This window comes from Ruegeria sp. PrR005, assembly GCF_010500245.1.
Classification (GTDB): domain Bacteria; phylum Pseudomonadota; class Alphaproteobacteria; order Rhodobacterales; family Rhodobacteraceae; genus Ruegeria_B; species Ruegeria_B marisflavi.
Genome location: NZ_JAAGOX010000014.1, coordinates 1 through 54,429, shown reverse-complemented (window position 1 = coordinate 54,429; position 54,429 = coordinate 1). Strand labels below are relative to the sequence as shown.

Below are 54,429 nucleotides of genomic sequence, written 5' to 3'. Positions count from 1 at the left end.
AGCCCCATCTTGCGCGCATCCAGCAGGGCCACGTAGTCGCGGATGTAGCCGTCAGCCTCCAACCGCTGGACCCGCCGGTGGCAGGCAGAGGGGGAAAGGTTGGCCCGTTCCGACAGGTCCGCATTGGACATCCGGCCCCGTGTCTGAAGGGCCGCGAGAATCTTTCGATCTGTCGCATCCAGGCTCATGCGCGCACATCCTTTGCGTATTGATGATCATAGTTCGAAGAATATCGCAAAAAACATGCAAATGACGAGTGGAGTTTCACAGAAATTGTTTGCGGGACCTGCCAAAATATTAGGCAGATTGCGAACGGAGGACGCAAAAATGAAAATCGGTTGCCCCAAGGAAATCAAACCCCAGGAATTCCGGGTTGGCATGACCCCGAACGCGGCGCGCGAAGCGGTTGCGAACGGTCACGACGTCATCATCGAAACCAAGGCCGGTGCGGGTGCCGGGTTCGAGGATGCGGATTACATCGACGCCGGCGCGCGGATTGTGGACACCGCCGAAGAGGTGTTTGCCACCGCTGACATGATCGTCAAGGTGAAGGAGCCCCAGGCCGTCGAGCGCAAGATGCTGCGCGAAAGCCAGCTGCTGTTCACCTATCTGCACCTGGCGCCGGACCCGGACCAGACCCATGATCTGCTGGCCTCGGGCGCGACCTGCATCGCGTATGAGACCGTCACCGACCGCAACGGCGGCCTGCCGCTGTTGGCGCCGATGTCGGAAGTGGCCGGCAAGCTGGCACCGCAGGTCGGTGCCTGGACCCTGCAAAAGGCCAATGGCGGCCGCGGTGTTCTGATGGGCGGCGTGCCCGGCGTGAACCCGGCCCGCGTGGTGGTGATCGGCGGCGGCGTTGTCGGCACCCATGCGGCCCGCGTGGCCGCAGGCATGGGCGCGGATGTGACCGTGCTGGACATGTCGCTGCCGCGTCTGCGCTATCTCGACGACACGATGCGCGGCGAGTTCAAGACCTCTTACGCGTCCAAGGGCAACACCGCCGAGCTGGTGGCGCAGGCCGATATGGTGATCGGTGCGGTTCTGGTTCCGGGCGCGGCCGCGCCCAAGCTGATCAGCCGCGCGCAACTGTCGACCATGAAGCCCGGCGCGGCGCTGGTGGACGTGGCCATCGACCAGGGCGGCTGTTTCGAGACCTCGCGGGCGACCACCCATGCCGACCCGATCTACGAAGTGGACGGGATCATGCATTACTGCGTCGCCAACATGCCGGGCGCGGTTGCGCGCACCTCGACCATCGCACTGGGCAACGCCACCATGCCGTTCATGCTGGCGCTGGCCAACAAGGGCTGGAAACAGGCCTGCGCCGATGACGTTCACCTGCTGAACGGCCTGAACGTGCATGCCGGCAAGCTGACCTATTACGCGGTTGGCGAAGCCCTGGGCATCGACGTCGTATCGCCGCAACTGGTGGTCAAGCAGGCGGCCTGAGCGGTCTGACATTGCAAAAAAGCGATCCCGCCGGCCAGTCCGGCGGGATTTTCTTTGCAGCGGGATGCGACATCGCCTGGGGACGCACCGCGGGTGTCAGAAGAACTGCCCAAGCAAGGCGTTGAACGTGGCCAGCAGTTCCGCGCGCGGGCGCGCGGTGTTGCCGATCTGCCGCTGCATCAGCAGACGGAACACACCGTCCAGCAGCGCATAGCGGATTTCGACCTGGGCAGGGTCCGCTTGCCCCGCCTTTTCATAGGCGGTGCGGACGATGTCGATCAGCATCTCTTCGATCTCGGCCACCACGGGGCGAAAGGTTTCGTCGAACATGGCCTGCGTGCGGATGTCGTACCACAGGCGGTGGATCATGCCGTCGTCGAAGATCGACGTGACCAGGGCATTGGAAAAGGCAGCTATCACCTGATCGCGGCCCTCGGCCTGGGTCAGCGCGCTGGCGATCTCGCGCACGAAGGCCTGCTTGTAGATCGAGACACAATAGATGATCAGGTCAGAGCGGTCTTCGAAATAGTAGTGCAGCATCCCAAGCGACAGATCGCTTTTCTCGGCAATGTCGCGCAGCGAGGTATTGGCATAGCCAAGCTCCTTGAGCGCCTCGATCGCGCTTTGCGCGATCTGGCGTTTTTTTTCCTCGCGCTTGGCCGACTTGCGTTCGGCGCGCTGTTTCAGTTTGGCTGGCATCTGGGTCAGATTGTTCCGTGATCTGTGGCCTGATGTCACCCCAGCAGGGCGTGATAGAAAATGCCGGGCAGCTTGAACCAGTTGGGCTTGTACTGGAACGCGGTCAGGGCCTTGCCGATCTTGTGCTGGCGCTTGTTGGTAATGAAGAACGGCGGCCGCGGCAGCAGCGAAAATTGCCCTGACAACAGTCCGCGCGGAAACGGCCGCCAGGGCGCGCGGATCACCGTGCGCTCGGTCCTTTCCAGCATGAAGGCGTTGTGCACCGTGCCGATGCCGGAACCGATATCGTTCAGCGTGTGGCCGGGAAAGGCACCCCAGGGGCAGGCGGTGATCAGAAAGCCCAGCCCGCACCAGCCATTGATGCCGATGGTGCCATAGCGCAGTTTCGCCACGATCTTTTCAAAGCGCTTTTTGCCGATCTGTTGAATTGTCTTGGGGTGGATCAGGATCTGGCAGCCCAGCGTGCCCCAAAGCTCGGTGTTGGCATAGTCGATGGCCGCTTCGAGATAGGGGGCGGGATCGGGGGCGTCCAGTTCCTTGATGCTGAGCGCGGGGGCGAACACCTCGCACGAGGCATTGAAGTGATCCGTGCCCAGTTCGCCCACGATGAGCGCCGGGGCGTTCGGGCCGCGATCGACCCTGTCGGCCTTGCCCGCGTGCCGGGCATAGGTTTCCAGCCGTTGTTCAGCGCCGGGATACCAGGCGGGGCGGGTGGAACTGGCGGCCACCGTCTTGACCGCGTCCACCAGCCGCGCGCCCTTGTCCCAGCCCTTGGGCAGGATCAGCGCCTGGCAGGCGATGCAGTTGTGGCCTGAGTTGTGCAGCTTCATCGTGGCGATGTTTTCGGCCTGGAACCGGATATCGGCCGCCGTCCAGGGGCCCGGCACGACGATGGTCGGGCTGACCGAGCCAAGCTCGGACGTGAAGCGTTTGGAATTTTTCGGCGTGCCTGCCTTGCGGTTTCTGGCGCCTTCTTCGCCCACACCCCAGACGATGGCGTCATGGGTGGTGTCGGCGCCGGTGATGTGCAGCTCTTCGACAATAGGATGGTCGCACAGATAGGCGCCGCCCTTGGCATCGCCCTTGACGATGCGCAGGTACCCTTCGTCGATGAAGGGTTTCATGGCGATCTTGTAATAGTCGGTCAGATAGTCGTTGACCGGATTCATCTTGAGGATCACCACCTGGTTTTCCAGGATTAGCTTTTGCAGCACGTCGAGCGGGGTGATCGCGTTCACATTGCCCGCGCCCAGCACCAGCGCGACCTTGCCGGTGCGCTTGGCCTCGGGCTGGTCATAGGCGATGGCGACATGATCTCTCAGGTTCGCCGGGTTCACCCCCTTTTGCATCCAGACCTCGGCCGTGACACCGGACAGCAGCAGCCTGTCCCAGATCGAGTGCGGCAGGACCTTGACCGCCAGCTGGCCGGTGACCAGTTCGCGGGTCGGCAGGTGGTCGAGAAACGCCTTGCCCTGCATCTGTGACAGGGTGGCGATCAGGGCGTTGCACCCGGCCATGCAGGCATAGGGCCCGGCGATCCATTCCTCGCCGGCGACGGCGGTACCCGGGATCAGCCCCTTTTTGCGGGCGGCGGTATCGGCCCAACCCTGGGCCACCGTCATGATCCCGTCCTTCATCCCGGACAGGAGCCGGATGCGGTCAGGCACGGGCAGGCGCGCCCAGCGGTCCTTGGCCGCGTCCAGCGCGGCCAGGGCGGTTTCGTATTCGTCATAGAGGCTGTCCTGGTCGCGCAGATCCAGTTGTGCAGCGTCGAGCATGTCAGGCTCCTTTCTCGATCAGGACATTGCCGAACTGCTCGCGCAGCTTGTTCTTGAGCATCTTGCCGGTGGCGTTGAGCGGGATCGCATCCGTGAACACCACCAGATCCGGGATCTGCCATTTGGCGACCTTGCCCTCGTAGAGCGCGAGGATGTCGTCCTGGCTGGGGTCGGCTCCTTCTGCCTTGACCGCGACGATGATCGGGCGCTCGTCCCATTTCGGGTGGACCGCACCGATGGCGGCCGCCATGGCGACGCCGGGGTGGGAAACGGCGATCCCTTCGAGATCGACCGAGGAAATCCATTCGCCGCCCGATTTGATGATGTCCTTGGTGCGGTCGCGGATCACCATGAACCCGTCGCCGTCGATGGTGGAGACATCGCCGGTATCGAACCAGCCGTCACCGGTGGTGGCTGGTGCGTCCTTGCCGAAGTAGGTGTCGACCACCCAGTGGCCCCGGCATTGCAGCGCGCCTTCGGCCTTGCCGTCATGGGGCAGCGGATTGCCCCGGTCATCGACGATGCGGATGTCTATCCCAAAGGGCGGGCGCCCCTGCCCCAGACGCAACAGCGCCATGGTATCGGCATCGAGATCCGCGTGCTTGCCCTTGGGTCGGTTGGCGGTGCCCAGCGGCGAGGTCTCGGTCATGCCCCAGGCGTGGATCGTGTCGCAGCCATAGGTATCGCGGAAGGTGGCGATCATCGACGGCGCCGCCGCCGAGCCGCCGATCACATTGCGTTTGAGCGAGTCCATCTTCGAGCCCGACTTTTTGGCCGCGGCCAGCAGCATCATCCAGATCGTCGGCACGCCCAGCGCCAGCGTCACCTTCTGGCTGTCGATCAGACGCAGCAGGCTGTCGCCATCCAGCATTGGCCCCGGCATCACCAGTTTGGCACCTGTCATCGCGGCGGCATAGGGGATGCCCCAGGCATTGGCGTGGAACATCGGCACCACCGGCAGGATAGTTTCCTCGCTCGACAGGCTCAGCCCGTCGGGCAGGCTGATCGCGAAGGTGTGGATCATGGTCGAGCGATTGGTGTAGAGCACCCCCTTGGGATTGCCCGTGGTGCCCGAAGTGTAGCAGAGCGAACAGGGCGTATCCTCGCTGAACTGCGGCCACTCGAAATCGTCGGCGCCCTTTTCGATCAACTCGTCATAGAAGAGCGCTTCGGGCAAGGCTGCCTCGACGTCGGCATCGCGCGGCCCCATGAAGATGAAATGTTCGATGGTCTTCAGATGCGCCCTGGTGCCGGTAATCAGCGGCATGAACGTCTTGTCGAAGAAGATCGCCCGGTCGGCGGCATCGTTGCAGATGAAGATGAACTGGTCCGGCGCAAGCCTCGGGTTCAGGGTGTGACAGACCATGCCGCCGCCCGAGACCGCGAACCAGATCTTGAGATGGCGGTGGTTGTTCCAGGCCAGCGTGGCAACGCGGTCGCCCTGTTGCAACCCCAAGGTCTGGAGCGCCGAGGCAAGCTTGCGCGATCTGACCGCCACATCGCTCCAGTTGTTGGTGTGCAGGGCGCCTGTCGTCTCGCGGCTCACGATCTCGGTATCGGCGTGGTACTTCCCGGCATGCACGATCAGGTCGCTGATCAGCAGCTCTTTTTTCATCATGGATCCCAGCATGGGTGATCTCCCTGTGTTTTTTGGCCGGGCTTTGCCGCTGGCAGGCCCGCAATGTTATCTCATTCGGCGGCGGAGGCCATGGCACTGTATTCGGTCTTGATCATGTCGGCGCATTTCTCGCCGATCATGATCGAGGGCGCATTGGTGTTGCCCGACACCAAGAGCGGCATGATCGAGGCATCGGCCACGCGCAGCCCGTCGAGCCCGCGCACCTTTAGCTGCGGGTCGACCACGGCCATCTCGTCGACGCCCATCTTGCAGGTGCCGACCGGATGATAGACGGTGTCGGCGCGGTTGCGGATGTGCTGTTCCCATTCGGTGTCGGTGGTGTTGTCATGCACCCCGAAGAGTTCCTTGTGCTTGTATTTCCCCATTGCCGGGGCTTCGAGCACGGCGCGGGTCATCTTGGCCCCCTTGATCAGGGTTTGCAGATCGCGGTCGTCGCTGAGGAATTTCGGGTCGATGCCGGGATCGGCCATCGGGTCGCCCGATTGCAGGAACACCTCGCCGCGCGAATGCGGGCGCAACACGCAGACATGGCAGGAATAGCCGTGACCCAGGTGCAGCTTGCGCGCGTGATCGTCGACGATGGAGATCACGAAATGGGTTTGAACGTCTGGCCGGTCCAGCGACGGGTCGGTTTTGAAGAAGCTGCCACACTCGGTGATGGTCGAGGCCACCATCGAATTGCCGTGCTTGCGCCATTTCAGGATTTCGCCGAACAGCTTGGCCGTGGCGCGCAGGCCGATGCCGATATTGTCGGTGTCTTTGGTCGTATAGGCGAGGATGAAATCGAGGTGATCTTGCAGGTTCTGGCCGACGCCGGGCAGTTCATGCACCATGCCGATGCCATGCGGGGTGATATCCTGTGCCCGGCCGACGCCGGACAATTGCAGGATCTGCGGTGACTGGAAGGCACCAGCACTCAGGATCACTTCCTTTCCCGCCATGGCGCGATGCGTCGCCTTGCCGACCCGGTATTCGACCCCGATGGCGCGCTTGCCTTCGAACAGGATGCGCGTGGTGCGCGCCTTGGTGATCACGGTCAGGTTCGGGCGCTTGTCCATCACCGGGAACAGATAGGCCGCCGCGGCCGAGCAGCGCTCGCCATTCTTGTCGGGGCTGTGGTGGATGGTCGCCTGCCAATAGCCCGCGCCGCTGTTGTCGCCCCGGTTGAAATCCTCGGTCCGGCGGATCTGCATCTGGGTGCTGGCCTCGATGAATGCCTCGGAGATCGGACGTGGCGCCTTCTGGTCCGAGACCTGGAGCGGCCCGCTGTCACCATGCACCGCGTCGCCGCCGCGCACGTTGTTTTCGGCCTTCTTGAAATAGGGCAGGACGCTGTCCCAATCCCAGCCATCGTTGCCCAGTTCGGCCCAGCTGTCGTAATCCTCTTTCTGGCCGCGCACATAGAGCATCGCGTTGATGGCGGAGGAGCCGCCCAACGCCTTGCCGCGCGGCTGATAGCCCTGGCGCCCGTTCAGCCCCGGCTGCGGCACCGTCTTGAAGGCCCAGTTGTTGATCTTGCCATAGCCGGGCAGCATCGCCACAACGCCCATCGGTGCGCGGATCAGGATGTCCTTGCCGCTGCCGCCCGCCTCGAGCAGGCAAACCTTGACCTTTGGGTCCTCGCTCAGGCGCGACGCGATGGTCGCCCCGGCAGATCCGCCACCAACGATTACGAAATCATAGCTCATTTCCTGTTTCCTCCCCTGTCCGCCCAGGCCCGGAACGACCCGGGGGCCCACGACCGGTACTTTTGGCCCGGCCGACTGGTGTTAATGTACTCGGATCTCGGCAAAGCCGGGCTTTTTCGAGATCTCCAGAAATCTGCCGTCACCGGGCGCAATCGCCGAAACACGCGCTGCCGATGGCGAACGATTCGTCCCTATGCCCCACGATGACACGCAAGCCGTCGACGCGGCAGCGCATGTTGAAAAGCGAGCCGGTACCGCGAAAACCGCACCGCAAACCATTGTTTCCATTACATCCTCCCATGGCAAGGCGACGGAAAGATAACCGGCACAGATCTGCGCGGAGGCTTCCGTCGAGTGGCCTGCCGCTTTGACTTAACTATTAGTACTGAACATTTGTCTAGTTTTTTTATCCAGCTTGTGTTTATGAATGAAGCCAGGAGACAGCGCGAAACCCGTCCTTGAACGGATCAGGCGACGCGCTGGAAAAGGGAGGAAGATGATGAAAACCAAGATTATGCATGGAATAGCTGTGTCCGCTGCCCTGACGTTGGCGGCCTTGCCCGCGTCGGCCGAGACGATTCTCAAGCTTGGGTCGGTGGCGCCTTCGGGGTCGCCCTGGGGCAAATGGGTGACCGGCGTTGCCGCCAAGATCGAGGAGGTTTCGGGTGGCGAGCTGAAGATCGACCTGCTGCTGGACGCACAGGCCGGGGACGAGCAGACCATTCTGCGCCAGACCGCCAAGGGGCGTCTGGACATTGCGTTCGTGTCCAACGTTCCACTGACCCTGCTGAGCCAGGAAATGGCGATTCCGTCGGCGGCCTATCTGTTCGACAGCCCTGAACAGGGAACCTGCGTTACCTATGAACACCTGTCAGGGGTGTTGGGCGAGATCATGGAAAACGCCGGGGTGGTGCCGCTGACCTGGATGGAGGTCGGGCATTACGTGCTGTTCTCGAAAGAGGCGCTGTCGACCCCTGCGGACCTGAACGGGCTGAAGATGCGCATCGCCCCGTCGATTGCGGATGCCGCATTGGCGAATGCCTGGGGTGTGCAGGGCGTGCCCATGGGGACCTCGGACACCATTCCGGCGCTGCAAACCGGAGCCGTGGATGCGGCGTGGTTCCCGACCCTGTTCGGCATTGGCATCGGCACCCACAAGGTGGCGCCGCATGTCACCGTGACCAACCATGCGCGCCTGATCGGCACCGCCGCCGTGTCCGAGCGCACCTGGTCCAAGTTGAGCGATCAGGAGAAACAGTGGCTTGGCGTGTTCACCGCCGCCGGGCCGAAACTGACCGAGGGCATTCTGGGCGCTGAACCCGCGCTGTTGGGTCAGCTCGAAGCGGGCGGTGTGCCGGTTCACAAGCTGAGCCCCGAGGAGGCCGGGGCCTGGAAAGCGTCTGCGACCGGTGTGCTCGACGCCGTCATTGCCGAAGCGGGCGGAAACGCTCAAGCGGTTGCCGACCGTATCGCCGAGGCCAAAGCGGCCTGCGGCGCATAACCGCAAACCGCGACGTCAGGTTGTGAAAAGATGAAGCGCTTTCTCGAAACCCTCCTGCGGGTCGAAGGGATGGTCGCGGTCGCGGCATATACCGTGACCTGTGGCCTGCTGCTGGCGGATGTGTTCGCCCGCGAAATCCTTTCGCAGGCGATCTGGGGTGCCCAGAAGATCGCCGTCTTCGGCGCCATCATCGCCGGCATTCTCGGCCTGACGATTGCGGTGGGCAACAATGCCCACCTGCGCGCCAGTTTCGCCGACACCGTTCTGCCCTTTGCATGGGTGGACCGAGTCGGCGATCTGGTCTCTGCGCTGCTGTTTGCCGGTCTGTGCTGGTATTCCGTGGAGTTCGTGTCGGAGTCGATCAGCTTCGGGGACAAGGCAGAGGTGATCAGCATCCCTCTGTGGCCTGTCCAGCTGGTGTTTCCCTATGCCTTTGGCACCGCGGCCCTGCGGCACCTGATCTTCTTTCTCAAACCGGCGTTGCGGCCCGGCCCGGCGGGAGAGGGTTGAGCCATGGAAACGCTTGGTCTGTTTGCCCTTTTCCCCATCCTGCTGGTTTTGCGCCAGAGCGTCATCCTCATCCTGCTGGCCGCGACCGCCTATGTACACCTGGTCTGGGGCGACGGATACATCGTCTACCTGATCGAGGACATCTGGACGGCGATGGACAATTCCGTCCTGCTGGCGATCCCGATGTTCATCATCGCGGGCGCGTTGATGTCGCGCGGGTCTATCGCCGAACGGCTGATCGAGATCGTCAGTGCCGCGACGCAATGGATGCCCGGCGGGCTGGGCTTTGCCACCATCCTGAGCTGCGCGCTCTTTGCGGCGATTTCGGGATCATCGCCCGCGACGCTGCTGGCCGTTGGGGCGGTCATGTACCCGGCCCTGAAAACCGCGGGCTACACCCGGAGTTTCGCCTTGGGCGCGGTCACCTCGGCAGGGACACTGGGCATCATCATCCCGCCGTCGATCCCGCTGATCATCTACGGGATCATCACCGAGACCTCGATCGTCGACCTGTTTCTTGCCGGGATCATACCCGGCGTGCTGCTGACGCTGGCGCTGGGTCTTTATAGCGTGATCCGGAACCGCCACGTGCCGCGCACCGCCTTTTCCCTGCCCCGCCTGGTTGCCGCTTTGCGCAACGGGATCTGGTCGCTGTTGTTGCCGGTGATCCTGCTGGGCGGGATCTATAGCGGGTATTTCTCGCCGACCGAGGCGGCGGCGGTCTCGGTCGGCTATGCCTTGCTGATCGAGATCTTCATCCATCGCGAATTGGGCATACGGGACTTCTTTGCCGTTGGTCTTCAGACCGCGCAGATGCTGGGAACGCTGTTTCCCATCGTGGCGGTGGCGCTGTCGATCAAGACGATCCTGGCAATCGAAGGCATTCCGCAGGATTTCGCCTCCTGGCTTCAAGGCGCTGTCAGTTCGAAAATCGCATTCCTGCTGGCGGTGAACGCGGCGCTTTTGATCATCGGCTGCCTGATCGACGTTGTCTCGGCGATCCTGCTGCTGGGTCCGATCCTGTTTGCCGCCGCGCACAGCTTTGGCATCAATCCGGTGCATTTCGGGATCATCATGGTGATCAACCTGGAAATCGGCCTGCTGACCCCGCCTGTCGGGCTCAACCTCCTGGTCGCGATGACGGCGTTCCGAGAGCGGTTTCGGGACATCTGCGTTTCGGTCCTGCCCTTCATCGCTATCATGATCGGCATCCTGCTGCTGGTGACATTCATCCCGCAGCTCTCGTTGTTGTTCGTGACACCATAGGAGTAAGCGCGATGCAAGGCCGGACGGAAAACAAAAATCGCTCGTTCTGGGGCTGGGGCCGGATGGATTTTACCCTGACCCAACCCGAGACCGCGCTGATCGACGGTATAGCGCGCGCATTCCGACGCGACCCCGCCACCATCGCGCCGGAACCGAAGGTTGCGGAATTCGAGCTGCGGGCGCCGCGCGTGACACCTCCGGCAAGCCTTGCCGAAATCATGTCCGACGGCGCCCATGACCGGTTGTCGCATTCCTATGGCAAAAGCACTGCCGACAATATCCGCATGGTGATGCGCCATGTGCCGGAACCGGTCGATCTGGTCGCATTCCCAAGGACCGAAGGCCAGATCGCGGCGCTTCTCGACTGGGCCAGCGCGAATGACATCGCGGTCATCCCCTATGGCGGCGGGTCGAGCGTTTGCGGTGGGGTCGAGCCCGATGTCGGGCCAGCCTATCGCGGCACGGTTTGCGTGGACATGCAGAATTTCGACCGCGTCCTCGAGGTCGACAGCCTGAGCCGCACCGCGCGCATTCAGGCCGGTACCTATGGTCCGGCACTGGAAGAGCAGCTGCGCCCACATGGTCTGACGCTGCGGTTCTTTCCGCAAAGCTTTGAATTCTCGACCTTGGGCGGATGGATCGCCACCCGTGCGGGCGGGCATTATGCCACGCTGATGACCCATATCGATGATCTGGTCGAGGCGACCCGGATGGTCACACCAGCGGGCATCATGGAGACCCGGCGCCTGCCCGGCTCGGGGGCCGGGATATCCGGCGACCGTATGGTATTGGGGTCCGAAGGGAACCTGGGGCTCATCACCGAGGCCTGGATGCGCTTGCAGGACCGCCCGCGGTTCCGCGCCTCGGCTTCGGTGCGGTTCGACAGTTTCTTCAGCGCCGCCAAGGCCGTGCGCGCGCTGTCTCAGTCAGGGCTCTACCCGACGAACTGCCGCTTGCTCGACGAGGCCGAGGTTGCGGCCTATGGCATCGGCGACGGCAAGAGCGCGACGCTGGTCCTGGGGTTTGAGAGCGCGGATCACGCGCTGGACCCGTGGATGGAGCGGGCCGTGGAACTGATGGCCGATCACGGCGGACGCTGGGATGCCGAAGCGGTGGCGGCCTCACTCATGGGCGGCGACGAACACCGCAAGGGCGCGGCGGGCGCCTGGCGCGAGTCCTTTATCCGCATGCCGTATTACCGCGACCGCCTGACCCGGCTGGGTGTCATCGTAGACACGTTCGAATCCGCGATCACTTGGGACAGGTTCGAGGATTTCTATCGCAACGTCATGGCCGATGTCGGCACCGCGATCAAACGCGCGACAGGCAAACCGGGACGGCTGAGTTGCCGCTTTACCCATGTTTATCCTGATGGCCCGGCGCCCTATTTTACATTCTACTGCGATGGCGGCGCACCCGGCGACATGACCGGAGCCTTGGAGGCCTGGCGCAGTATCAAACAGGCCGCGAACGCCGCCGTCACCGCGCATGGTGGCACGGTCACCCATCACCACGCGGTGGGTCGCGATCATCGTGGCGGCTATGAGGCGCAAAGCCCGGCCCTGATGCGTGCCGCAATTGCCGCGATGAAAAGCCGCCTCGACCCAGCGGGCATCCTCAATCCCGGCGTCTTGATCGACCCCGACAACCGGCAGGTCGGTCGGCGCGGCGTGCTGATGACGCAACCATCCGAATGACACCTCAAACGTCCCGGAACCGGGCACCAAGGACAAGCAAGGAGAAGGCAATGGAAATCCTACCCATGACCACCGCGCTGGGCGCCGATATCTATAACGCGGATGTGCGCAACCCCGAGCATGTCGCCCGGATCAAGGACGCCTTTGCCAAATACTCGGTCCTGTCGATCCGCGATCAGCATCTGGAGCCGGAAGAGCACATCGCCTTTGCCGAGGCGATCGGCAAGATCAACATCAACCGGTTCTTCACCCCGCTGGATACCCATCCCAACATTGCCATCGTGCTGAAGGAAAAGGACCAGACAGGCGCGATCGGTGAGGTCTGGCATACCGACCATTCCTATGACGCCGAGCCGGCGCTGGGTTCGGTCCTGAGCGCCCGAGAGATGCCGCCGGTGGGCGGCGACACTGCCTTCAGCTCGATGGCGGCGGCCTATGACGCCCTGTCGGACCGGTTCAAGAAAATGCTGGAGGGGCTGGAGGCCTGGCACGGCACCTATCATGTCTTTGTCAACAGCCCGGCGGCCAAGAAGGCCCGGGAAGAGGGGCGGCTGAACGAAAACGCCATGCCCGAGCCGGATGTGAAACACCCGATGGTGATCCGGCATCCGCTGTCGGGGCGCCCCTGCCTGTTTGTCAATCCGCAGTTCACCACCCGTATCGACGGGATGTCCCCCACCGAATCCGATGCGATCCTGAACGGGATCTACCAGCATTGCCAGCAGCCGGAATTCCAGTGCCGCGTGCGCTGGCGCGAGGGCGATCTGACCATGTGGGACAACCGTTCGACCTGGCACAAGGCGATCAACGACTATCACGGGTACCGCCGCTACATGCACCGCATCACCATCGAAGGCTGCGCCCTGAGCGCCGCCTGAGCCTCTCGCCGCATCGCCGATCCCGACAAGGAGGTTTCCAATGTGCAAAAACCCCGCAACCGACCATACCGCCGCCGCCAACCGGGCCGTGCTGGACCTGCTGAACTTTGGTGACCGGCAGGATTTCGAGGACGCCAGCCGCGGCTTTGTCGCCACCTTCGAGGAAGACGCGATCACCGGGGCCGAGGGCAAGATCGCCTTTGACCTGAAACGCTATGAGTTCATGTTGGGCGCAGCGCCCGATACGGTGAACCCCAGCCTGTGGCGGCAGGGGCATCTGAGCGCCCTTCACGGGCTTTTCACCATCCATCCACGTATCCATCAGGTGCGCAATGCCGATATCTCGAACATGACGCTGATCGCGGGTGACACCGGATGGATCGTCATCGACCCGCTGCTGACCGTGGAAACCGCGCGCGCCTCGCTGGCGCTGGCAAACCGGCATCTGGGCGAACGTCCGGTGGTGGCGGTGATCTATACCCATTCCCATGCTGACCATTTCGGCGGCGTGCGCGGTGTCGTCGATCAGGCGGATGTGGCGGCGGGCAAGGTGCCCATCATCGCCCCCGACGGGTTCATGGAATATGCGATTTCCGAAAACGTGCTGGCGGGCAATGCCATGAACCGGCGCGCGCAGTACCAGTTCGGCATGGGGCTGGACGCCGGTCCCCGGGGGCATGCCAGCTGTGGACTTGGCCCGGCGGTGGCCGCCGGTTCGATCAGCCTGATCCCGCCCACAGACACGGTGTACCGGACCGGGGAAACCCGGGTTGTCGACGGGGTCGAGATCGAATTCCAGATGGCTAACGGCTCCGAGGCGCCCTCGGAGTTCATGTTCTATTTTCCGCAGTTCCGGGCGCTCTGCGCCTCGGAAGTCACCACGCATAACATGCACAACATCCTGACCCCGCGCGGCGCCGAGATCCGCAATACCCTGGGCTGGGCCAAATACATCGACGAGTCGATCGCGCTTTTTGCCGAGCGGACCGACCTGATCTTTGCCTCGCATCACTGGCCGCAATGGGGCACCAAGCGCATTCGCGGCTTCCTGACCCGGCAACGCGATCTCTATCGCTTTATCCATGACGAGACGCTGCGGCTGGCCAATCATGGCCATACGATCCACGAGATCCCCGAAATGCTGGAGCTGCCCAAGGGGTTGCGGCACGATTTTGCCTGTCGCGGCTATTACGGCACGCTCAAGCACAACATCAAGGCGGTCTACCAGTTCTATCTGGGCTGGTGGGACGGCAACCCGTCGACCTACGATGCCTTGCCGCCCGCAGAAAGCGCCACGCGGCTGGTGCGCGCCATGGGCGGCGCGGAGGCGGTGCTGGCCGAAGGGCAGCGTGCCTATGACGCGGGCGATTATCGCTGGGGGGCCGAGATCCTGAACAAGCTGGTCTTTGCCGAACCGCAGAACGCGGCGGCGCTCAAGCTTCAGGCCGATACCCTGGAACAGATAGGGTATCAGGCCGAGGCCGGAACATGGCGCAACATATTCCTGTTGGGGGCGCAGGAGTTGCGCGAGGGCATCCGCCCCTCGACGGTCAATACCTCGAACCCGGATGTACTGTTTAACATGGGCATCGGAATGGCGTTGGATTTCCTCGGGGTGAAGTTCAACGCCAAGAAGACCGACGGCGACTTCTCCGTGCTGCTGGATTTCACCGACAAGGGGCAAAGCCACCGTCTTTCCGCGCAGAACGGCGTGCTGGCGAACACAACGTACCATGACGGTCGGGCCGACCTGACCCTGCGGCTGACCGAAGTGGCGTTTTTCAAGTTGCTTGGGCGTATCGCCTCGGTCCAGGAATTGGCCGGTGAGGGTGCGCTGCGTCTGGAGGGCGACGTGACCCGACTGACGGCATTGTTCGGCGCGATGGACGAGTTCGATCCGAATTTTGCGATCGTCACGCCGTAGGTTTGGCAAACTGGTCCGAGCGACCGGGCGTCCGAAGACCGGAGCGGGCTCGACAGCGCAAACGCGGCTAGGCGTTGCCCGACTGCTGGTTCCGAAAGGAGGGAGGGTGGTAGCGTGAGGCGGACTTGAACCGCCGACCCCAGCATTATGAGTGCTGTGCTCTAACCAACTGAGCTATCACGCCGCAACCACGGGCGGTGACTACCCAAGCGCGGCGGCGGTGTCAAACGGATTCCGGGGCATGTCCGGCAAAATTTTCCCGACCGGTTTTCGGGTGTCTCCGAGGGTCGGGGGCGCTGCCCCCACCGCCACAAGCGGCGGTTCCCCCGGAGTATTTGAAGCGAAAAGAAAAGCCTGCCCCACAGGGGGATCAGCCCTTTTTCTTGATCTCGACTGTGTGCGGATAGGGAATCGAAATGCCGCCCGCATCGAAGGCTTCCTTGATCTTGCGGGTCAACTCGAACTTCAGTTCCCAATAGTCGTCGGCCTTGCACCAGAGCCGGGCGGTGAGATCGACGGAACTGTCGCCCAGATTGGTGACGCGGACCCAGGGCTCGGGGTCGGACAAAACCCGGGAATTGGCGCGCGCGGTCTTTTCTATGATCTTCATCGCCGTGCCGGCATCGTCGCCGTAGTCGATGCCGAACACCAGATCGACCCGGCGCGTGTCATGGGCGGAGAAGTTCATGATGATCGACCCCCAGGCCTTGCCGTTGGGCATGATGATCTGGACATTGTCCGGGGTGACCAGTTCGGTGGTGAAGAGGTTGAGGTCGCGCACCGTACCCGCGGTACCGCCGATATCGACATACTGGCCAAGCTTGTAGGGCCGGAAGATCACCAGCATGACCCCTGCGGCAAGATCGCTGAGCGTTCCCTGGAGCGCCAGCCCGATGGCCAGCGAGGCGGCGCCCAGGATAGCCACGATGCTGGTGGCCTGAATGCCGAAGATACCCAGGACCGCAACCAGCACTATGGCCAGGATGCCCCATTTGACGGTGCTGGCCAGGAAATTGCCCAGTGTCGGGTCGATATGGGGTGTCGCGTTGATCCGCCGGCGTACCATGCCCGCCACCGCTCCGGCGACGATCCAGCCGACGATGAGAACGACAAGCGCCTTGCCCGCGTTCAGAACCAGCGGCCACAGCATATGGGCCTGATCCATGTATTCCTGCATTGTTTTCCCTCTGTAAGACTTTGGCCAAAAACTTGGGGCCGCCCTCGCCCGGAGAGCGGCCCCGTGGCTTGTGTGGCGATCAGCGCTTCAAAGCATCGCGGATTTCGAGCAGAACATCCAGTTCCGAGGGCCCTGCGGGGGCAGCCGGTTCAGCCGCGGCCTCTTCCTTGGCAGCCGCGTCCTTGGCCCGGTTCACCGCCTTGACCAGCAGGAACACCACCCAGGCAATGATCAGGAAGTTGATCACCGCCATGAAGAAAGCGCCGTAGGCAAAGACCGAGGCCCCAGCCTCGCGCGCGGCGGCGAGCGAGTCGTAGGCGGCGCCGTCACCGCCCAGCACCACAAAATTGTTGGTAAAATCCACCCCGCCGGTGAACAGGCCGATGATCGGGTTGATCAGGTCGTCGACCAGCGATTTCACGATTGCCGTAAAGGCGGCGCCGATGATGATGCCGACCGCCATGTCCATCACGTTGCCCTTGGCGATGAACGCTTTGAATTCCTTGAGCATGTTCCGTTCCCCTGGATGTTCCATTCTTGTTGCGGGCACTCTGGCCCAGCGCAGGATTAACCGCTGGCGCCCATAAATCACGGGGAAATTTCGCATTCCGGGTATAGCTTTTCCGGCGCCCGGACCCGGGCGGTGTTCGTCAGGGCACAGACCGTATGAAACCGGCGCACAGACCGGGGCCTTAAACCGGCGGGCCCGCACCCCTAGCTTGAGGCAACGCGAATCCGGGATAAGGAGCCCCCTGCCATGTTCGATCTCAACGAATTCCCCGTAAGCCGCCGCTGGCCGTCGCAAAACCCTGACGTGTTGCAGCTCTATTCCTTTCCCACGCCGAACGGGATCAAGGTCTCGATCCTGCTCGAGGAGCTGGGCCTGCCTTATGAGGCGCATACCGTCACCCTGTCGGACGCGGATGTCAAAAGCCCCGAGTTCCTGTCGCTGAACCCCAACAACAAGATCCCCGCGATCATCGACCCGGACGGGCCGGACGGGCAGCCGCTGGCGCTGTTCGAAAGCGGTGCGATCCTGCTGTACCTGGCGGAGAAGACCGGGCGTTTCATCGGTGAGACCGCCGCAGACAAGGCGCGCGTCGTGCAATGGCTGATGTTCCAGATGGGCGGGGTCGGGCCGATGTTCGGCCAGCTCGGGTTTTTCTACAAGTTTGCCGGAGCCGAGATCGAGGATCCGCGCCCGCGTGACCGCTATATCGCCGAGGCACGGCGGATTCTGGCGGTGCTAGACGGGCAGCTGGCGACACGGGACTGGATCGCGGGCGAATACTCGATCGCGGATATCGCCATCGCCCCCTGGCTGCGGGGGCTCGACTATTACGGCGCGCGCGAGGTTCTGGGCTGGGACGGTTTCCCAAATGTCGTGGCCTATCTCGACCGGTTCCTGGCGCGGCCTGCGGTGCAGCGCGGGCTGACGATCCCGGCGCGCGAGGGGTGATCCCAATCAGACCCGGCGCGACAGGGGTAGAAAGACAAATACGCCCAGTATCGCCAGCACGATGACAAAGGCGGCAAATTCGAAAGCGGCGGACACAGTTCCGGCGCTTTCGGCCCATTTGCCGCCCAGACCGGGCAGGATCGCGAAACAGGCGTAATAGACGGTGTAGAACAGGCCCATGCCGATGGCCCGCTGTTCGGGTTTCAGAACGCGGGCGGGCAGGCTGATCAATCCCGCGACCGGTATGCCCGACAAGAGACCGATCAAGGCCATGGTGATCAGCATCGGCGGGACGCGGGGAAACAGGAACAGGGCGAGGCCAAAGAGGCTGAGGCCGGTCAACAGCACCGTCGCGGGCCGCCCGGTGCGATCTGTCAGCCAACCGCCGAATGTACCGGTCACGACAACTGTCCAGGAAACGATGCTGATCGACAGGCCCGCCAGTTCCAGCGACATCCCCCTGTCGACAAGCGATGTGGGACCAAAAGACAACAAGGCGGCGAGGCTGGCGTTGAACGCGCCCCAAGAGAACCCGGCAACAAGCACCGCGCCAAGAATAGCGCCCTGCGGCACGGCCCGGGCAGGCGTGCCTGTGGTGACGGGCGCTGTGTCGGGGCGGCGATAGAACAGGAAAAAGGCGGCCAGGGCCGTCGCGATCAGGCCGGTTTCGACCGCGAACGGCAGGGCAACGCCACCCTGGGCCGCCAGCCAAGGCTGTACCACAAGCGACAGGCCGATACCGGCAGGCCAGGAGTTGATGAAGATCACCATGGCGGTTGCGATCTGGCGATTGGCGAACCAGTCGAGCACCAGCTTGCTCATCAGGACGTTCATCAGGATGCCGCCGATACCGGCCATCAGCCGGGCGGCGCTGAACACGCTCAACGGCGGTTGCAGCGCCATGATCAACGACCCCGCCATCATCAGCGCCAGGCCGTAAAGGATCACCCTTTCATCACCGAACCGGCGGGCGATGCCGCCGCCCGGCAAAGCGACCACCACGCCCGGCAGGAAATAGAGCCCCACGATCCAGCCGAGCCCGGCGATATCCAGCGTGTAAGTGTCAGACAACACCGGACCGATGCCGCCGATGGTCGCGAACTGAAAGGCCATGGTGCAGCGCACCAGAAACAGCAGGATAAGAATACGCCAGTGCAACGCCATCGTTCCCCCTCCGACAGCAAATGCAACCAGCATCAGTATAATCCGTTGTCCGTCAACGAAAATCGCGTGAGGGTCAGGCGGGCAAGGTCCCGGTCAGCACATACCGCAAGACGGCGACCACCTGCGCGGGCGTCTCGGTGACGGCGAGCGCAGCAGCGTGCACCTCTTTCAGCGCGTGCTGGTGTTCGGGCGGGCTGAGCACGATGATCGACTTGCCCAGCGCGGCGGCATAGCCCGCGTCAAAAGCGGCGTTCCACTGCTTGTACTTGTCGCCAAAGCGGACCACGACCACATCCGCCTCGGATATGCTCTTGCGGGTGCGGATGGCGTTGACCATGGCGCCCTTGTGATCGTGCCAGTACTTATTGGGTTCGGCACCCAGGATCGCCACACCGCAATCGTCGCTTGCGGCATGGTCGGTGACCGGGCTGGCAAAGCTGACATCCAGCCCCTTGGCACCCGCCACGATCTGTTCGCGCCAGTCGGTGTGAATCTCGCCCGAGAGGTAGATTTTGAGGGTCATCAGGGCCTCCTTTCCGCTGGCCCCGACCCTAGGGTCAGGGGCTGGCGGGGGCAACCCCGGCCGGTCAGCGGCGACGGGCGACAAGGAAGCGGCGCGGGTCCTTGGCCGGGAAACTGTCCTGTTCGATCAGGTCGAACCCGGCGCGGATCACGGCCCGGTCCAACTGTTCCTCGGTCAGAAAGCGCACGGGCGGCGCCTTGCCCAAGAGTTGCATCACCGGCAGGGCCAGACGGATCGCGTAGAGCTTGAAACTGTTTCGACCGGTTCCGACACAGAAGGTTTTCGAGATGAAGAGCCCGCCGGGTATCAGCCGGTCGCGGATCGCGGCAAGGCTTGCATCCAGATCGTCGACCAGATGCAGCAGGTTGAAGGCGAGTACTGCATCGAACGGACCCTCGGGTGGATTCTCTGCCGCCGCCTCGACAAGGTACATGTTGGTCACGCCTTGTTCCGCCGCCTTGTGCCGCCCGACCGCCAGCATGGCCGGGGCGCTGTCACTGGCAACGATCTCGGCCACGTTCGGGGCCAGCCGCAAGGCGGTGGTGCCGGTGCCGCAGCCCAGTTCCAGAACCCGGTCGCCCGGGTTCAGGTGGGCCGCGGTGCGTTCGATCGTATAGTCATAAGATGCCATGTCCGCGATCGGGGTGCGGGCGTATTTCTCGGCGATCCGGTTCCAGAATGTGACGCTGTCAACCATGGGTGTCTCCTTTTGCCGGCAGAATAGATATGCGCAGAGCCATTAGAAATTGCCGAAATACGCAGTTTGCTTATACAGGAATGCATGAGCGATCTGACCAAGCTGGACTGGAACCATATCCGCGCCTTTCTGAAAACCGCCGAGGCGGGGTCTCTGTCGGCTGCGGCGCGGCGGCTGGACCTGACACAGCCGACCCTCAGTCGGCAGGTGGCCGCGCTGGAGCAGGATCTGGGCGTAATGCTGTTCGAACGGATCGGGCGGACACTGGTGCTGACCGAGGCGGGGGCCGACCTGCTGGAACATACGCGCGCCATGGGTGCGGCGGCGGACCGGGTGGCGCTGGCAGCCTCGGGCCAGGCGCAATCCATCGAGGGGCGCGTGCGGATCACTGCCAGCGACGTGATGTCATCCTATGTTCTGCCCGAGGCACTGCGCCGCATCCGCGACCAGGCCCCCCGGCTGGAGATCGAGGTGATCGCGGCCAACGATATCCGCGACCTGATGCGGCGCGAGGCGGATATTGCCATCCGCCATGTGCGCCCCGAGCAGCCCGACCTGATCGCCCGGCTGGTGCGCGAGGCAACGGCGCATTTCTATGCCGCCACCCGCTATCTCGACCGGCGCGGGCGGCCAGTGACCAAGGCTGATCTGGCGACGCATGATTTCATCGCCTTTGGCGATGTCACCGAGATGCTCGGCCATTTGACGCCGATTGGCCTGCCGCTGACGCGCGCGAACTTCCGCCTTGGCTCGCAAAGCGGGGTGGTGGCCTGGGATTACGTGCGGCAGGGTTTCGGCATCGCACCGATGGGCGATGATGTGGCCGCGTTGACCGAAGACGTGGAGCGGGTGTTACCAGAGATGGACCCGCTGGTATTCCCGGTCTGGCTGACCGCGCATCGCGAGGTACACACCAGCCGGCGCATCCGGCTGGTGTTCGACATATTGGCGGAATACCTGTCCGAGTCCGGCAAGGGTTAGAGCAAAAGCTCCAGGGTCACTTTAGACTGCGAGGTCGAACTGACCTGCCACCCCAAGTACCGGTACATCGCCAGGTTACCCGACATGGCCGGATGGGTGGCCAAGCACAAGCGATTGCAGCCCGCCCGTCGTGCCGTTTCGATGGCAAACCGGATCAGCGTCCCGCCAAGCCCGGTTCCACGCATGGCGGGGTCAACGCCGACATTGATCAGATGCGCTGACGGCGCCGCTGTTGAAAGGTTCAGAAAACCGGTCAGACCACCCTGCCCGCGCGTGACCCAGATCCGCCCCGCGGCGATTTCCGCATCCAGACCGGATGTCATGTCCGGCAATACCAATCCCTGTTGCGCATAGCGCCTGTAGGCGGCCTCGATCAAAAAGATCAAAGCCGCCTCGTCATCCGGAGCGGCTCTGGTCGGGGTTGGCAGTCCGGTCACGGTCAGCCGCGCAGGATGCCGCCGGTGGCCTTGGCGACCTTCTCGACGATCTTGGCGCTGACGGCCTCGATGTCCTTTTCCTTGAGCGTGGTCTCGGTCGGTTGCAGGCGCACGGTGATGGCCAGCGACTTCTTGCCCTCGCCCAGCGAACCGCCGATGAACTCGTCAAAGACGCGCACATCCTCGATCAGGGCCTTGTCGGCACCGGCGGCGGCATTGACAAGCGTCAGCGCCTCGACACCCGCATCGACCACAAAGGCAAAGTCACGCTCGACCGCTTGCAGGTCGCGCAGCGCCAGCGCCTCGCGCGTGGTGCCCGATTTGCGGGGCAGCGGTACCTCTTCGGGCCAGAGGACAAAAGCCACCGCCGGTCCCTTGACATCCATTGCCTGCAACACGCGCGGGTGCAGCTCGCCAAAGATGCCCAGCACCTTTTTCGGGCCCAGGCAGATGCGGCCATGGCGACCCGGATGCCACCAGCCCTCGGCCCCGCGCAGGATCTGCACCTTGGCGGGCGCGCCCATCGCGGCCAGCACCGCCTCGGCATCGGCCTTGGCGTCATAGACATCGAAGGCGCGCGCGGCACCGTGCACGTCCTTTGGCCCGGTACGGCCGACCAAGAGGCCCGCGATCTGCGCCCGCTGCTCACCCGGCTCGCCGCCATGGAACACAGGACCCGCCTCGAACAGGGCCAGATCGGCGAAACCGCGCGCCTGGTTGCGGGCGGCGGCAGCCAGCAGACCCGGCAACAGGTCGGGGCGCATGTGGCTCATTTCCGACGAGATCGGGTTTTCCAGCATGGTGGCCTCGGTGCCGCCACCGAACAGCGCCGCCGAGGCCTGGTCGATGAAGGTGTAGCTGACGCATTCGTTGTAACCCAGCGAGGCCGCCGTGCGGCGCGCCATCGACAGGCGGCGTTGTTGCGGGGTCATCACCGGTTTCGGCACGCCAGAGGTCAGACGCGGCAGCGGCTTGCCCACCAGCTTGGTCAGCGACGCGATACGGGCCACTTCCTCGACCAGATCGGCCTCGCCCTGCACATCGGGGCGCCAGCTGGGCACATGCGCCATGTTGCCTTCGAGCCGGAAGCCGAGGCGCGTCAACGTCTGGCGCTGCTCGCTTTCGGGGATGTCCATGCCGACCAGCGACCGCACCCGCTCGGCGTCCAGCTTGTAGGCGCGGGAATGATCGGGCTCTGCACCCGCGATCACCACATTGGATGCCTCGCCACCGCAGATATCGAGGATCATCTGGGTCGCGTGTTCCAGCCCTTCGAGCGTATAGGCCGGATCGACCCCGCGCTCGAAACGATAGCGCGCGTCCGAGTTGATTTTCAGCGCCCGGCCCGCCAGCGCGATCTGCACATTGTCCCAATAGGCGCTTTCGAGGAAGACGTTCACCGTCTCCTCGGTGCAGCCGGTGGCCTCGCCGCCCATGATACCGGCGATGCTCTCGGCCCCTTCGTCGTCCGAGATCACCATCATGCCGGGCTGGAAGGTGTATTCCTTCTCGTCCAGCGCCTTGAGCGTCTCGCCCCCCGCCGCGCGGTGGATGCGCAGGTTGCCCTTGACCTTGTCGGCGTCAAAGACGTGCAGCGGGCGGTTGTGGTCATAGGTCATGTAGTTGGTGATATCGACCAGCGCCGAGATCGGGCGCAGGCCGATGGCGCGCAGCTGGTCCTGCAACCATTGCGGGCTGGGGCCGTTGCGCACGTCGCGGATCAGCCGGCCGGTGAACAGCGGGCAGCCGTCGCTTGTATCCTCGTCGATGGTGACCTTGATCGGGCAGTCGAAATCGCCCGGCACCGGCGCATAGGCGCGGGTTTTCAGCGTGCCAAGGCCGCGCGCGGCCAGGTCGCGGGCGATGCCCGCCACGCCCAACGCATCGGGGCGGTTGGGGGTGATCGCGATCTCGATCACCGGGTCGACCTTGGCCGGGTCATTCTCGGCCAGCCAGTCGATGAACAGCTCGCCCACCTCGCCCGAGGGCAGCTCGATGATGCCGTCATGTTCTTCGGAAAGTTCCAGTTCGCGCTCGGAACACATCATGCCGTGGCTTTCGACGCCCCGGATGTTGCCGACCGAGAGGGTCACGTCGATGCCGGGCACATAGTCGCCCGGTTTCGCCAGCACCACGGTGATGCCTTCGCGCGCGTTGGGGGCGCCGCAGACAATCTGTTTCTCGCCCTCGTTGGTTTCCACCACGCAGACGCGCAGACGGTCGGCATCGGGGTGTTGCTGGGCCGATTTGACATGGGCCAGGGTGAATCCGGCCAGCCGCGCGGCGGGGTTTTCGATGCCTTCGACCTCGAGCCCAAGATCGGTCAGCGCCTCGGCGATCTCGTCCACGCTGGCGGTGGTGTCGAGGTGGTCTTTCAGCCAGGAGAGTGTGAATTTCATTGTTCTTCCCTCGTCGGGCAAATGCAGCAAGTCTGTGAAGTCCGGCCTGCATCGCGCAGACCGGCCAAGTCCGGTGTTACCTGCTCAAACCGCCATGCAGGTTCGGCATGTCCAGCGCGGCAAAGCCGTAGTGGCGCAGCCAGCGCAGGTCAGAATCGAAGAAGGCGCGCAGGTCGGGGATGCCGTATTTCAGCATCGCCAGACGGTCGATGCCGATGCCGAATGCAAAGCCCTGGTACACATCCGGGTCGATGCCGCCGGCAGCGATTACCTTGGGGTGCACCATGCCGGACCCCAAAATCTCCAGCCAATCATCGCCTTCGCCGATCTTCAACTGGCCGCCTTCCCAGGAACAGCGGATATCGACCTCGGCCGAGGGTTCGGTGAAGGGGAAATGCGAGGCGCGAAACCGCAGTTCGACATCATCCACCTCGAAGAACGCCTTGACGAACTCCTCGAGCGTCCATTTCAGGTTCGCCATCGAGATGCCCTTGTCGATCGCCAGCCCCTCGACCTGGTGGAACATCGGGGTGTGGGTCTGGTCATAGTCGGCGCGGTACACGCCGCCCGGACAGATTACGCGAATGGGCGCGCCCTGCAACTCCATCGAGCGGATCTGCACCGGCGAGGTATGGGTGCGCAGCACATGCGGCGGGCGGTTGTCGCCCTCGGCCCGCGCCATATAGAACGTGTCCATCTCGGCCCGCGCCGGATGGTGGCCGGGGATGTTGAGCGCGTCGAAATTGTACCAGTCGGTCTCGATCCGGGGCCCTTCGGCGACGGCGAAACCCATCTCGGCAAAGATCGCGGTCAGTTCCTCGCTGGCCTGGCTGATCGGGTGCAGCGTGCCCTGACGGCGCGGCCGGGTGGGCAGCGTCACGTCGAGCCATTCGCTGCGCAAACGCTCGTCGAGCGCGGCATCGGCCAGCGCCGCCTTCTTGGCGGCCAGCGCGCTGTTGATCTCATCCTTGAGCGCGTTCAGCGCCGGACCGGCGGTCTGGCGTTCCTCGGGTGTCATCTTGCCCAGTTCGCGCATCATCAGGGCGATCTCGCCCTTCTTGCCCACGGCGGCGACACGGATCGCCTCGATCGCGGCCTCGTCGGCGGCCTCTGCGATCTGGCCCAGATATTTGGCTTTAAGATCGTCCATGACGGTCCCCTGAAATTGCTCCGGAACCTGCTATCGGCCAATGGGCGCGATTGCAAGACGGGCCGGGTGGTTTGGCCCCGCTGTTACCGGGATAACGCGGCCAGTTAGGTGATGCGCCGCATCATCGCCGCCATGGTATAGGCATTCGCATAGCCCAGGTCGCGGGCGACGCGGGCGGCGGGCCTGCCCTGGGCCAGACCGCGCAACGCCGCCTGACAGCGCAGCCGCTGTGCCCATTTGCCGAAACTCACGCCGGTTTCCATCTGGAAATGGCGGCTGAAGGTGCGGCGGCTCATCCCCGCTTCGGTGGCCCAGTCATCCAGGCTGCGCGGGCTGGCGGGCGTGGCGATCAGCGCGTCGCAAACCCGGCGCAGACGCGGATTCGCAGGGTAAGGCAGCGCCAGGGGCGAGACCGGGGCGGCCAGCAGCTCGATCAGGATGAGCTGGCTCAGATGCAGGGCGCGGGGCGGCATCGGCCAGGGATTACCCATCCCGCAGAGCGCGGCGATCAGCTGCGCCAGCAGCGGCGAGACCGTGACCAGTCGGCATCGGGCCAGCGCCTCTGCCCCCGGCAGATCCGCACGGACATAGAGCGATTGCAGAAGCACCGCCCCAACCATGCGGGTCTCGTGCGGCTGTTCTGCCGGAACGATCAGCCCATAACCGGGCGGGATAGCATAGGAGTTCGCCTCGGTCTCGGCCATCATCAGGCCCGAGATCGCGTAAAGCAACTGATGCCGGGGGTGCCGGTGCCAGGTAGAGACATAGCCGACAGGATAGTCGCGCGCATAACCGACCACTTCGTGCGGCAGGGATTGCACGCGATCCGCCGAGGAGTCCCGAAGTTGGATCTGGTTGTCAGTTTGGCCCATTTGCAAAGGTTTTGACCTCATTCCTTGAAAAGGACAAGATATCACAGGGGCAGATGCAACAGGAGATGCCGATGCGCCCCATCACCGAGATGACCGAGCTTCAAACCCTTTATGACGCGGCGGTGCCCGCCTCGTTGACCAAGGTTCGCACCCGGCTAAGCCCGCTCTATCGACAATGGATCGAGGCATCGCGGTTCTGCGTGGTGTCGACGGTCGGCCCCGAAGGCACCGATGCCAGCCCGCGCGGCGATGACGGCCCTGTGGTGCGCATCGTCGATGACAGCACCCTGTGGCTGCCTGACTGGCGCGGCAACAACCGGATCGACAGCCTGCGCAACATCTTGCGCGACAACCGGGTCAGCCTGATGTTCATGGTGCCCGGCTGCCAGAACGTGGTGCGGGTGAACGGCACCGCTTTTCTGACCGCCGACACCCAGGCCCGCGCCAGTTTCGAACGCAAGGGGCGCCAACCCGCGACGGTCATCGTGGTCACGGTGGGAGAGCTTTACTTCCAATGCGCAAAGGCGCTGATGCGCTCGGGCCTATGGACGCGCGGCGACGAGAGCGGGCTGGTGCCGACGGCGGGCCAGTTCCTGCGCGAACAGGACGCCGGTTTCGCCGCCGAGGAGTATGACGCGGGCTATGCCGAATATGCCAAGCCGCGGATGTGGTGAGAGGCGCGCGGCCAGCGGGGCAACACGGGTTACGACATCCGCGAGCCTGATGTCGACGTCATACTGTGCCGCGCCGATGAGGCTTTGCTTCAATCTCGCCGTGAGATAGTCAGAGATGATGGAAGCGGCTGCCGCACTCAACAATTGGATGATGACGACCGGGCGCCGGTCGGGTGATCCGGTCGGAATTGTCTCGCATTTCTGCGCGACGCTGGTCACTGCCGGTGTCCCGCTCTGGCGCGTGAACATAGGCCAACGCTTTGCCAATCCCTTGCTGATCGCCTGGGGCGTGGTTTGGACGCCGGACGGGACAGAGGTCTATGATGTGACACATGCGCGGATGCTGACCGACGGGTATATCGGCAGCGCGTTTGAATACATTCTGGAAAACCAGCGCCCCCTGCACAAAAGCCTGCGCGACCTGGACCCGTCGCGCGACCATGTCTCGTACCTGGAGTTCGCAGCCGAGGGCGGGACGGACTACTATGCGACCTTGCTCGACTATGGAGACGGTTCGCAGCACGGCTGCACCTTTGCGACGCGGGTCGAGGATGGGTTTTCACCCGAGCATCTGGCCCTGATCGAAGCGGTAAAGCCAGGACTGTCCTCGGCGCTGGAGCCGATCACCATGCGCAAGTCCACCCAGAGCCTGTTGCGCACATATCTGGGCGATGGCCCCTCCAAGGCGGTCTGGAACGGCGCCATCAAGCGCAGTGAACGCAGCACGCTTGAGGCCGTCATCATGTTTTCCGATCTACGGGGGTTCACGGCCTTTTCCGATACGCAAAGCGAGCAGGACGTATTCGACGCGCTGGACGGCTATTTCGAAGTGGTCGTGCAATCCGTTGAGGAAAACGGCGGTGATGTGCTCAAGTTCATGGGTGATGGTGTTCTGTCGGTCTTCCCGATCTCTGGCTCTGCGGAAACGGCCGAGCGATGCCGCCAATCCGCTCTGGCAGCGCAGGCTGTGCTTGCCGGGCTCGCTGTGTTGAACGGGCGGCGCGCCGCCGAGGGCAAGGGGGCGCTGGAGGTCGGCATCGGTCTGAATGCCGGTCAGGTCAGTTATGGCAATATCGGCAGCCAGGGCAGGCTGGATTTCACCGTGCTTGGCGGCGCGGTCAATGTCGCCAGCCGGGTCGAGGGGCTGACCAAGGCCGTCGACGCCCCGGTTCTGGCCACGGCGTCGGTGGCGCGGCATGCAAGCGACCTGTTCGTTTCGCGGGGTCGGCATGCGGTACGCGGACTGAAGGATACGGTCGAGATCTTCGGCCTTCGGGAAAACGCCTCTTGAGGCATACCTTCGCTTTCGCGCCTTGAAGGCCGGAACCAGGCGGCCGCCGAGATGAGCCACCCTTCTCCGAAAACGAAAAGACCGCCCCGAGGGGCGGCCTTTCCTTCACTGTCTCTCGTCTGATGCGAGGTATCAGGCGGCCAGGGCGGCCTGGGCCTGGGCGACGATGGCGCCGAAGGCTTCGGGCTCGTGCACGGCCAGGTCGGCCAGGACCTTGCGGTCTACTTCGATGCCAGCCAGGTTCAGGCCATTGATGAAGCGGCTGTAGGTCAGCGCTTCGTCATGGCTGCGCACGGCGGCGTTGATCCGCTGGATCCACAGCGCGCGGAAGTTCCGCTTGCGGGCCTTGCGGTCGCGGGTTGCATACTGGTTGGCCTTGTCAACGGCCTGGGTCGCCACCTTGAACGAGCTCTTGCGGCGGCCATAGTAACCTTTGGCGGCCTTGAGGACTTTCTTGTGACGGGCGTGGGTTACGGTTCCACCTTTAACGCGGGACATCTCTCAAATCTCCTCTTAGCGATCGTAGGGCATGTAGCCCTTGACGATCTTGGCGTCGGGGGCGGACAGGGTGGTGGTGCCACGGGCGTCGCGGATGAACTTGGTCGTGCGCTTGATCATGCCGTGGCGTTTGCCGGCCTGACCTGCCATGACTTTACCCGTTGCGGTCACCTTGAAGCGCTTCTTGGCGCTCGACTTGGTCTTCATCTTGGGCATTTCCGTCTCCTTTTTGGGTTCGGTTTGCGCGCGACTCGGCATGCCACACCGGCCGGTCGCGCGAATAGAGGCGCCGTTTACGCAGAAAGCGGGAGGGAGGCAAGCCCTTTTTGGCCGCAGGCCGTCAGTCGCGGGGCGGGTTGCGGGTGATCCGGGCGCCCAGCGCGTTCAGCCGCTCGTCGATCCGCTCGTATCCGCGTTCGATCTGCTGGGCGTTGTTGATGATCGAGGTCCCCTCGGCCCCCATGGCGGCGATCAGCATGGCCATGCCAGCGCGGATATCTGGGCTCTCCATCCGGGCGGCGCGCAGTTTCGCCGGGCCCGAGACCACCGCCCGGTGCGGATCGCACAGCACGATGCGGGCGCCCATGGCGATCAGCTTGTCGACGAAGAACATCCGCGATTCGAACATCTTCTCGAACATCAGGACCATGCCGTCACACTGGGTGGCGGTGACGATGGCGATGGACATGGTGTCAGCCGGAAAGGCGGGCCAGGGCTGGTCCTCGATCTTGGGCACGTGGCCGCCGAAATCGGGAACGATACGCATCTCCTGGTTCTCCGGGATCAGCAGGTCGTCGCCCTCGGTGGTGCAGCGGATGCCGAGGCGTTCGAACCCCATCAGGGTCGAGCGCAGGTGTTCCACCCCTGCCCCCGCGATGCGCAGGTCAGAGCGGGTGACCGCGGCCAGGCCGATGAGCGAGCCGACCTCGATATGATCGGGTCCGATCCGGTGTTCGACCGCGCCAAGGCTGTGAGCGCCATGAATGGTCATGCAGTTGGTGCCGATGCCTTCGATCTCGGCGCCCATGGCGATCAGGAAATGCGCCAGATCCTGCACATGCGGCTCGGACGCGCAGTTGCGCAGCACGGTGGTGCCGCGCGCCGCCACGGCGGCACACAGCGCGTTTTCGGTGCCGGTGACCGAGGGTTCATCGAGGAAAACGTCGGCGCCCACCAGATCGCGCGCGGTCAGCACATAGGCGTCGTTCAGCTCGATCTCGGCGCCCAGCTGGCGCAGCGCCAGAAAATGCGTGTCGATGCGGCGGCGTCCGATCACGTCGCCGCCCGGCGGCGGCAGGGTGATCTGACCACAGCGCGCCAGCATCGGGCCGGCCAGCAGGATCGAGGCGCGGATGCGCGAACAGAGATCGGGATCGAGTGCGGCCGGGCGCAATTCCTTGGCATGGATACGCAGGGCGTTGCGGCCGGTCCACTCGGCCTCGGCCCCGACAGAGCGGATCAGGGTGACCAGCGCCTCGACATCGCGGATGCGCGGCACGTTGGTCAGGATCACCGGATGTTCGGTCAGCAGGGCGGCGGCAACGATGGGCAGCGCCGCGTTCTTGTTGCCCGACGGCGAGATCGTGCCAGACAGGCGCCGCCCGCCTTCGACGATGTATTCGATCCGCTCCTTTGGGTGCGATACGGCCATGCCTGTTGCTCCTGCCTTGTTATCTGCCCGCCCTAGCAGGCGCGTTGCCGGGTGAAAAGACGCCCGATGCCGAATTCACGGTATCATCCGGGCGACGACGCCAAAGAAGACCTCGGGGATGTCTGCCAGCGCATAGCCGCCGGGGCGCCAGCGGCTGGCATAGACCATCATGCCGACCGACACCGCCATCGAGACCAGCCCCGCGACCGGGCGGCGCCCTTCGCTATAGGCCGATACGCTGGCCGGGATGGACAGGGCCGCAAGCACCAGCCCCATGACAAAGAGCGTGTCTGCGTCCATGATCCCTTCCTCCCTCGGTCAGCCTCAGGTTAACCCGGGTCGGTGTTATAGATCAAACGCTCGTCACAGGGCGCGACACGCAGGATGTTGGTGGTGCCCGGCACGTTGAAGGGCACCCCCGCCGTCACCACGATCTGATCCTTTTCCGACGCGAACCCGCCTGCCCGCACCGCACGTGCGGCATTGACCACTGCACCCTTGAACCGCTCAAGCTGTGGCGTGATCACGCAATGGCAACCCCAACTAAGGCAGAGCCTGCGGGCTGTGTCGAGCAGCGAGGTCATGGCGATGATCGGTACGCCCGGTCTTTCCCGTGCGGTCAGCAAGGCGGTAGTCCCCGACTGGGTGAAGCAGCAGATCGCCTTGATATCGGTTTTCTCGGCGATCTCGCGGGCGGCGGCGACGATCCCGTCGGCGATGGTGCTGCCCTTGGCGGTGCGCGAAGCGGCGATGATCTGGGTATAGGTGGGGTCGGCCTCGACCTCGATAGCGACCTTGTCCATGGTCCGCACCGCCTCGATCGGGTAGTGACCGGCGGCAGATTCGGCGCTGAGCATGATGGCGTCTGTGCCCTCGTAGATGGCGGTGGCCACGTCCGACACCTCGGCCCGGGTGGGCATCGGGCTTTCGATCATGCTTTCCAGCATCTGGGTGGCCACGATAACCGGCTTTGCGGCGGCGCGGCAGCGGCGCACCAGCCGTTTCTGGATGGGCGGCACCGCCGCGACCGGCAGTTCCACCCCCAGGTCACCGCGCGCCACCATGATCCCGTCCGAGGCATCGAGAATGGCGTCAAACTCCTCGACCGCGGCGGGTTTCTCGATCTTCGACAGGATCGCGGCGCGTCCATCGGCCAGCGTGCGCGCCTCGAACACGTCGCGGGCGCGCTGCACAAAGCTTAGCGCCAGCCAGTCAACGCCGAGTTGGCAGGCAAATTCCAGGTCGTCGCGGTCCTTTTCCGACAGTGCCGCCAGCGGCAGCACGACGTCAGGCACGTTCACGCCCTTGCGGTTCGAAATGGTGCCGCCGGTGATGACGGTGCAATCGGCGAAGTCGGGGCCGCACTCCAGAACCTTGAGGCGGATCTTGCCGTCATTGACCAGCAGATGTGACCCGGCCTCCAACGCCTGGAAAATCTCGGGATGGGGCAGACAGACACGCGCCGCATCGCCCGACGCCGGATCGAGGTCGAGCCGGAAGGCCGCGCCTTCGGCCAGGTCCTCGGACCCATTCTCAAAGGTGCCGACCCGCAGCTTGGGGCCCTGAAGATCGGCCAGGATGGCAATCGGGCTATCGAGGTCCTTTTCCACCCGGCGGATGATCTCGTGCTTGGCGCGAATCTCGTCATGAGTGCCGTGGCTCATGTTCAGGCGGAACACGTCGGCGCCCGCCTCGTGCAGGGCACGGATCATCTCGTAAGTGTCCGACGCCGGTCCCAGCGTTGCCACGATCTTTACTTTTCTCAGGCGACGCATGCCCCACAACTCCTTTGCCTCAAGATTGTTACCGCAAACATATAGCAGGCCCGTTATGGCCCAATTCCCTTTTGCAGGCAACTGCCCTACACCTGCGACAAACTAGATGACAGGCCCATGACTTACACCCCGTTTTTTGTGCACGGCGAAGATCGCCCCTCCCGCTGGCTGATCACCTGCGATCATGCGACCAACATCGTGCCCCCCGAAATCTGCGGCGGCGACCTGGGGCTGGCGCGCGAGGACATGGAGCGTCACATCGCATATGACGTGGGTGCCTATGAGGTATCGCGCCATCTGGGCGAGTTGCTGGATGCCCCGGTGATCGCGGCCAATTTCTCGCGTCTGGTGATCGACCCGAACCGGGGCGAGGACGATCCGACCCTGCTGATGAAGCTCTATGACGGCTCGATCATTCCCGGCAACCGCCATGCGGACGCGGCCGAGCGGGAACGGCGGCTGAATATGTGTTACCGGCCCTATCACGATGCCCTTGCGCGGCTGGCCGCGCGACCGGGCGCAGTGATCGTTTCGATGCATTCGTTCACCCGGCAATTGCGCGGGCGCGACCCGCGCCCCTGGCACATCGGCATCCTGCATACTGAAGACGAGCGCCTGTCGCGCCCGCTGGTGGCACAGCTCAGGGCCGAGGATGACCTCTGCGTCGGCGTCAACGAGCCCTATTCCGGCGTCCTGCCGGGCGATGCCATCGACAAGCATTGCACCGCCTTCGGCCGCCCCAATGCCCTGATCGAGATCCGCAACGACCTGATCGGCGAGCATGACGGCCAACGCGCCTGGGCGGACCGGCTGGCGCCGATCCTGGAACGGGCACTGGTCGACAGCGGGCTTTGAACACGGGCAAGGTTGTCGCCGCCGGGTGCGGTTGCTACCTCTGCTGTAACAATCGAGGAGAGTTCCAATGGATCAGCAAACCGAGATCGAGATTCAGGCCGCTGCCTTTCGCCGCCTGCAACAGCACCTGATGCAGGACCGCACCGACGTGCAGAACATCGACCTGATGAACATGGCCGGGTTCTGCCGCAACTGCCTGGCGCGCTGGTACCAGGAGGCGGCCAATGCCAAGGGCATCGAGATGGGCAAGGAAGAGGCGCGCGAAATCTACTACGGGATGACCATGGCCGAGTGGAAGGCCAAGTATCAAACCGAGGCCAGCGCCGAGAAGCAGGCAGCATTCGAAGTGGCGTTCAAGGAAAACGTCACCGACAAGGGCTGAACACGACGCCCTGCGCGGCGAGGCTGTCGAACTCTGCCTCGCCAATGCCCAACTCGCCCAGAACCGCCCGGCTATCCTGCCCATGGGCATGCGGTGGGCTCCTCAGTTCCGGCCCGCCGTGGTCATAGAGAAACCCGGCCACGGTAAAGGGCCGCCCGTCCTGCGCCTGCACCACGCCACGCGTGGCGAATTGCGGCTCGTCGAGCGCCTGTTTCAGGTCACGGATCCGCGCTGCGGGAACATGGTGGGCATTCAGCAGATCTTCCCATTCGGCCGCAGGGCGGGTTCTGAGCACCTTCGCCAGCAGGGCAACATCGCTATCCCGCCGCGCTGCAATTTTGTCGCGCGGGGTGGCCTCGATCTCGGCTGCGGCCTCCGGCGCACCGACAGCCCGCATCAGGCCAGCCATCTGGGCATTGGTATATGCGCCGATCATCAGCGTGCCTTCGGCGGTTTCATAAGCGGCGTAACCGGCCAGATTGGGATCGCGGTTGCCAAAGGGACGCGGGGCGGCGCCGCTGGACAGCGTGCCAAAGGTGCTGGAGTTCATCAGCATCAGCGCGCAATCGCTCATCGCCACGTCGATCCGCCGCCCCTGCCCGGTCTGCGCTCGCGCAAACAGCGCCGCCGAGATCGCCAGCGCGGCCTGCGCACCGGTGCCGTAGTCGATCACTGCCGGGCCGATGCGCACCGGCGGGCTGTCGGCCTCGCCATTGGCGGCCATCACGCCGGTAAAGGCCTGTATCACCACGTCATAGGCGGGATGTGCTGCCTTGTCCCCGGTCGCGCCATAGCCGGAGATCGCACAATAGATCAGATCCGGTTTCAGCGCCGACAGACGACCGTACTCCAGACCCAGCGCCACCACCGCATGCGCGGTGTAGTTCTGCACCACCACATCGGCCGTCTGTACGAGGCGGTCAAAGACTTCCCGCCCGGCGTCGGATTTCAGGTCCAGCGCAAGGGTCCGCTTGCCACCCCCTTGCGCCTGAAACACCAACCCCATGCCAGCGGCGTTCAGCGCCGGATCGGCGCCTTCGGCCCTTGTCATGTCAGGCCGGTCCACCGGCTCGATCTTGATCACCTCGGCCCCGAGCACCGCCAGTTGATAGGTGCAGAACGGGCCAGCGAACACATGGGTCAGATCAAGAACCCGGATACCCTCGAACGGTCGCATCGTGCCTCCACTGGTCTGCAACCAGCCTGTCGGTCCTGCAACGCGGCGGCATGGTCACCGGCGTCATTTCCGCGTCGTTTCCGGACCATATCGGCGCCTGCTGCCGCCGAAGCCTCGACTTCGGATCGGCAAGGCTTCTCGACCAGCGGTCGCTATTGCAACGCTATCGGACCTGCAATGTTCTGCGGATTGTCTGGCAAACCGGCCTGACGAAGGCGATCGACAAGGCATTCCATCCGGTCCTGGTCTTCGTACAGCTCCTGCGAACGGACATATTCGATGGACAGCGACGGGTCGTCGGTCAAGGCTTCGCCGATCAGAATCCGAGCCCGTTCGATATCACCCCGAGCGACCCGGGCCGCGGCCCGATAACACCGGGTACGTCGGGTCTGAAACGGAAGGTCCAGCGCCGCGCGGTTGACTTCTTCGAACCGGCCCAGTGCGTAAAGCGCCGCGATCCGCTCTTCGACCACCCAGACCGGCAGGTACGGGTCCAGGCCCTCGGCCCGATCCAGCAAACCAAACGCCCGTTCGGGTTCGCCAGCGAAGGTGAAGAAGGCCGCGCAACGACCCACGATATAGGCGTCGTTCGGCGCCAGTTCCAAAGCCTTTTCATGATGGCGGCGGCTGCTCGCATAGTCGCGATGCCTCTTGATCAGAACGATACCCAGAATGCGGTGCAACTCGGGATCCGAAGGATCCAGTTCGAGCGCCCGCAGCAGCAGTTTCTCGGACTGGCCGAGGTCGAAATCGGGCAGGTACGACCAGGCGCAAACTTCCATCGCCAAGGGCCGCGCAAACCCCGGATCGGCCTCTTGCGCCTTGCGGAACCAGCCGATCGCCTGGCGGGCATGGCTGTTGTAGATGCCGCTCAGCCGGTGCTCTTCAAGGCCGCGCAGATAGAATTCGTAGGCGGACATGTTCTCGGGTCGCTTCTGTCGGGCCGCGCCGATTTCCGCATGATCGATCCGTCCCGATACGGTTGCAGCGACCCGTGCGGCGATTTCTTCCATCGCATCCAGCAGTTCATTGAACGGACGCTGGATGCGTTCGCTCCAGATCAGTTCGCCGTTCCGGGTGCCGCTCAACTCGATCGACAGGCGGACCCGATCGCCAAACTTGCGAATGGTGCCCGACAGGACATAGCGCACGCCAAGACGCTTACCAACGACGATCGGGTCGTTGGTGTCAACCGCATGGCTTGCCGTGCGGGAACTGACAAAGAGAGGACGGATCAGGCTGAGTTCGTGAATCAGATCGTCGGTGAGACCATCGGCCAGAAAAGCCTGATCCTCGTCCGCGCCTGTTGTAACCCGAAAGGGCAGCACCGCCACCGAATTTGGGCGCGGTGCAACGGCGGGTTCATCGCGGGTCGGTGCAATCTGATAGACATGGCGATCCGCACTTTGCGACACGCGATAAACCTGTACAGGTTCGGCGATACCTTTCAGGTGGCGCGGTTCCAGCGTTTCGAACTTGCAGGGTGAAACCTTGACCACGTGGGTAAACAGCGTTTCCGAAACGTCTATGGCACCAGGATCGGCCGTGGCCTGCAATCGTGCGGCCACGTTCACGCCTTCGCCCTTCAGATCGTCTCCATCCGCAACCACGTCGGCGACATGCAGACCAAACCGCATGTCTTCGGCTGTGTGTTCACCACCGCCACCCAGACGGGCACGGGTTTCAATGGCGGCGCGCAACGCGCTGACCGGGCTGCGGAACTCGGCCAGCACGGAATCGCCCGCCGTGTTGAAGACACGACCACCAGCCTGTTCGATACACTCCCGCGCTATGCCAAGCACAGAGGAGATACGAGTTAGCGCGCCTTCCTCGTCAGCCTGCAAAAACGCAGTCGACCCGACAAAATCGGCGATCAGGATGGCGGCAAGTCGGCGTTCCATAGCACGATGATAGGGCCGCGCGCCTTTGATTCAAAGCGTCTTAGATCGCCGTCTTGCGTGCCTCGTCGAGGTAGATCTCGCGCAGGCGGCGGGCGATGGGGCCAGGGGTGCCATCGCCCAGCGCGACACCGTCGATCTCGACCACCGGCATGACAAAGGCGCTGGCCGAAGTGGTGAACGCCTCGTCCGCCGCTTTTGCCTCGTCAATGGTGAACAGCCGCTCCTCGACCTCCATCTGTGCCTCTTTGGCCAGGCGCATCACCGCCTTGCGCGTGATGCCATGCAGGATGTTGTTGGACAGCGGCCGGGTCACGATCTTGCCTGCCTTGACGAAATAGGCGTTGTTCGAGGTGCCCTCGGTCACAAAACCGTCTTCGACCAGCCAGGCGTCGTCGCACCCGGCCTTCTTGGCCATCATCTTGCCCATCGAGGGGTAAAGCAGCTGCACCGTCTTGATGTCGCGACGACCCCAGCGGATATCCTCGATCGAGATGATCTTGGCGCCTTTCTTGGCCGCCGGATTGTCGGCCAGGCCGGGCTTGTTCTGGGTGAACAACACCAGCGTCGGCGGGGTATCGGCCGAAGGGAACACAAAATCCCGGTCGCCATCCGATCCGCGGCTGACCTGGAGATAGACCAGCCCCTCGTCGATGCCGTTCAGTTCAACCAGCTTGCGGTGGATGTCCAGCAGCTCTTCCTTGGTGCAGGGTTCGGCCATGTCCAACTCGTCCAGCGAGCGTTTCAGGCGCACCGCGTGACCCTCGAAATCGATCAGCTTGCCATCCAGAACGCTGGTCACCTCGTAAACCGCATCCGCCATCAGAAAGCCGCGGTCGAAGATGGAAACCTTGGCCTCGGTCTCGGGCAGGTATTCGCCATTAACGTAAACGGTACGGGTCATGTGTGGCTCCTTTGGGACATGCCGCGTCTTGCGGCGATTAGGGGTCTGCGTCAAGTCCGGCCAAGCTGCGGAAAGTTCAGGTCGGTGACATCTACAACGAAAAACGGGAACCAGGCATCGGTTCCGAAGTGATTTCCGGCCTCGACATGGGTCGGGATGCGGATGCCGTGGAAGTTTCGGCCATTGGAAAGAAAGGCCCCGAACGGCTGTTCGCACCAAACGCCTTTGGGGTTTGCATTACTCCAGCGGGTAAAGGCGATCTGTACCGGCGCGCCCGAGGCATCCACGGTCAGGTCGATCGCTTGCTCTATCCCCAGATGCTCGATGGTCACGCGGGCCGTATTCTCGTCAATGCCTGTCCAGGTGACGCCTTGGCGCGGCAGGACCGCAGCCGGTGTCCACATCACCGCCTCGGCGGCATAGCGGCCAAAGGCCGAGCGACTATGATCGGGCGTGCCGCCATAGCGCGCGACCGGTACCAGCCCGGCCAGCCAGAACCGGGTCCAGCTGCCGGAATCCGAGCCCGACAACCGACGCAGGCCGCGCCCGGCCCACATGGACCAGACAAAACCATGCGGGCTGGCAAGGGTCTGTCGGGCGGTCATCGGCATGTAGCCGGGGCGCGCCTTGTCCCCCATGCCGAACTGGCCCTGCATCTCTAACTCGGCAACCGTGAAGAGCTCCGCGCCGGGCGCAATAGCCCATTGAAAAAACCGGCGTGCAGGCTCTGGCAAATCGGCCACGATCTGCGGGTCGAACCGTTCGGGCGCGGCGGGCTGAAAACGGGCAAGGCGCTGTGCCTCGCCCTCGTCCGCGCGCAGATCGCGGCGGCGCCACAGCGCAAGGGCAGCCAGACAGGCAAGACACGCGCCCGCCAGTCCGATGACCCAGGCCGCCATTGCCCGCGCGCCTCAGCCCCAGAGGGCCGCACTGGGCGGATGCACGCCCGCCGCATCGAATTCAAGCGGAGTCTCGCGATCCTCGGCCAGCAACAGCGGACCGTCAAGATCGGTGACCAGCGCGCCCTGCGCCACCAGCGTCGCGGGCGCCATCGCCAGAGAAGAGCCGACCATGCAGCCCACCATGATGTCATAGCCCTCGGCCAGGGCGGCGCGGCGCAGTTCCAGCGCCTCGGTCAGCCCGCCGGTCTTGTCGAGCTTGATGTTGACCACGTCGTACTTGCCCTTGAGCTTGGGCAGGCTGGCCCGGTCATGGCAGCTCTCGTCAGCACAGACGGGTACCGGGCGGTTCATTCCGATCAGCGCCTCGTCCTGCCCGGCCGGCAGCGGTTGTTCGACCAGCGCCACGCCCAGCCGCACCAGATGCGGCGCCAGGTCGGCATAGACCTCAGCCGACCAGCCTTCGTTGGCGTCGATGATGATCTTGGCACCCGGCGCGCCCGCCCGCACCGCCTCCAATCGCGGCATGTCGTCGGGGGTGCCCAGCTTGATCTTCAGCAAGGGACGGTGTGCGTTCTTCTGCGCCTGCGCCCGCATCGCCTCGGGCGTGTCGAGCGACAGGGTATAGGCAGTGATCTCGGGCCCCGGAACCGGCAGGCCCGCCATCTCCCACGCCCGCTTGCCCGCGCGCTTGCTCTCCAGATCCCAAAGCGCGCAGTCAACCGCGTTGCGTGCGGCCCCTGCGGGCAACAGATCCATCAGCGCGGCGCGAGTGATATCTGAGGGCAGCCCCGCGATCTGCGCTTCGACCGATTCCAGTGTTTCGTCATAACGGGCATAAGGAACGCATTCGCCCCAGCCCTGATGGGCGCCGTCGGACACCCGCACTGTCAGAACCTTGGCCTCGGTCCGCGACCCGCGCGAGATGGTGAACACCTGCGCCAGCCGGAATACGTCGCGCGTCACCTCGATCTGCATACCGCCCGTTCCTTTTCACTTTGCCTCAAATACTCCCGCCGGAGGCACCTGTCGTCGGCCTCCGGCGGGTCGTTCAGATCACACTGCGGCCAGCGCGTCCACCAGCTTGCCCGCGCCAAAGCGGAACGGATCGGTCGCGGGCAGACCCATGTCGGCCTCGACCTTGGCAAGATAGGCGCGCGCCTCTTCCTCGCCCAAGTGCTGGGTGTTGACCGATACGCCGATCACCTGGCAGTCCGGGTTGCCGACCTTGGCCAGCGCCAGCGCGGTATCGCGCACCGCCTCCAGCGACGGCAGCTGATAGCCGGGCAGGCCGCGCATATGGGCGCGGGTCGGCTCATGGCACAGCACCAGCGCGTCGGGCTGGCCCCCATGCACCAGCGCCAGCGTCACGCCAGAGTAAGAGATGTGGAACAGGCTGCCCTGCCCTTCGATCAGGTCCCAGTGATCCTCGTCATTGTCCGGTGTCAGCCATTCGATGGACCCGGCCATGAAATCGGCGATCACCGCGTCCAGCGGCACGCCGTCACCGGTGATCAGGATGCCGGTCTGACCGGTCGCGCGGAAGGTCGACTTCATGCCGCGTTCGCGCATCTCGGCATCCATCGCCAGCGCGGTGTACATCTTGCCCACCGAACAGTCGGTGCCCACGGCCAGGCAACGCTTGCCCTTGCGCTTGACGCCATTGGCGATCGGGTACTTGACCGAGGGGATGCGCACGTCGTGCAGCGTGCGGCCACAGGCCTCGGCGACGGCAACCAGGTCGGGTTCATCGCGCAGCAGGTTGTGCAGGCCCGAGGCCAGGTCGAACCCCTCTTCCAGCGCCATAACCAGAACTTTCTTCCAATCCTGACTGATCACGCCGCCACGGTTGGCAACGCCGATCACCAGCGTCTTGGCGCCGGCCTCGCGGGCCTCGACCAGGTCCATGTCGGTCAATCCCAGGTCGGCTTTGCAGCCTTCCATACGGAATTGGCCCACGGCATTCTCGGGCCGCCAGTCCTTGATGCCCTGCGCCACCTTGGCGGCCAGTTGATCGGGGGCATCGCCCAGAAACAGCAGATACGGGGTTTCAATCATTGCGGTGCACTCCTTTGATTCCGAGGTAGACTAATGGTCTCGGGCAACGAGCATCTTGCGTTCTCATCCGCCAGCCTTGGGCCGATTGGACGATTCTTGCGTGAAATGGCGAAAGCTCGCAAAATTCTTCGAAGTTTTCAAACTGATTAAACATTCATCAGCATTTCTCTCTGCAAGAGCGAAGATTTCGCGCACGCAATGCTGCGACTGCACAAAGGCGCTTGCGCAGGGGTGCGCAATTTAATACCTCATGGGGCAAAGAAATCGTAATTTCATTACCCCCGGAAAGGTCCAGCCATGAGTTTCCGCATCCAGCCCGCCGCGCCCGCGCGCCCCAATCGCTGCCAGTTGTTCGGGCCCGGCTCGAACACCAAGCTGTTTGCCAAGATGGCGGCCTCGGCGGCGGATGTGATCAACCTTGATCTCGAGGACTCGGTCGCACCCAGTGACAAGGAGTTTGCCCGCGCCAACGTGATCGAGGCGCTGAACACCGTGGATTGGGGCAACAAGCACATGTCGGTGCGGATCAACGGACTGGACACGCCCTACTGGTACCGCGACGTGGTCGACGTGCTGGAGCAGGCCGGCGACCGGCTGGACCAGATCATGATCCCCAAGGTGGGTTGCGCCGCCGATGTCTATGCCGTCGATGCGCTGGTCACGGCGATCGAGCGTGCAATGGGCCGGACCAAGCCGATCAGCCTGGAGGTGATCATCGAATCCGCCGCCGGTATCGCCCATGTCGAAGAAATCGCCGCCGCCAGCCCACGATTGCAGGCGATGAGCCTGGGCGCGGCGGATTTTGCCGCCTCTATGGGCATGCAGACCACCGGCATCGGTGGCACGCAGGAAGATTACTATATGCTGCGCGAGGGCGCGAAGTACTGGTCCGACCCGTGGCACTGGGCGCAGGCCGCCATCGTCGCCGCATGCCGCACCCATGGCATACTGCCGGTGGACGGGCCGTTTGGCGATTTCTCGGACGACGAGGGTTTCATCGCGCAGGCGCGCCGCTCGGCGACGCTGGGCATGGTCGGCAAATGGGCGATCCACCCCAAGCAGATCGCGCTGGCCAACCAGGTCTTTACCCCGTCGGACGCCAAGGTGACCGAGGCACGCGAAATCCTGGCCGCAATGGAAACCGCCAAGGCCAATGGTGAAGGCGCGACCGTCTACAAGGGCCGTCTGGTCGACATCGCCTCGATCAAGCAGGCCGAGGTCATCGTCCGCCAGGCCGAGATGATTGCCGCCAACGGCTGACGCGCCCCGCAAATCAACTTGCAAAGGGCGTCCAAAGGGCGCCCTTTTGGGTTTGCAGAGGACCGCATGACAGACCTGACCCTGTTCCACACCGCCGACGTGCATTGCGCCACCTTTGACGCACTCGCCGCCCGGATCGCACCCGATGCGCGGCTTGCCCATGTGGTGCGGCCCGACTGGCTGGCGCGCGCGCAGGGCAGTATCGGCGATGATCTGGCCGCCGAGATCATCCACACCATCGCGGCCGCCCCCGGCAGCCTGTGCACCTGCACCACGATCGGCGCTGTCGCGGCAGAGGCGGGCGCGATCCGGATCGACTGGCCGATGATGCAGACGGCGGCCCGTTGCGGTGGAGAGGTCTTGCTGGTGTTCTGCTTGGAAAGCACGGAGGTCCCGTCAGGCGAGCTGCTGCGTGAGGCGTTTCGACAGGAGGGGCGATCCCCGCGCTATCGCACATTGGCGTTGCCCGAACTCTGGTCGATGTTCACAGAGGGCGACAGCGACGGGTTTGCGCGCGCGATCGCCACGCGTATCGACGCCGAACTGGACCTGTGGCCTGACATCGCTTGTGTCGTACTGGCACAAGCTTCTATGGCCGGAGCTGCGGGTTACACCCGTGCCACCGTACCGGTGCTATCCTCGCCCGAACTGGCGCTCAGGGCCGCCTTGGGCCTTCTGTCGCCCTAGGCTCGGCATGGCCCATGTGTTCGGTCAGTGACCGAACACGTTGTTGGGCACCCATTTCATCCCCTTGCCCTTTTGCCCCCAGCGCATCATCAGGCACGAGGTATTGAGCCGGTTGAAATAAGTGATGTCGACCTTGTACCAGCCCGCCTGCGGCACCTCGACCTCGGACACGATGGTGCTGTCGCAAGTCTGACGACCGTCAAACAGGCCGACACGCTGACCGCCGATTCGCGCATCGATCCCGTCGTTGGTGAAAAAGTCGATCTCATAGACACCGGGCCGGTCGAACTTGATATAGCCTCGGATCGCCGCCGCGACGTTTTCGTCGCGATTCGATGTCAGGGTATTCTCGCCCTTGCTGGTGTCGCGATAATCGAGCCCCCGCAACGCCTTGCCGCGCTGCGCCCCGGACTTCAACACGCTCCGCGCATCCGACAAGTATTTGATATGCTCGCCTTCCTTGGCATAGCCATAGCTCACCGACAGCCCGCCCTTGAGCCCGCCCGGCTGCGGATTGGCCGGTTGCAATTTGAGCGGCGCCGCCGACAGGGCGCTGGCAAGTGTCAGGCCAAGCCCAGCAATCGCGCCGATCCAGATGGATTTCATGTCATGGTCTCCCGGTTGTTCGAATGTCGCGCCGGTCTTTTCCGCCGTTTTCACGCAACGAAATCGTGATCAGCCTAGGGTTCAATTTTTCGTGCCGCAAGGGGCGCGTGCATCCGGCCTTTCCCCTTGCGGGATCACGCCCGCATATCCTTGGGCGATCCCATGACCACATAGGTGGTGATCGAGTTTACATGCGGCAGCGTGCCCAGCACGTCGGTATGAAAGGTTTTGTAACCGGGAAGATCGGCGCATTCGACCCGCAGCAGGTATTCGATGGTGCCGGTGATGTTGTGGCATTCCACCACTTCGGGCGCGCGCGAGACCGCGCGTTCAAAGGATTCCTGCGCCGCCTTTGTATGCTCGCTTAAACCCACACCGATATAGGCGACAAACCCCAGCCCCAAAGCCGCCGGATTCAGCACCGCCCGATATCCGGCGATCACGCCGGCGCGCTCCAGATCCTGCACCCGGCGCAGACAGGCCGAAGGCGACAGACCAACCTTCGACGCCAGGTCGAGATTGCTGATCCGGCCATCGCGAGTCAGTTCACGCAATATCTTGCGGTTTATTTCGTCGATCTTGATCATTCGTTGTTCAAACTGGCCAAATTCCCGCAACAACGCAATTTCATTTTGCGATTTCAGGAAGAGATTTTGCGCATGACCCATGACATCCTGATCGCTCTAGTCCTGTTTGCCTTCGTCTCCTCGATCACGCCGGGGCCGAACAACCTGATGCTGATGGCCTCGGGGGCCAATTTCGGGTTCCGCCGCACCATCCCGCATATGCTGGGGATCGGGCTTGGCTTTGCCTTCATGGTGCTGATGGTCGGGGTCGGGCTGGTGCAGGTCTTTGACGCCTGGCCGCCCAGCTATACCGTGCTCAAGGCGTTCTCGGTGCTCTATCTGCTGTGGCTTGCATGGAAAATCGCCAATGCCGCCCCGGCGCGGGCGGGCGACACCGCCGGACGTCCGATGACTTTCTTGCAGGCGGCGGCCTTTCAATGGGTCAACCCCAAGGCTTGGGCTATGGCGCTCACCGCGATCTCGGCCTATGCGCCGGGCCAGACCCTGCCGGCCGTGCTGCTGGTTGCCATGATCTTTGGCGCGGTCAACCTGCCTTCGGTCAGCACCTGGACGGTTCTGGGCCAGCAGATGGCGCGTATCCTGACCAACCCGCGCCGACTGACCCTGTTCAACTGGTCCATGGCCCTTTTGCTGGTCGGCTCGCTTTACCCCGTGCTCTTCCCCGGCTGACCGGAACAGGGCGCCCGCTGCACCTGCCGAGTTGCATCTGGCGCGACCTGAGGTCATATAGCGTGAAACTCCGCGACGAGAGGGCGTCATGACCCAGTACCTGGATTTCGAAAAACCGCTGGCCGAGATCGAAGGCAAGGCCGAGGAGCTGCGCGCCCTGGCCCGGGCGAATGCCGAGATGGACGTGGCCGAAGAGGCCGCCGCGCTGGATGCCAAGGCCGCCAAACTGCTTGACGAGCTCTACAAGGACCTCACCCCCTGGCGCAAATGCCAGGTGGCCAGGCACCCCGACCGCCCGCATTGCCGCGATTACATCGAGAGACTGTTCACCGAGTACACACCGCTTGCCGGAGATCGCAATTTTGCCGACGACCTTGCGGTGATGGGCGGCCTGGCCCGGTTCAAGGACCGGCCGGTCATGGTGATCGGCCACGAAAAAGGCTCGGACACCAAGTCGCGCATCGCCCATAACTTTGGCATGGCCCGGCCCGAAGGCTATCGCAAGGCGGTCCGCCTGATGGAGATGGCAAGCCGCTTTGGCCTGCCGGTCGTGACCCTGATCGACACCGCCGGTGCCTATCCCGGCAAGGGCGCCGAAGAACGCGGCCAGTCCGAAGCCATCGCGCGCTCGACCGAAATGTGTCTCAAGATCGGCGTGCCGCTGGTCTCGGTGGTGATCGGCGAGGGCGGCTCGGGCGGGGCCGTGGCCTTTGCCACCGCCAACCGTGTGGCGATGCTGGAACATTCGATCTACTCGGTAATCTCGCCCGAAGGCTGCGCCTCGATCCTGTGGAAGAATGCTGAAAAGATGCGAGAGGCCGCCGTGGCGCTGCGCCTCACCGCACAGGATCTGCTGAAACTGGGCGTGATCGACCGGGTGATCGCGGAACCGCGCGGCGGCGCCCATCGCGACAAGCGCAAGGCCATGGATGCGGTGGGCGACGCCATCACCGCGATGCTCAAGGACCTCGACGGCAAGGACGGCACCGCGCTGATCAAGGACCGCCGCCAGAAATTCCTCGACCTCGGGACCAAGGGGCTGGCCGCATAAGAAAAGGCGCCACGCGCGCCCTTTCATTTCGCCTGAATTGCTCCGGGGGAGTCGCCCATCGGGCGACGGGGGCAGCGCCCCCGCCTGGCCCTAGCGCAGCATACGCAGCAGCTCGACCGAGGGTTCGCCGGTCACCGGCAGCCCCTTGGCGCGCTGATAGTCGGAGATTGCCGCCGTGCTCTTGCCGCCGATGACACCATCTGCGCCACCAGTGTCGTATCCGGCCGCCGTCAGGCGGGTCTGCAACTCCTTGCGCTCCTCCAGCGTCAGGCCGGTCTCATCCGGCCCGAACGAGGCCTTGAACGGCCCGCCGCCCTTGAGCCGGTCCGACAGATGGCCCACGCCGATGGCATAGCTGTCAGAGTTGTTGTAGCGCTTGATCACGTTGAAATTCTTGAACACCGCGATCTTGGGCCCCGGAACCTGTGGCTGCAACACGGCCAGCGGCGTGCCCGAATTGGCGGCGGCGGATCCCACCTCGCCCCCCCAGGGCTGGCCGCGCACCCAGCCCGCATTGGCCAGATAGGCGGCGGTCGAGGCCAGCGCATCGGTCGGATCCTCGGACCAGATATCGCGCCGCCCGTCGCCGGTGAAATCCACCGCATAGGCCAGGTACGAGGTCGGGATGAACTGCGTATGGCCCATCGCACCCGCCCAGCTTCCGGTCATGTTGCGGGGTGACGTATCGCCGTTTTGCAGGATCTTCATCGCCGCGATCAGCTGTTTTTCGAAAAACGCGCCGCGCCGCCCGTCATAGGCCAGCGTCGACAGGGCCGACACGATCGGCACATCGCCGCGCCGGGTGCCATAACGGCTCTCCAACCCCCAGATGGCGGTCACGACCGCCTTGTCGACCCCGTAACGTTGCTCGATCCGGTTCAGCAATGCGCCATGCCGGGACAGCATCTGTTTGCCGGTGGCGATCCGCTCGTCCGAGGCAGCGATGGCCAGGTAATCCTCCAGCGAGCGTTTGAACTCGGTCTGGTTGCGGTCCCGCTCGATCACCTTGGGGATATAGCCGGCCCCGCGAAACGCGCTGTCGAGGGTTGAGGCGGAAATGCCCTGCGCCGAGGCCCGCCCCTTGAAAGAGGTGACCCAGGCGTTCCAGCCAGCGTTGGGCACGGTGGGCCAGTTTTCCGCCGGTGCGGCGGTAGGCGCGGTCGTGGCCCCGCCACAGGCCGAAAGCGTCAGCGCCCCCAAGCCGAAAGTAAATAAGCGACGATCAATCATGGTGAATCCTGCTCGTTTGTTTTGTCGCAGGATACCGCGATCAGCTGCGCCAGACCAGCAAGCGTTTCTCGATTTTGCCGATGGCCCAGCTGGTCAGCACGCCGAGGCAGGACAGAATGACCACACCGGCAAAAAGCCGCTCAAGATCATAAAGCGCGCCGGCTTGCAGGATATAGGCGCCGATCCCGTGTTCGGCGCCCAGCATCTCGGCCGCGACTAGCAGGATGATGCCGATGGCCAGCGACACCCGCAGCCCCGACAGGATACCGGGCAGCGCGCCGGGCAGCACGATCTTGCGCACGATAGACCACCAGCCCAGGCCAAAGCTCTGCCCCATGCGAATGAGCCCCCGGTCGACATTGTCGACCGCGCCATAGGTGGCCACCACCGTGGGCGTGAATGTGCCCAGCGCGATGAGCGCGTATTTCGACCCTTCGTCGATGCCGAACCAGATCACGAACAGCGGCAGCAGGGCAATTTTCGGGATCGGGAAGATCGCCGCCACCAGCGGCACCAGCCCGGCCCGGATATAGGAAAAAAGCCCAATCATCACGCCCACACCAACACCCGCGCTGATACCCAGCACCGACCCCACCGCCAACCGGCTGAGCGACGGCAGAAGATGCGTCCAGAGCGCGCCGGACCGGGCCAGATCACCCAATGTCGTGGCCACGTCCGAGGGGCGCGGCAGGGTCAGGTTGGAAATCCAGCCTGTCCGCGTGCCCCATTCGATCAGGAAGAGCAGCAGCAGAAACACAGCAATGCCGGTGCCGCGCCGCGCCTCGGGGCGGAAGCCGCCGCCGCGAAAGGGAACCCTGATCTCAGGCATCCAGCAACTCCAGATCGGCGGCCATCGCCTCGTCCCGCATCAGTGCCCAGAGATGGGCCTGAATCGCCTCCAGCCCCGCATCCCCTGCATGCCGTTCAGACAGCGGCCCCGGCACCTCGATCACTTCGCGCACGCGCCCCGGGCGACGCGACAGTACCGCGATGCGATGGCCCAGGCGCACCGCCTCGGCCAGGTTGTGGGTGACATAAACGCCGGTAAAGGGCTGCCGCTCCCACAGGGCCACCAGATCCTCCATCAACAGCTCGCGCGTCTGCGCGTCCAGCGCCGAAAGCGGCTCGTCCAGCAGCATCACCGCCGGATTGACCGCAAGCGCGCGGGCAATGGCGACCCGCTGCTTCATGCCCCCCGACAATTGCCGGGGCAGCGCATCGTGGAAATCCGACAGCCGGGTGCGGGCCAGCACATCCTGGATGATCGCGCGCACCCGGTCACTCGGCAGGCGGTGATCTTCGAGCACCAGCGAGACATTGCCCGCCACGCTGCGCCAGGGCAGCAGGGCGAAATCCTGAAACACATAGGTCAGCGGGTTCAGACAGCCCTCGGGCGGGGTGCCGCCTTGCAGCACCTCGCCCCAATCGGGTTGTTCCAGCCCGCCCAGCATCCTGAGCAGCGTGGACTTGCCGCAGCCCGACGGGCCGACCACGCACAGGATCTCGCCCGCAGGGATATGCAGCGAGATATCGTCCAGCACCACCATGTCGCCATAGCGATGGGTCAGACCGCGAACCGCAAGTTCCATGTGCCGTCAGATCATCGGCACATAAGAGCCGTCGACCAGCACCTCGGTGGTGATGCTGTCCTTGACCAAACCCTCGGACTTGAACCAGCCCAGCTGATCCTCGACCGAACCCATGTTCAGGGCCGAATCCTTGTTCAGGCGCATCGCGCCGTTGCGTATGGATTTCTCTGCCTTCTCGAAGGGCTGGTCGGCATAGACATATTTGTGCACCAGCTTGACCATCTCGACCCCGGCCTCGTCACCGGCGGTCTTGTCCACCAGGGCCGCGTTGAAATCCGCCGCCCCGCGCGAAAAGGCGCGCAGGAACGCCTCGGTCTGCGCCCGTTCACCGGATGCATTGGTGGCCGAGGTAAACACGGTGGTGACCTGATAATCAGGTAGGTAATCGGCAACCATGCCGATATGTTTCACGGCACCGCCTCCCGACAGCGCCTTGCCGATATGGGGCACGATGGTCCAGGCATCGACCTGTCCCGATTTCATCGCTCCGATGATCGCACCCACTTTTTGCAGCGGCGTGAACTTGACCGAGGCGCCCTCGGCCGCCGCGATCTTGGCGCCCATATAATGGAAGGACGAGCCCGGCTGCGTCACCGCAAAGCTGCGCCCATCCAGCGCGGCGGCGCTGGTCAGCCCCGCGTCATAAGCTGCATTCGAGGCCAGGATCATCTGGCCGTCGATGCCCTTTTCCTCGCTCAGCGCGCCGCCAATCACCTTTGCCGCGCCTTTTTCGGCCAGGCTGATCAGGCCGCCGGTGATCGCGGTGACCGCATAATCGGCGTCACCGCTGGCAATTGCCACCGCCATCGGCTGGGCCGCTTCAAAAAACTTGAATTCGACGTCCAGCCCCTCGTCAGTGAAATAACCGCGTTCAAAAGCGACGAAGGATGCCGCGTGGCTGGTGAAGCGCAACGCGCCGACCGTCATCTTGGTATTTGCCAGGGCTGGCGTACCCAGCATCGGCAGGGTGGCGGCGCCACCGATCAGCCCCAGCGCACCGCGCCGTGAAAACGTGCTCATGATGTCTCTCCCCGTTGAATATGGCTCTCACCTTAAGACCAAGCCAAAGCCGGGCGCAACCGCGCGTCGTCACGTCACCAGCAGGCGCAGGCCCTGGGTGACATCGGTCCGGACCGCCAGCCGCAGACCGGGTTCGTCCCCCGCCCTGAGGGCAGCGATGATCAGCTTGTGATACTGTGGCGGGTCGGTGCGGCGCAGACGGCCATAAAGCGCCCGCATCGTCGGCCCCAGTTGCAGCCAGACGGTTTCGGCCATGGCCAGCATGGCCGGGGCCTGCGCCCGCAGGTAAAGCGTGCGGTGAAATTCCAGATTGGTGCGGATGTAACCCACGGCATCGCGTTTCGACACCATCTCGGCGACCGAGGTGTTGATGGTCTGAAGCCGGTCGATCAACGCCATATGGGCGCGCGGCAGGGCGCGGCTGGCCAGTTCCACTTCCAAGAGCGCGCGCAGCGCCGCCAATTCCTCGATCCGGTCGTTGCCAAGTTCCGGCGTCGAGACCCGCCCCGAACTGGACAGGAACAGCGCCCCTTCGGCCACCAGCCTGCGCACCGCCTCGCGTGCAGGCGTCATCGAGACGTCGAACTCCTTGCCGATCCCGCGCAGGGTCAGCGCCTGACCCGGCGACATCTCGCCATGCATGATGCGGGTGCGCAGGGTACGATAGACCCGGTCATGGGCGGCGGCGGCAATGGTCTGTTCGGTCGGGCGTGGGCTTTGCATGGGACCATGTGATCACATCCACAAGCGGCGTCAACCCGACCCGATCATCCGGGCAGACCGGCACTCCGCAGCGCCTGTTTAAGGCGCATCAGAACATCGTCTTCACGAAAGGGATAGATATCCGGCAGGTTGATGGCTCTGATCCCGGACTCAAGCGCAAGCGCTTCGACCACCTCCCATTCTGCGTCCTCGATACGGCCCATCTCGGCGAATATGGCGCCCTGCAACAAGCGCTGACGCAGCGCCTCGGGGTTTCGTTCCAGCGCTTCGGTGCTTATCGCCAACGCCGCGTCGAGGTCGCCGAGGCTGAAATGCACTTCGGCTATTGCGCTCAGATAGGGAAACGGCGCTCGTGGATTCAGGCGCAGGGCATATTCGAACCCAGCCAAGGCGCGTTCGGAATCGCCAGCATAGTGCCAGTTCCAAGCCTGCATTCCGTAGCCGTCGGCATAATTCGGATCAAGTTCCAGCGCCCGTGCAAAAGAGGCATCCGCCTGATCGTATTCCCGTCGGAACATGTGAACCAGCCCCAGCGAGGCATGAACAGCGGGCAATTCTGGGTCGGTTGCCACCGCCTGTCCCGCCAGCCGATAGGCGGTCTCAAGCGACTCGGCGTTCATCGTCAGAGAAACACCTGTGCGATTGGTGTAGGTCGTTGCCAGGATGGCCTTGGCCAGCGCGAAGTCGGGGTCGATGGCCAGAGCGGACCACAGGAACTCTTGGGCGATCTGGCGCGATTCCTCGTTGAACCGCCAGACTTCCTCCCACGCACGCAGGAAGAGGTCATACGCTTTCAGATTGTCGGTATAGCGTTTCGACAACCGCCGCTGCTGGTCCTGCGTCAGTTCGATCTTGAGCGCGTCGATGATCTGCGAGGCGACCTGGTCCTGCAACGCGAACAGGTCGCTGAACTCGCGATCCAGCCGCCCGGCCCAGAGTTGGAAACCGGTGGTCCCGTCAACCAGATTGGCATTGATACGCACATGATCGCCAGCGCGCTGCACGCTGCCCTCGACAACATAGCGGACACCCAGCACCTTGTGCACGGTCCGGGCATCCATCGGCTCTTGCCGGTCACGAAACGAAAAGCTGGTGTTGCGGGCAATGACCAGCAAGCCGCCGATCTGGCTGAGGTCATTGATCAGATTGTCGGTCATCCCGTCGCTGAAATAAGTCTGCGCGGGATCGCCCGACAGGTTTTCAAAAGGCAGGACAACAAGCGAAGGTCGGTCTTCGGCAACCACCGCACCGACCGGCGGCGGCGCATCATCGGTCCAGAGCCGCAGGTCGCCAACCAGCAAGGCATAGACCGCCCCGGCAACGACCACGCAGGCGGCCAAGGCAAGCGGCAACCAGCGGCGGCGCGGCGGACTGCGGGCGGGCCGGACCGCCTCGGCTTCGCCACCATTGGTCGACAGGTGAAACACAGCCACCGGCTCGGCCACGTTCTTGACCATTTGCTTGCCGCCGTCGACAAACCGGTATCCCCCTCGGCTCCGGGCCTGTTCGTACACGCTGTGCGACACGGCGATACCGCCCGGACGGGCCAGTCCCTCGATCCGCGCGGCGACATTGACCCCGTCACCATAGATGTCGTCTTCCTCGACGATGACCTCACCCAGATTGATGCCGATCCTGAGTTTCAGCGGATGGTTCCGCATCCCGGTCTGGATGTCACAGGCGCAATCCAGCGCGCCGGTCACGCTGGCAAACTCTGCCAGCGCACCGTCGCCCAGCAGCTTGACCAGCCGTCCGCCATGCCGCGCCAGGGCAGGTTCGACAAAGGAACGGCGCGCATCCAGCACCAGCGCCAGTGTCCCCGATTCATCCGCGCCCATCAGGCGGGTAAACCCGGCGACATCCAGCATCATGATGGCGGCCAGCCGTCGCTGTTCCTGTCCGGTCATGCCATTCCCAACTGCCTTTACGTCAGGGCATCTTAGCAAGTCGCCCTGCGTCGACCAACCGGCTTAGAACTGATAGCTGTGCAGCTCGGCCCCATTGTCACGCAGCCACCGGCGCGGCGCCTCATAGGGGCCATGAATGCGCGTGACCTCGGCCCAGAACCGGGGCGAATGGTTCATCTCGGCCAGGTGCGCCACCTCGTGCGCGGCGACATAGCGTAACACCGCAGGCGGCGCCAGGATCAGGCGCCACGAGAACATCAGCCCGCCATCGGCGGTACACGATCCCCAACGAGACCGCGTGTCGCGCAGGCTGATCCGGGCATAGGGACGCCCCAATTCGACGGCATAGAAATCGCAGGCCGCCACCAGCCGGTCGCGCGCCATCTCCCGCAGGAACCGGTGCAAACGCGCCGCCAGCGCGGTTTCGGGGACCCGGATCGTGCCCGCCTGCCACAGCACACGTGCGCCTCCGGCTGCCTCGATTCGGGTGGGCACCCCCTCGATCGGGATCGTGCCCCCTAGGACCGGAACAGACCGGCCAGGTTGCGCCGCCAGGTGTTCGCGGATCCAGTCTTCTTTGCTGCGGGCGAAATCGATCGCCTCGCGCTCGGCCACGCCACGCGGCAAGGTCAGCGTAACCCGCCCATCCAGCTGGGAAATCCGCAGACTGATGCGGCGCGCCCGCGCCGACCGTCTCAGCGTCAGCGGCACCGGAGGTGTGCCCGGAAGATGATGCTGCCCCATAAGCGCGCTCTCCTTGGCGTAAAGGCTTTGACACGCCCAACCTCATGTGGCACGAGGCCGGAATCGTCTTTGCGACTCACCAGATATCAAGGGGATTTCACATGCCCAAGGAAGAATGGGGTGTAAAGCGCGTCTGCCCGACCACCGGCAAGCGGTTTTATGACCTGAACAAGAACCCGATCGTCAGCCCCTATACGGGCGAGGTCGTGGAGTTGGATCTTGGCAAGGGCCGCATGATCGCGGCCGATGCCGAAGATGCCGCCTCGCGCAAGGCCCGCCAGAACACGGATGATGATGACATCGTGCTCGATGATGATGACGACAGCGTCGACATGGACATCGACGACGATATCCTCGAAGACGATGACGACGAGGACAACGTCTCGCTCGATGACATCACCGACATGTCCTCGGACGAGGAATAATCCGGGCTTGAGGAACAGCGAAAGGGCGGGTTCAAACCCGCCCTTTTCGTTTGTGCGGGCGGCGGTTGCCTCGCCGGGCCCGGGCGCCAAGATTTTCCGGAAAGAGTCATACTTTTGGCTTGCACTCTCCGGCGGCCTCTCTTAAACGACCCTCACCGCAGCGGCCGTATCGCCGCTGACCGGATCGGGGCCTTAGCTCAGTTGGGAGAGCGCTTGCATGGCATGCAAGAGGTCAGGGGTTCGACTCCCCTAGGCTCCACCAATCCATCAAAACAGAACAGAATTAACCACTTGCACTGTGCGCGCTGACGTCGCCGGTAGCCCGTTTACTCGCGTCCTCACCTTCGCATTACGGCTTGCCCGACCGCGCTGCGACTCGCAGTTAGGGTCCGTGGTGACCCGACAAGCGTTTGAGTCCTGCCAAGAGAGTTCAGTCGATCCGGCGGATCAGGAACTGGTTTCCAGTGCCGCGCTTCATTTCGAACCGCTTGAGGTCCGCCAGCAGGTCGCTCAGCTTGCGCTTACCGTAGCTGCGGGTGTCGAAATCAGGGTTGGCCGCGACGATCAGCTGACCGATCCGGCCCAGGGCGAACCATTCGTCGTCCTGGTCGATCGAATCCATGGCGCGGATCACAAGGGTGGTCGGATCCTCCAGCTTTTGCGCGGGGCTGACGGGCGGCTGCGGCTGACCCGGCTTTGCCTTGGGTTGCGGTTCGGGCATCAGGTTCTCGACATAGATGAAGCGCTTGCACGCCTTGACGAAAGCCCCCGGCGTCTTGCGCATGCCGATGCCGAACACATCCAGCCCCTGTTCCCGGATGCGGCTGGCCAGACGGGTGAAATCGCTGTCCGACGAGATCAGGACAAACGCGTCGAAGCGGCCCGAATGCAGGATATCCATCGCGTCGATCACCAGCGCGATGTCGCTGGCATTCTTGCCGGTGGTGTTGGCGAACTGCTGATGCGGGACAATCGCCAGCGCGGCCAGCGTCTCCTTGTTCCAGCCTTGCGGCGCGCCGCCCGAGAAATCGCCATAGATCCGGCGGATGCTGGCTTCGCCAAGGGTGGCGATCTCTTCAAAGATCGCTTCGGCATATTTGGCCGAGATATTGTCGGCGTCGATCAGGACAGCCAGAAGGGGGGTATCGTTTGCCATCCGCGGACAGTGGACGGGTTCCGGGCCAAGTGCAATGGGGGCCGGCGGGCCTCTTGGACTCAAGGCATGAAAAGATGCAGAAACACCGGGTTATCCGACCCTGGGCCGGTCACCACAAACAGGTTGGCGAATTCGGCCTGGTCGACCGAGATCTCGTCCAGCACGCCAAGGCGCGCGAGGATGCCGGGGATGGTTTCGGCATGGGCGACAACCAGCACCCGGTCGTCCTCGTGATCGAATTCAAGCATATCGACCAGACCGGCAATATCGGTTGCGGGCCACGCGCTGGCGCGAAGGTCAAGCGCCTCGGCGATGATCGCCCCGGTTTCCCGCGTGCGCAGCGCGTCCGATGTGATCACCGCATCAAGGCCCGCATGTCGCAGCATCCGCGCCCATCCCGCCGCCCGGTCCCGCCCCTCTGGCGTCAGTGCAGGTTCATCGCCGGACAGCTCCTTTTCGCCATGCCTGATGACATAGACCGCCTCTTGCGCCGCAACAGGCGTGGCGACGGCGAACAGCAGAAGCAAAGCACAAGCCGTGCGGATAAACATGGCACCTCCGGACCGCAAACCATCGGGTCAGTGTTCCAGCCTGGCCACTCAAAATCAAGACAGGCGCGGCAAGCCGCAGGCAACCGCCCTGCCCCGCGCTCGGGACAGGGCGAAAGGTTCAATACACCACGACGGCGCGGATGCTTTCGCCCTTGTGCATCAGCTCGAACCCCTTGTTGATCTCGTCCAGGCTCAGCGTGTGGGTGATCATCGGGTCGATCTCGATCTTGCCGTCCATGTACCAGTCCACGATCTTGGGCACATCCGTCCG

54 protein-coding genes, 2 tRNA genes and 1 pseudogene (1 of these 57 only partly in view) are annotated in these 54,429 nt (G+C 63.8%); 19 read left to right on the top strand and 38 right to left on the bottom strand.

Annotated features, from left to right (window positions below):
* Nucleotides 1-188 carry the 5' portion of an Lrp/AsnC family transcriptional regulator gene (locus G0P99_RS10985; RefSeq protein ID WP_164129702.1) on the bottom strand. 271 nt of this gene lie to the left of the window's left edge, so only the first 188 of its 459 coding nucleotides appear in the window; it begins with the start codon at nucleotides 186-188; the stop codon falls past the left edge of the window.
* Between the two features lie 139 nt (nucleotides 189-327).
* On the opposite strand from G0P99_RS10985, the gene ald reads away from it, so the two are divergent.
* Nucleotides 328-1,452 carry an alanine dehydrogenase gene (ald, locus tag G0P99_RS10980; protein ID WP_164129700.1) on the top strand — a complete coding sequence of 375 codons (1,125 nt, stop codon included), beginning with the start codon at nucleotides 328-330 and terminating at the stop codon, nucleotides 1,450-1,452.
* A gap of 96 nt (nucleotides 1,453-1,548) precedes the next feature.
* Here ald and G0P99_RS10975 read toward each other — a convergent pair whose 3' ends face one another.
* Genes G0P99_RS10975 through G0P99_RS10960 form a run of 4 tightly spaced genes read right to left on the bottom strand, consistent with a single transcriptional unit; the run spans nucleotide 1,549 to nucleotide 7,256 of the window.
* Entirely contained in the window at nucleotides 1,549-2,151 is a 603-nt protein-coding gene (locus G0P99_RS10975) for a TetR/AcrR family transcriptional regulator (protein WP_164129698.1), read from the bottom strand.
* Nucleotides 2,152-2,186: 35 nt separating this feature from the next.
* Nucleotides 2,187-3,929: an aldehyde dehydrogenase family protein gene (locus G0P99_RS10970; RefSeq protein WP_164129696.1), complete on the bottom strand. Its 1,743-nt coding sequence runs from the start codon at nucleotides 3,927-3,929 to the stop codon at nucleotides 2,187-2,189.
* Between the two features lies 1 nt (nucleotide 3,930).
* Nucleotides 3,931-5,559, bottom strand: a complete 1,629-nt coding sequence (locus G0P99_RS10965; RefSeq protein ID WP_164129694.1) for a long-chain-fatty-acid--CoA ligase — start codon at nucleotides 5,557-5,559, stop codon at nucleotides 3,931-3,933.
* Between the two features lie 59 nt (nucleotides 5,560-5,618).
* A complete protein-coding gene (locus G0P99_RS10960) occupies nucleotides 5,619-7,256 on the bottom strand; it encodes a GMC family oxidoreductase (RefSeq protein ID WP_164129692.1) in 1,638 nt (545 codons plus the stop codon).
* 499 nt (nucleotides 7,257-7,755) lie between these two features.
* Here G0P99_RS10960 and G0P99_RS10955 point away from each other — a divergent pair, with 499 nt between their 5' ends.
* Genes G0P99_RS10955 through G0P99_RS10930 form a run of 6 tightly spaced genes read left to right on the top strand, consistent with a single transcriptional unit; the run spans nucleotide 7,756 to nucleotide 15,032 of the window.
* Entirely contained in the window at nucleotides 7,756-8,757 is a 1,002-nt protein-coding gene (locus tag G0P99_RS10955; protein WP_164129690.1) for a TRAP transporter substrate-binding protein, read from the top strand.
* 30 nt (nucleotides 8,758-8,787) lie between these two features.
* Nucleotides 8,788-9,267 carry a TRAP transporter small permease gene (locus G0P99_RS10950; RefSeq protein WP_164129689.1) on the top strand — a complete coding sequence of 160 codons (480 nt, stop codon included), beginning with the start codon at nucleotides 8,788-8,790 and terminating at the stop codon, nucleotides 9,265-9,267.
* 3 nt (nucleotides 9,268-9,270) lie between these two features.
* Nucleotides 9,271-10,533 (top strand): TRAP transporter large permease, encoded by a 1,263-nt coding sequence (locus G0P99_RS10945; protein ID WP_164129687.1) that lies wholly within the window; start codon nucleotides 9,271-9,273, stop codon nucleotides 10,531-10,533.
* An 11-nt stretch (nucleotides 10,534-10,544) separates the two neighbouring features.
* On the top strand, nucleotides 10,545-12,230 hold the full coding sequence (locus G0P99_RS10940; protein ID WP_164129685.1) for an FAD-binding oxidoreductase: 1,686 nt from the start codon (nucleotides 10,545-10,547) through the stop codon (nucleotides 12,228-12,230).
* A gap of 50 nt (nucleotides 12,231-12,280) precedes the next feature.
* Nucleotides 12,281-13,108 (top strand): TauD/TfdA family dioxygenase, encoded by an 828-nt coding sequence (locus G0P99_RS10935; RefSeq protein ID WP_164129683.1) that lies wholly within the window; start codon nucleotides 12,281-12,283, stop codon nucleotides 13,106-13,108.
* 40 nt (nucleotides 13,109-13,148) lie between these two features.
* Nucleotides 13,149-15,032: an alkyl/aryl-sulfatase gene (locus G0P99_RS10930; RefSeq protein WP_164129681.1), complete on the top strand. Its 1,884-nt coding sequence runs from the start codon at nucleotides 13,149-13,151 to the stop codon at nucleotides 15,030-15,032.
* Nucleotides 15,033-15,139: 107 nt separating this feature from the next.
* Here the strand turns inward: G0P99_RS10930 and G0P99_RS10925 are convergent.
* The 3 genes from G0P99_RS10925 to mscL form a co-directional block, all read right to left on the bottom strand.
* Nucleotides 15,140-15,216: transfer RNA gene (locus G0P99_RS10925), tRNA-Met, on the bottom strand.
* 186 nt (nucleotides 15,217-15,402) lie between these two features.
* Nucleotides 15,403-16,209, bottom strand: a complete 807-nt coding sequence (locus G0P99_RS10920) for a mechanosensitive ion channel family protein (protein ID WP_164129680.1) — start codon at nucleotides 16,207-16,209, stop codon at nucleotides 15,403-15,405.
* Between the two features lie 79 nt (nucleotides 16,210-16,288).
* The gene (gene mscL / locus G0P99_RS10915; protein ID WP_164129678.1) at nucleotides 16,289-16,720 is read right to left on the bottom strand and encodes a large conductance mechanosensitive channel protein MscL; all 432 of its coding nucleotides are present in this window, start codon (nucleotides 16,718-16,720) and stop codon (nucleotides 16,289-16,291) included.
* Nucleotides 16,721-16,966: 246 nt separating this feature from the next.
* Between mscL and G0P99_RS10910 the strand changes: the two genes are divergently transcribed.
* Nucleotides 16,967-17,668, top strand: a complete 702-nt coding sequence (locus G0P99_RS10910) for a glutathione S-transferase family protein (protein ID WP_164129676.1) — start codon at nucleotides 16,967-16,969, stop codon at nucleotides 17,666-17,668.
* 6 nt (nucleotides 17,669-17,674) lie between these two features.
* Here G0P99_RS10910 and G0P99_RS10905 read toward each other — a convergent pair whose 3' ends face one another.
* From G0P99_RS10905 to G0P99_RS10895, 3 genes are all read right to left on the bottom strand, one after another.
* Nucleotides 17,675-18,832, bottom strand: a complete 1,158-nt coding sequence (locus G0P99_RS10905) for a CynX/NimT family MFS transporter (RefSeq protein WP_164129674.1) — start codon at nucleotides 18,830-18,832, stop codon at nucleotides 17,675-17,677.
* A 73-nt stretch (nucleotides 18,833-18,905) separates the two neighbouring features.
* Nucleotides 18,906-19,355: a YtoQ family protein gene (locus G0P99_RS10900; protein ID WP_164129672.1), complete on the bottom strand. Its 450-nt coding sequence runs from the start codon at nucleotides 19,353-19,355 to the stop codon at nucleotides 18,906-18,908.
* Nucleotides 19,356-19,419: 64 nt separating this feature from the next.
* Entirely contained in the window at nucleotides 19,420-20,052 is a 633-nt protein-coding gene (locus G0P99_RS10895; RefSeq protein WP_164129669.1) for a class I SAM-dependent methyltransferase, read from the bottom strand.
* 84 nt (nucleotides 20,053-20,136) lie between these two features.
* Here G0P99_RS10895 and G0P99_RS10890 point away from each other — a divergent pair, with 84 nt between their 5' ends.
* Nucleotides 20,137-21,033 carry a LysR family transcriptional regulator gene (locus tag G0P99_RS10890; protein WP_164129666.1) on the top strand — a complete coding sequence of 299 codons (897 nt, stop codon included), beginning with the start codon at nucleotides 20,137-20,139 and terminating at the stop codon, nucleotides 21,031-21,033.
* Here the strand turns inward: G0P99_RS10890 and G0P99_RS10885 are convergent.
* The 4 genes from G0P99_RS10885 to G0P99_RS10870 form a co-directional block, all read right to left on the bottom strand.
* The gene (locus G0P99_RS10885) at nucleotides 21,030-21,470 is read right to left on the bottom strand and encodes a GNAT family N-acetyltransferase (RefSeq protein ID WP_370462755.1); all 441 of its coding nucleotides are present in this window, start codon (nucleotides 21,468-21,470) and stop codon (nucleotides 21,030-21,032) included. The two genes, G0P99_RS10890 and G0P99_RS10885, sit on opposite strands and share 4 nt — an antisense overlap.
* 2 nt (nucleotides 21,471-21,472) lie before the next feature.
* The gene (pheT, locus tag G0P99_RS10880; RefSeq protein ID WP_164129664.1) at nucleotides 21,473-23,869 is read right to left on the bottom strand and encodes a phenylalanine--tRNA ligase subunit beta; all 2,397 of its coding nucleotides are present in this window, start codon (nucleotides 23,867-23,869) and stop codon (nucleotides 21,473-21,475) included.
* A 76-nt stretch (nucleotides 23,870-23,945) separates the two neighbouring features.
* Entirely contained in the window at nucleotides 23,946-25,019 is a 1,074-nt protein-coding gene (pheS, locus tag G0P99_RS10875) for a phenylalanine--tRNA ligase subunit alpha (protein ID WP_164129663.1), read from the bottom strand.
* A 104-nt stretch (nucleotides 25,020-25,123) separates the two neighbouring features.
* Complete coding sequence (locus G0P99_RS10870) at nucleotides 25,124-25,840, bottom strand: helix-turn-helix domain-containing protein (protein WP_164129661.1); 717 nt, start codon at nucleotides 25,838-25,840, stop codon at nucleotides 25,124-25,126.
* Nucleotides 25,841-25,962: 122 nt separating this feature from the next.
* Here G0P99_RS10870 and G0P99_RS10865 point away from each other — a divergent pair, with 122 nt between their 5' ends.
* Both G0P99_RS10865 and G0P99_RS10860 read left to right on the top strand, forming a co-directional pair.
* The gene (locus tag G0P99_RS10865) at nucleotides 25,963-26,565 is read left to right on the top strand and encodes a pyridoxamine 5'-phosphate oxidase family protein (protein ID WP_164129659.1); all 603 of its coding nucleotides are present in this window, start codon (nucleotides 25,963-25,965) and stop codon (nucleotides 26,563-26,565) included.
* 115 nt (nucleotides 26,566-26,680) lie between these two features.
* Nucleotides 26,681-27,856, top strand: a complete 1,176-nt coding sequence (locus tag G0P99_RS10860; RefSeq protein WP_239059770.1) for an adenylate/guanylate cyclase domain-containing protein — start codon at nucleotides 26,681-26,683, stop codon at nucleotides 27,854-27,856.
* Nucleotides 27,857-27,988: 132 nt separating this feature from the next.
* Here G0P99_RS10860 and rplT read toward each other — a convergent pair whose 3' ends face one another.
* The 5 genes from rplT to pyk all read right to left on the bottom strand — a co-directional run bounded on the left by rplT (nucleotide 27,989) and on the right by pyk (nucleotide 31,780).
* The gene (gene rplT / locus G0P99_RS10855; RefSeq protein ID WP_011049278.1) at nucleotides 27,989-28,354 is read right to left on the bottom strand and encodes a 50S ribosomal protein L20; all 366 of its coding nucleotides are present in this window, start codon (nucleotides 28,352-28,354) and stop codon (nucleotides 27,989-27,991) included.
* A 15-nt stretch (nucleotides 28,355-28,369) separates the two neighbouring features.
* The gene (gene rpmI, locus G0P99_RS10850; RefSeq protein WP_011049279.1) at nucleotides 28,370-28,570 is read right to left on the bottom strand and encodes a 50S ribosomal protein L35; all 201 of its coding nucleotides are present in this window, start codon (nucleotides 28,568-28,570) and stop codon (nucleotides 28,370-28,372) included.
* Nucleotides 28,571-28,694: 124 nt separating this feature from the next.
* Nucleotides 28,695-30,005, bottom strand: a complete 1,311-nt coding sequence (gene murA, locus G0P99_RS10845) for a UDP-N-acetylglucosamine 1-carboxyvinyltransferase (RefSeq protein ID WP_164129657.1) — start codon at nucleotides 30,003-30,005, stop codon at nucleotides 28,695-28,697.
* Nucleotides 30,006-30,080: 75 nt separating this feature from the next.
* Nucleotides 30,081-30,305 carry a hypothetical protein gene (locus G0P99_RS10840; protein ID WP_164129655.1) on the bottom strand — a complete coding sequence of 75 codons (225 nt, stop codon included), beginning with the start codon at nucleotides 30,303-30,305 and terminating at the stop codon, nucleotides 30,081-30,083.
* 29 nt (nucleotides 30,306-30,334) lie between these two features.
* Entirely contained in the window at nucleotides 30,335-31,780 is a 1,446-nt protein-coding gene (pyk, locus tag G0P99_RS10835) for a pyruvate kinase (RefSeq protein ID WP_164129653.1), read from the bottom strand.
* A gap of 117 nt (nucleotides 31,781-31,897) precedes the next feature.
* Here pyk and G0P99_RS10830 point away from each other — a divergent pair, with 117 nt between their 5' ends.
* Nucleotides 31,898-32,635: an N-formylglutamate amidohydrolase gene (locus tag G0P99_RS10830; RefSeq protein WP_164129651.1), complete on the top strand. Its 738-nt coding sequence runs from the start codon at nucleotides 31,898-31,900 to the stop codon at nucleotides 32,633-32,635.
* A 67-nt stretch (nucleotides 32,636-32,702) separates the two neighbouring features.
* Nucleotides 32,703-33,017 carry a DUF1244 domain-containing protein gene (locus G0P99_RS10825; RefSeq protein ID WP_164129650.1) on the top strand — a complete coding sequence of 105 codons (315 nt, stop codon included), beginning with the start codon at nucleotides 32,703-32,705 and terminating at the stop codon, nucleotides 33,015-33,017.
* Here G0P99_RS10825 and G0P99_RS10820 read toward each other — a convergent pair.
* The 6 genes from G0P99_RS10820 to dgcN form a co-directional block, all read right to left on the bottom strand.
* Nucleotides 33,001-34,194: a CaiB/BaiF CoA-transferase family protein gene (locus G0P99_RS10820; RefSeq protein WP_164129648.1), complete on the bottom strand. Its 1,194-nt coding sequence runs from the start codon at nucleotides 34,192-34,194 to the stop codon at nucleotides 33,001-33,003. The genes G0P99_RS10825 and G0P99_RS10820 overlap by 17 nt on opposite strands.
* Nucleotides 34,195-34,346: 152 nt before the next feature.
* On the bottom strand, nucleotides 34,347-36,095 hold the full coding sequence (locus G0P99_RS10815) for an adenylate/guanylate cyclase domain-containing protein (RefSeq protein ID WP_164129647.1): 1,749 nt from the start codon (nucleotides 36,093-36,095) through the stop codon (nucleotides 34,347-34,349).
* 40 nt (nucleotides 36,096-36,135) lie between these two features.
* Nucleotides 36,136-36,996: a D-amino-acid transaminase gene (locus G0P99_RS10810; RefSeq protein WP_164129645.1), complete on the bottom strand. Its 861-nt coding sequence runs from the start codon at nucleotides 36,994-36,996 to the stop codon at nucleotides 36,136-36,138.
* 50 nt (nucleotides 36,997-37,046) lie between these two features.
* Nucleotides 37,047-37,895 carry a DUF6544 family protein gene (locus G0P99_RS10805; protein ID WP_164129643.1) on the bottom strand — a complete coding sequence of 283 codons (849 nt, stop codon included), beginning with the start codon at nucleotides 37,893-37,895 and terminating at the stop codon, nucleotides 37,047-37,049.
* A gap of 12 nt (nucleotides 37,896-37,907) precedes the next feature.
* Nucleotides 37,908-38,873, bottom strand: coding sequence for an N-acetyl-D-Glu racemase DgcA (dgcA, locus tag G0P99_RS10800; RefSeq protein ID WP_164129640.1), 966 nt, complete (start codon nucleotides 38,871-38,873; stop codon nucleotides 37,908-37,910).
* A gap of 78 nt (nucleotides 38,874-38,951) precedes the next feature.
* The gene (gene dgcN, locus G0P99_RS10795) at nucleotides 38,952-39,953 is read right to left on the bottom strand and encodes an N-acetyltransferase DgcN (protein WP_164129638.1); all 1,002 of its coding nucleotides are present in this window, start codon (nucleotides 39,951-39,953) and stop codon (nucleotides 38,952-38,954) included.
* Nucleotides 39,954-40,250: 297 nt separating this feature from the next.
* Here dgcN and G0P99_RS10790 point away from each other — a divergent pair, with 297 nt between their 5' ends.
* The gene (locus tag G0P99_RS10790; protein WP_164129636.1) at nucleotides 40,251-41,213 is read left to right on the top strand and encodes an L-malyl-CoA/beta-methylmalyl-CoA lyase; all 963 of its coding nucleotides are present in this window, start codon (nucleotides 40,251-40,253) and stop codon (nucleotides 41,211-41,213) included.
* A 66-nt stretch (nucleotides 41,214-41,279) separates the two neighbouring features.
* On the top strand, nucleotides 41,280-41,900 hold the full coding sequence (locus tag G0P99_RS10785) for a hypothetical protein (protein ID WP_164129634.1): 621 nt from the start codon (nucleotides 41,280-41,282) through the stop codon (nucleotides 41,898-41,900).
* A gap of 24 nt (nucleotides 41,901-41,924) precedes the next feature.
* On the opposite strand, the gene G0P99_RS10780 is transcribed toward G0P99_RS10785, so the two are convergent.
* Together G0P99_RS10780 and G0P99_RS10775 are read right to left on the bottom strand one after the other, a co-directional pair.
* Nucleotides 41,925-42,506: a PA14 domain-containing protein gene (locus G0P99_RS10780; RefSeq protein WP_164129632.1), complete on the bottom strand. Its 582-nt coding sequence runs from the start codon at nucleotides 42,504-42,506 to the stop codon at nucleotides 41,925-41,927.
* A gap of 134 nt (nucleotides 42,507-42,640) precedes the next feature.
* Entirely contained in the window at nucleotides 42,641-43,093 is a 453-nt protein-coding gene (locus G0P99_RS10775; protein WP_164129630.1) for an Lrp/AsnC family transcriptional regulator, read from the bottom strand.
* Between the two features lie 72 nt (nucleotides 43,094-43,165).
* Between G0P99_RS10775 and G0P99_RS10770 the strand changes: the two genes are divergently transcribed.
* Nucleotides 43,166-43,762 carry a LysE family translocator gene (locus G0P99_RS10770; protein ID WP_164129628.1) on the top strand — a complete coding sequence of 199 codons (597 nt, stop codon included), beginning with the start codon at nucleotides 43,166-43,168 and terminating at the stop codon, nucleotides 43,760-43,762.
* An 88-nt stretch (nucleotides 43,763-43,850) separates the two neighbouring features.
* Nucleotides 43,851-44,813, top strand: coding sequence for an acetyl-CoA carboxylase carboxyltransferase subunit alpha (locus G0P99_RS10765; RefSeq protein ID WP_164129626.1), 963 nt, complete (start codon nucleotides 43,851-43,853; stop codon nucleotides 44,811-44,813).
* 90 nt (nucleotides 44,814-44,903) lie between these two features.
* Here G0P99_RS10765 and G0P99_RS10760 read toward each other — a convergent pair whose 3' ends face one another.
* From G0P99_RS10760 to G0P99_RS10730, 7 genes are all read right to left on the bottom strand, one after another.
* Nucleotides 44,904-46,043, bottom strand: coding sequence for a lytic murein transglycosylase (locus tag G0P99_RS10760; protein ID WP_164129623.1), 1,140 nt, complete (start codon nucleotides 46,041-46,043; stop codon nucleotides 44,904-44,906).
* Nucleotides 46,044-46,083: 40 nt separating this feature from the next.
* Nucleotides 46,084-46,872: an ABC transporter permease gene (locus G0P99_RS10755; protein ID WP_164129622.1), complete on the bottom strand. Its 789-nt coding sequence runs from the start codon at nucleotides 46,870-46,872 to the stop codon at nucleotides 46,084-46,086.
* Nucleotides 46,865-47,632 carry an ABC transporter ATP-binding protein gene (locus G0P99_RS10750; RefSeq protein WP_164129620.1) on the bottom strand — a complete coding sequence of 256 codons (768 nt, stop codon included), beginning with the start codon at nucleotides 47,630-47,632 and terminating at the stop codon, nucleotides 46,865-46,867. Before G0P99_RS10750 ends, G0P99_RS10755 begins: the two co-directional genes overlap by 8 nt.
* Nucleotides 47,633-47,638: 6 nt before the next feature.
* Complete coding sequence (locus tag G0P99_RS10745; RefSeq protein WP_164129618.1) at nucleotides 47,639-48,652, bottom strand: ABC transporter substrate-binding protein; 1,014 nt, start codon at nucleotides 48,650-48,652, stop codon at nucleotides 47,639-47,641.
* Nucleotides 48,653-48,721: 69 nt separating this feature from the next.
* Nucleotides 48,722-49,375, bottom strand: coding sequence for a GntR family transcriptional regulator (locus G0P99_RS10740; RefSeq protein ID WP_164129616.1), 654 nt, complete (start codon nucleotides 49,373-49,375; stop codon nucleotides 48,722-48,724).
* 44 nt (nucleotides 49,376-49,419) lie between these two features.
* Nucleotides 49,420-51,282 (bottom strand): adenylate/guanylate cyclase domain-containing protein, encoded by a 1,863-nt coding sequence (locus G0P99_RS10735; RefSeq protein ID WP_164129614.1) that lies wholly within the window; start codon nucleotides 51,280-51,282, stop codon nucleotides 49,420-49,422.
* A gap of 63 nt (nucleotides 51,283-51,345) precedes the next feature.
* Nucleotides 51,346-52,026: a M48 family metallopeptidase gene (locus G0P99_RS10730; protein ID WP_164129612.1), complete on the bottom strand. Its 681-nt coding sequence runs from the start codon at nucleotides 52,024-52,026 to the stop codon at nucleotides 51,346-51,348.
* Between the two features lie 101 nt (nucleotides 52,027-52,127).
* On the opposite strand from G0P99_RS10730, the gene G0P99_RS10725 reads away from it, so the two are divergent.
* Together G0P99_RS10725 and G0P99_RS10720 are read left to right on the top strand one after the other, a co-directional pair.
* Complete coding sequence (locus G0P99_RS10725; protein ID WP_164129610.1) at nucleotides 52,128-52,451, top strand: TIGR02300 family protein; 324 nt, start codon at nucleotides 52,128-52,130, stop codon at nucleotides 52,449-52,451.
* Between the two features lie 186 nt (nucleotides 52,452-52,637).
* A tRNA-Ala gene (locus G0P99_RS10720) sits at nucleotides 52,638-52,713 on the top strand.
* A gap of 168 nt (nucleotides 52,714-52,881) precedes the next feature.
* Here the strand turns inward: G0P99_RS10720 and G0P99_RS10715 are convergent.
* From G0P99_RS10715 to G0P99_RS10705, 3 genes and pseudogenes are all read right to left on the bottom strand, one after another.
* Complete coding sequence (locus G0P99_RS10715; RefSeq protein ID WP_164129608.1) at nucleotides 52,882-53,607, bottom strand: NYN domain-containing protein; 726 nt, start codon at nucleotides 53,605-53,607, stop codon at nucleotides 52,882-52,884.
* 59 nt (nucleotides 53,608-53,666) lie between these two features.
* Nucleotides 53,667-54,158 (bottom strand): phosphoglycerate mutase family protein, encoded by a 492-nt coding sequence (locus G0P99_RS10710; RefSeq protein WP_164129606.1) that lies wholly within the window; start codon nucleotides 54,156-54,158, stop codon nucleotides 53,667-53,669.
* 118 nt (nucleotides 54,159-54,276) lie between these two features.
* A pseudogene (locus tag G0P99_RS10705) lies at nucleotides 54,277-54,429 on the bottom strand (S-(hydroxymethyl)glutathione dehydrogenase); the annotation flags it as partial.

What these genes read in the sequence shown, in the direction of transcription:
- G0P99_RS10830 (WP_164129651.1), top strand. Translation starts at nt 31,898, where the DNA reads ATGACTTACACCCCGTTTTTTGTGCACGGCGAAGATCGCCCCTCCCGC.
- murA (WP_164129657.1), bottom strand. Translation starts at nt 30,005, where the DNA reads ATGGCCGTATCGCACCCAAAGGAGCGGATCGAATACATCGTCGAAGGC.
- G0P99_RS10730 (WP_164129612.1), bottom strand. Translation starts at nt 52,026, where the DNA reads ATGGGGCAGCATCATCTTCCGGGCACACCTCCGGTGCCGCTGACGCTG.
- rplT (WP_011049278.1), bottom strand. Translation starts at nt 28,354, where the DNA reads ATGTCCCGCGTTAAAGGTGGAACCGTAACCCACGCCCGTCACAAGAAA.
- G0P99_RS10940 (WP_164129685.1), top strand. Translation starts at nt 10,545, where the DNA reads ATGCAAGGCCGGACGGAAAACAAAAATCGCTCGTTCTGGGGCTGGGGC.
- G0P99_RS10975 (WP_164129698.1), bottom strand. Translation starts at nt 2,151, where the DNA reads ATGCCAGCCAAACTGAAACAGCGCGCCGAACGCAAGTCGGCCAAGCGC.
- G0P99_RS10960 (WP_164129692.1), bottom strand. Translation starts at nt 7,256, where the DNA reads ATGAGCTATGATTTCGTAATCGTTGGTGGCGGATCTGCCGGGGCGACC.
- G0P99_RS10790 (WP_164129636.1), top strand. Translation starts at nt 40,251, where the DNA reads ATGAGTTTCCGCATCCAGCCCGCCGCGCCCGCGCGCCCCAATCGCTGC.
- rpmI (WP_011049279.1), bottom strand. Translation starts at nt 28,570, where the DNA reads ATGCCCAAGATGAAGACCAAGTCGAGCGCCAAGAAGCGCTTCAAGGTG.
- G0P99_RS10865 (WP_164129659.1), top strand. Translation starts at nt 25,963, where the DNA reads ATGCGCCCCATCACCGAGATGACCGAGCTTCAAACCCTTTATGACGCG.
- mscL (WP_164129678.1), bottom strand. Translation starts at nt 16,720, where the DNA reads ATGCTCAAGGAATTCAAAGCGTTCATCGCCAAGGGCAACGTGATGGAC.
- G0P99_RS10955 (WP_164129690.1), top strand. Translation starts at nt 7,756, where the DNA reads ATGAAAACCAAGATTATGCATGGAATAGCTGTGTCCGCTGCCCTGACG.
- G0P99_RS10765 (WP_164129626.1), top strand. Translation starts at nt 43,851, where the DNA reads ATGACCCAGTACCTGGATTTCGAAAAACCGCTGGCCGAGATCGAAGGC.
- G0P99_RS10930 (WP_164129681.1), top strand. Translation starts at nt 13,149, where the DNA reads ATGTGCAAAAACCCCGCAACCGACCATACCGCCGCCGCCAACCGGGCC.
- G0P99_RS10735 (WP_164129614.1), bottom strand. Translation starts at nt 51,282, where the DNA reads ATGACCGGACAGGAACAGCGACGGCTGGCCGCCATCATGATGCTGGAT.
- G0P99_RS10805 (WP_164129643.1), bottom strand. Translation starts at nt 37,895, where the DNA reads ATGGCGGCCTGGGTCATCGGACTGGCGGGCGCGTGTCTTGCCTGTCTG.
- G0P99_RS10710 (WP_164129606.1), bottom strand. Translation starts at nt 54,158, where the DNA reads ATGTTTATCCGCACGGCTTGTGCTTTGCTTCTGCTGTTCGCCGTCGCC.
- G0P99_RS10760 (WP_164129623.1), bottom strand. Translation starts at nt 46,043, where the DNA reads ATGATTGATCGTCGCTTATTTACTTTCGGCTTGGGGGCGCTGACGCTT.
- pyk (WP_164129653.1), bottom strand. Translation starts at nt 31,780, where the DNA reads ATGCGTCGCCTGAGAAAAGTAAAGATCGTGGCAACGCTGGGACCGGCG.
- pheS (WP_164129663.1), bottom strand. Translation starts at nt 25,019, where the DNA reads ATGGACGATCTTAAAGCCAAATATCTGGGCCAGATCGCAGAGGCCGCC.
- G0P99_RS10745 (WP_164129618.1), bottom strand. Translation starts at nt 48,652, where the DNA reads ATGAGCACGTTTTCACGGCGCGGTGCGCTGGGGCTGATCGGTGGCGCC.
- pheT (WP_164129664.1), bottom strand. Translation starts at nt 23,869, where the DNA reads ATGAAATTCACACTCTCCTGGCTGAAAGACCACCTCGACACCACCGCC.
- G0P99_RS10840 (WP_164129655.1), bottom strand. Translation starts at nt 30,305, where the DNA reads ATGGACGCAGACACGCTCTTTGTCATGGGGCTGGTGCTTGCGGCCCTG.
- G0P99_RS10780 (WP_164129632.1), bottom strand. Translation starts at nt 42,506, where the DNA reads ATGAAATCCATCTGGATCGGCGCGATTGCTGGGCTTGGCCTGACACTT.
- G0P99_RS10750 (WP_164129620.1), bottom strand. Translation starts at nt 47,632, where the DNA reads ATGGAACTTGCGGTTCGCGGTCTGACCCATCGCTATGGCGACATGGTG.
- G0P99_RS10950 (WP_164129689.1), top strand. Translation starts at nt 8,788, where the DNA reads ATGAAGCGCTTTCTCGAAACCCTCCTGCGGGTCGAAGGGATGGTCGCG.
- G0P99_RS10815 (WP_164129647.1), bottom strand. Translation starts at nt 36,095, where the DNA reads ATGGAACGCCGACTTGCCGCCATCCTGATCGCCGATTTTGTCGGGTCG.
- dgcN (WP_164129638.1), bottom strand. Translation starts at nt 39,953, where the DNA reads ATGATTGAAACCCCGTATCTGCTGTTTCTGGGCGATGCCCCCGATCAA.
- G0P99_RS10715 (WP_164129608.1), bottom strand. Translation starts at nt 53,607, where the DNA reads ATGGCAAACGATACCCCCCTTCTGGCTGTCCTGATCGACGCCGACAAT.
- G0P99_RS10895 (WP_164129669.1), bottom strand. Translation starts at nt 20,052, where the DNA reads ATGGTTGACAGCGTCACATTCTGGAACCGGATCGCCGAGAAATACGCC.
- G0P99_RS10820 (WP_164129648.1), bottom strand. Translation starts at nt 34,194, where the DNA reads ATGCGACCGTTCGAGGGTATCCGGGTTCTTGATCTGACCCATGTGTTC.
- ald (WP_164129700.1), top strand. Translation starts at nt 328, where the DNA reads ATGAAAATCGGTTGCCCCAAGGAAATCAAACCCCAGGAATTCCGGGTT.
- G0P99_RS10740 (WP_164129616.1), bottom strand. Translation starts at nt 49,375, where the DNA reads ATGCAAAGCCCACGCCCGACCGAACAGACCATTGCCGCCGCCGCCCAT.
- G0P99_RS10890 (WP_164129666.1), top strand. Translation starts at nt 20,137, where the DNA reads ATGAGCGATCTGACCAAGCTGGACTGGAACCATATCCGCGCCTTTCTG.
- G0P99_RS10920 (WP_164129680.1), bottom strand. Translation starts at nt 16,209, where the DNA reads ATGCAGGAATACATGGATCAGGCCCATATGCTGTGGCCGCTGGTTCTG.
- G0P99_RS10905 (WP_164129674.1), bottom strand. Translation starts at nt 18,832, where the DNA reads ATGGCGTTGCACTGGCGTATTCTTATCCTGCTGTTTCTGGTGCGCTGC.
- G0P99_RS10785 (WP_164129634.1), top strand. Translation starts at nt 41,280, where the DNA reads ATGACAGACCTGACCCTGTTCCACACCGCCGACGTGCATTGCGCCACC.
- G0P99_RS10965 (WP_164129694.1), bottom strand. Translation starts at nt 5,559, where the DNA reads ATGCTGGGATCCATGATGAAAAAAGAGCTGCTGATCAGCGACCTGATC.
- G0P99_RS10860 (WP_239059770.1), top strand. Translation starts at nt 26,681, where the DNA reads ATGATGGAAGCGGCTGCCGCACTCAACAATTGGATGATGACGACCGGG.
- G0P99_RS10935 (WP_164129683.1), top strand. Translation starts at nt 12,281, where the DNA reads ATGGAAATCCTACCCATGACCACCGCGCTGGGCGCCGATATCTATAAC.
- G0P99_RS10755 (WP_164129622.1), bottom strand. Translation starts at nt 46,872, where the DNA reads ATGCCTGAGATCAGGGTTCCCTTTCGCGGCGGCGGCTTCCGCCCCGAG.
- G0P99_RS10910 (WP_164129676.1), top strand. Translation starts at nt 16,967, where the DNA reads ATGTTCGATCTCAACGAATTCCCCGTAAGCCGCCGCTGGCCGTCGCAA.
- G0P99_RS10810 (WP_164129645.1), bottom strand. Translation starts at nt 36,996, where the DNA reads ATGACCCGTACCGTTTACGTTAATGGCGAATACCTGCCCGAGACCGAG.
- dgcA (WP_164129640.1), bottom strand. Translation starts at nt 38,873, where the DNA reads ATGCAGATCGAGGTGACGCGCGACGTATTCCGGCTGGCGCAGGTGTTC.
- G0P99_RS10725 (WP_164129610.1), top strand. Translation starts at nt 52,128, where the DNA reads ATGCCCAAGGAAGAATGGGGTGTAAAGCGCGTCTGCCCGACCACCGGC.
- G0P99_RS10825 (WP_164129650.1), top strand. Translation starts at nt 32,703, where the DNA reads ATGGATCAGCAAACCGAGATCGAGATTCAGGCCGCTGCCTTTCGCCGC.
- G0P99_RS10945 (WP_164129687.1), top strand. Translation starts at nt 9,271, where the DNA reads ATGGAAACGCTTGGTCTGTTTGCCCTTTTCCCCATCCTGCTGGTTTTG.
- G0P99_RS10900 (WP_164129672.1), bottom strand. Translation starts at nt 19,355, where the DNA reads ATGACCCTCAAAATCTACCTCTCGGGCGAGATTCACACCGACTGGCGC.
- G0P99_RS10770 (WP_164129628.1), top strand. Translation starts at nt 43,166, where the DNA reads ATGACCCATGACATCCTGATCGCTCTAGTCCTGTTTGCCTTCGTCTCC.
- G0P99_RS10970 (WP_164129696.1), bottom strand. Translation starts at nt 3,929, where the DNA reads ATGCTCGACGCTGCACAACTGGATCTGCGCGACCAGGACAGCCTCTAT.
- G0P99_RS10775 (WP_164129630.1), bottom strand. Translation starts at nt 43,093, where the DNA reads ATGATCAAGATCGACGAAATAAACCGCAAGATATTGCGTGAACTGACT.